The sequence below is a fragment of the Erythrobacter sp. HI0063 genome (assembly GCF_001635685.1).
Taxonomy (GTDB): Bacteria; Pseudomonadota; Alphaproteobacteria; order Sphingomonadales; family Sphingomonadaceae; genus Qipengyuania.
Genome location: NZ_LWFF01000070.1, coordinates 1 through 57671 on the forward strand (window position 1 = coordinate 1; position 57671 = coordinate 57671).

Annotated in this window: 52 protein-coding genes; 12 read left to right on the forward strand and 40 right to left on the reverse strand. The window is 62.6% G+C overall.

The genetic code is table 11. The features are described from left to right. The 5 genes from A3736_RS03390 to A3736_RS03410 form a co-directional block, all read left to right on the forward strand. Positions 1-1462 (forward strand): efflux RND transporter permease subunit (locus A3736_RS03390; protein WP_197465475.1); only part of this gene is annotated, 1462 nt, incomplete at its 5' end. Next, positions 1450-1836: a copper-binding protein gene (locus A3736_RS03395; protein WP_066761550.1), complete on the forward strand. Its 387-nt coding sequence runs from the start codon at positions 1450-1452 to the stop codon at positions 1834-1836. The genes A3736_RS03390 and A3736_RS03395, both read left to right, overlap by 13 nt. Positions 1837-2131: 295 nt before the next feature. After that, a complete protein-coding gene (locus tag A3736_RS03400) occupies positions 2132-3436 on the forward strand; it encodes a multicopper oxidase family protein (RefSeq protein ID WP_233999206.1) in 1305 nt (434 codons plus the stop codon). A gap of 13 nt (positions 3437-3449) precedes the next feature. After that, positions 3450-5789: a heavy metal translocating P-type ATPase gene (locus A3736_RS03405; RefSeq protein ID WP_067679242.1), complete on the forward strand. Its 2340-nt coding sequence runs from the start codon at positions 3450-3452 to the stop codon at positions 5787-5789. A gap of 44 nt (positions 5790-5833) precedes the next feature. Next, the gene (locus tag A3736_RS03410) at positions 5834-6310 is read left to right on the forward strand and encodes a hypothetical protein (RefSeq protein ID WP_067696355.1); all 477 of its coding nucleotides are present in this window, start codon (positions 5834-5836) and stop codon (positions 6308-6310) included. Positions 6311-6327: 17 nt separating this feature from the next. Here A3736_RS03410 and A3736_RS03415 read toward each other — a convergent pair whose 3' ends face one another. Both A3736_RS03415 and A3736_RS03420 read right to left on the reverse strand, forming a co-directional pair. Next, positions 6328-8280, reverse strand: coding sequence for a cytochrome c/FTR1 family iron permease (locus A3736_RS03415; RefSeq protein WP_066761544.1), 1953 nt, complete (start codon positions 8278-8280; stop codon positions 6328-6330). 96 nt (positions 8281-8376) lie between these two features. Then, entirely contained in the window at positions 8377-8994 is a 618-nt protein-coding gene (locus A3736_RS03420) for a cation transporter (RefSeq protein WP_008603825.1), read from the reverse strand. A gap of 75 nt (positions 8995-9069) precedes the next feature. Here A3736_RS03420 and A3736_RS03425 point away from each other — a divergent pair, with 75 nt between their 5' ends. Continuing rightward, positions 9070-9468 (forward strand): helix-turn-helix domain-containing protein, encoded by a 399-nt coding sequence (locus A3736_RS03425; RefSeq protein ID WP_008603824.1) that lies wholly within the window; start codon positions 9070-9072, stop codon positions 9466-9468. A gap of 136 nt (positions 9469-9604) precedes the next feature. On the opposite strand, the gene A3736_RS03430 is transcribed toward A3736_RS03425, so the two are convergent. From A3736_RS03430 to A3736_RS16935, 22 genes are all read right to left on the reverse strand, one after another. After that, positions 9605-10999: an aldehyde dehydrogenase family protein gene (locus A3736_RS03430; RefSeq protein WP_067679244.1), complete on the reverse strand. Its 1395-nt coding sequence runs from the start codon at positions 10997-10999 to the stop codon at positions 9605-9607. After that, positions 10996-12636, reverse strand: coding sequence for an acetolactate synthase large subunit (locus tag A3736_RS03435; RefSeq protein WP_067679247.1), 1641 nt, complete (start codon positions 12634-12636; stop codon positions 10996-10998). The genes A3736_RS03430 and A3736_RS03435 overlap by 4 nt, the downstream gene beginning before the upstream one ends. A 92-nt stretch (positions 12637-12728) precedes the next feature. Continuing rightward, complete coding sequence (locus A3736_RS03440; RefSeq protein WP_156501943.1) at positions 12729-13640, reverse strand: cation diffusion facilitator family transporter; 912 nt, start codon at positions 13638-13640, stop codon at positions 12729-12731. Positions 13641-13687: 47 nt separating this feature from the next. Next, positions 13688-14557: a hypothetical protein gene (locus A3736_RS03445; RefSeq protein ID WP_054522853.1), complete on the reverse strand. Its 870-nt coding sequence runs from the start codon at positions 14555-14557 to the stop codon at positions 13688-13690. Next, on the reverse strand, positions 14554-15183 hold the full coding sequence (locus A3736_RS03450; protein WP_067679253.1) for a cation transporter: 630 nt from the start codon (positions 15181-15183) through the stop codon (positions 14554-14556). Before A3736_RS03450 ends, A3736_RS03445 begins: the two co-directional genes overlap by 4 nt. Further along, complete coding sequence (locus A3736_RS03455; protein ID WP_067679256.1) at positions 15180-15551, reverse strand: STAS/SEC14 domain-containing protein; 372 nt, start codon at positions 15549-15551, stop codon at positions 15180-15182. The genes A3736_RS03450 and A3736_RS03455 overlap by 4 nt, the downstream gene beginning before the upstream one ends. Positions 15552-15573: 22 nt before the next feature. Then, complete coding sequence (locus A3736_RS03460; protein WP_156501944.1) at positions 15574-18837, reverse strand: efflux RND transporter permease subunit; 3264 nt, start codon at positions 18835-18837, stop codon at positions 15574-15576. A 37-nt stretch (positions 18838-18874) separates the two neighbouring features. Beyond that, the gene (locus A3736_RS03465) at positions 18875-20023 is read right to left on the reverse strand and encodes an efflux RND transporter periplasmic adaptor subunit (RefSeq protein ID WP_067679325.1); all 1149 of its coding nucleotides are present in this window, start codon (positions 20021-20023) and stop codon (positions 18875-18877) included. Between the two features lie 11 nt (positions 20024-20034). Next, positions 20035-21288: a TolC family protein gene (locus A3736_RS03470; RefSeq protein WP_067679262.1), complete on the reverse strand. Its 1254-nt coding sequence runs from the start codon at positions 21286-21288 to the stop codon at positions 20035-20037. 63 nt (positions 21289-21351) lie between these two features. Further along, complete coding sequence (locus tag A3736_RS03475) at positions 21352-21726, reverse strand: hypothetical protein (RefSeq protein ID WP_054523295.1); 375 nt, start codon at positions 21724-21726, stop codon at positions 21352-21354. A 123-nt stretch (positions 21727-21849) separates the two neighbouring features. Further along, complete coding sequence (gene dmeF, locus A3736_RS03480) at positions 21850-22803, reverse strand: CDF family Co(II)/Ni(II) efflux transporter DmeF (protein ID WP_054523294.1); 954 nt, start codon at positions 22801-22803, stop codon at positions 21850-21852. A gap of 130 nt (positions 22804-22933) precedes the next feature. Continuing rightward, positions 22934-23872 carry a DUF2493 domain-containing protein gene (locus tag A3736_RS03485; RefSeq protein ID WP_054523293.1) on the reverse strand — a complete coding sequence of 313 codons (939 nt, stop codon included), beginning with the start codon at positions 23870-23872 and terminating at the stop codon, positions 22934-22936. A 219-nt stretch (positions 23873-24091) separates the two neighbouring features. After that, the gene (locus tag A3736_RS03490) at positions 24092-24532 is read right to left on the reverse strand and encodes a hypothetical protein (protein ID WP_054523292.1); all 441 of its coding nucleotides are present in this window, start codon (positions 24530-24532) and stop codon (positions 24092-24094) included. A gap of 11 nt (positions 24533-24543) precedes the next feature. Beyond that, positions 24544-25473, reverse strand: a complete 930-nt coding sequence (locus A3736_RS03495) for an ArdC family protein (RefSeq protein WP_067679328.1) — start codon at positions 25471-25473, stop codon at positions 24544-24546. A gap of 175 nt (positions 25474-25648) precedes the next feature. Then, on the reverse strand, positions 25649-27205 hold the full coding sequence (locus tag A3736_RS03500; RefSeq protein ID WP_054523290.1) for a hypothetical protein: 1557 nt from the start codon (positions 27203-27205) through the stop codon (positions 25649-25651). Then, complete coding sequence (locus A3736_RS03505; protein WP_233999207.1) at positions 27202-29217, reverse strand: toll/interleukin-1 receptor domain-containing protein; 2016 nt, start codon at positions 29215-29217, stop codon at positions 27202-27204. The genes A3736_RS03500 and A3736_RS03505 overlap by 4 nt, the downstream gene beginning before the upstream one ends. Positions 29218-29369: 152 nt before the next feature. Further along, entirely contained in the window at positions 29370-31343 is a 1974-nt protein-coding gene (locus A3736_RS03510; RefSeq protein ID WP_054523288.1) for a ParB/RepB/Spo0J family partition protein, read from the reverse strand. 378 nt (positions 31344-31721) lie between these two features. Then, positions 31722-32081, reverse strand: a complete 360-nt coding sequence (locus A3736_RS03515; protein WP_054523287.1) for a type II toxin-antitoxin system RelE/ParE family toxin — start codon at positions 32079-32081, stop codon at positions 31722-31724. Then, positions 32082-32351 (reverse strand): type II toxin-antitoxin system Phd/YefM family antitoxin, encoded by a 270-nt coding sequence (locus tag A3736_RS03520; RefSeq protein WP_010240558.1) that lies wholly within the window; start codon positions 32349-32351, stop codon positions 32082-32084. It lies immediately after the preceding gene. Between the two features lie 59 nt (positions 32352-32410). Then, the gene (locus A3736_RS03525) at positions 32411-36664 is read right to left on the reverse strand and encodes a strawberry notch family protein (RefSeq protein WP_067679265.1); all 4254 of its coding nucleotides are present in this window, start codon (positions 36662-36664) and stop codon (positions 32411-32413) included. 75 nt (positions 36665-36739) lie between these two features. Continuing rightward, on the reverse strand, positions 36740-37645 hold the full coding sequence (locus A3736_RS16575) for a toprim domain-containing protein (RefSeq protein WP_156501945.1): 906 nt from the start codon (positions 37643-37645) through the stop codon (positions 36740-36742). 215 nt (positions 37646-37860) lie between these two features. Further along, complete coding sequence (locus tag A3736_RS16935; protein ID WP_143712226.1) at positions 37861-38103, reverse strand: hypothetical protein; 243 nt, start codon at positions 38101-38103, stop codon at positions 37861-37863. Positions 38104-38607: 504 nt separating this feature from the next. Here A3736_RS16935 and A3736_RS03535 point away from each other — a divergent pair. Both A3736_RS03535 and A3736_RS03540 read left to right on the forward strand, forming a co-directional pair. Next, complete coding sequence (locus tag A3736_RS03535; RefSeq protein ID WP_008601437.1) at positions 38608-38832, forward strand: XRE family transcriptional regulator; 225 nt, start codon at positions 38608-38610, stop codon at positions 38830-38832. 75 nt (positions 38833-38907) lie between these two features. Continuing rightward, positions 38908-40089, forward strand: a complete 1182-nt coding sequence (locus A3736_RS03540; protein WP_221403488.1) for a type II toxin-antitoxin system HipA family toxin — start codon at positions 38908-38910, stop codon at positions 40087-40089. Between the two features lie 211 nt (positions 40090-40300). Here the strand turns inward: A3736_RS03540 and A3736_RS03545 are convergent, their stop codons facing one another. Next, the gene (locus A3736_RS03545) at positions 40301-40918 is read right to left on the reverse strand and encodes an outer membrane protein (RefSeq protein WP_067679266.1); all 618 of its coding nucleotides are present in this window, start codon (positions 40916-40918) and stop codon (positions 40301-40303) included. A gap of 128 nt (positions 40919-41046) precedes the next feature. Here A3736_RS03545 and A3736_RS03550 point away from each other — a divergent pair, with 128 nt between their 5' ends. Then, positions 41047-41715, forward strand: a complete 669-nt coding sequence (locus A3736_RS03550) for an SDR family NAD(P)-dependent oxidoreductase (protein WP_067679269.1) — start codon at positions 41047-41049, stop codon at positions 41713-41715. Between the two features lie 25 nt (positions 41716-41740). Here A3736_RS03550 and A3736_RS03555 read toward each other — a convergent pair whose 3' ends face one another. Both A3736_RS03555 and A3736_RS03560 read right to left on the reverse strand, forming a co-directional pair. Continuing rightward, a complete protein-coding gene (locus A3736_RS03555; RefSeq protein WP_156501942.1) occupies positions 41741-41989 on the reverse strand; it encodes a hypothetical protein in 249 nt (82 codons plus the stop codon). Between the two features lie 80 nt (positions 41990-42069). Continuing rightward, the gene (locus A3736_RS03560) at positions 42070-44331 is read right to left on the reverse strand and encodes an NADP-dependent malic enzyme (protein WP_067679275.1); all 2262 of its coding nucleotides are present in this window, start codon (positions 44329-44331) and stop codon (positions 42070-42072) included. A 128-nt stretch (positions 44332-44459) separates the two neighbouring features. Between A3736_RS03560 and mutS the strand changes: the two genes are divergently transcribed. Together mutS and A3736_RS03570 are read left to right on the forward strand one after the other, a co-directional pair. Further along, complete coding sequence (mutS, locus tag A3736_RS03565) at positions 44460-47087, forward strand: DNA mismatch repair protein MutS (protein ID WP_067679278.1); 2628 nt, start codon at positions 44460-44462, stop codon at positions 47085-47087. Positions 47088-47113: 26 nt separating this feature from the next. Further along, on the forward strand, positions 47114-47503 hold the full coding sequence (locus A3736_RS03570; RefSeq protein WP_067679280.1) for a hypothetical protein: 390 nt from the start codon (positions 47114-47116) through the stop codon (positions 47501-47503). 9 nt (positions 47504-47512) lie between these two features. Here the strand turns inward: A3736_RS03570 and A3736_RS03575 are convergent, their stop codons facing one another. The 5 genes from A3736_RS03575 to gluQRS form a co-directional block, all read right to left on the reverse strand. Continuing rightward, a complete protein-coding gene (locus A3736_RS03575; protein WP_082851284.1) occupies positions 47513-47896 on the reverse strand; it encodes a hypothetical protein in 384 nt (127 codons plus the stop codon). A gap of 65 nt (positions 47897-47961) precedes the next feature. Continuing rightward, positions 47962-48831 carry a 3-hydroxyacyl-CoA dehydrogenase NAD-binding domain-containing protein gene (locus A3736_RS03580; RefSeq protein WP_156501946.1) on the reverse strand — a complete coding sequence of 290 codons (870 nt, stop codon included), beginning with the start codon at positions 48829-48831 and terminating at the stop codon, positions 47962-47964. 74 nt (positions 48832-48905) lie between these two features. Next, positions 48906-49484, reverse strand: a complete 579-nt coding sequence (locus A3736_RS03585; RefSeq protein ID WP_067679286.1) for a cob(I)yrinic acid a,c-diamide adenosyltransferase — start codon at positions 49482-49484, stop codon at positions 48906-48908. Between the two features lie 16 nt (positions 49485-49500). Then, the gene (locus A3736_RS03590) at positions 49501-49731 is read right to left on the reverse strand and encodes an HIG1 domain-containing protein (protein ID WP_067679289.1); all 231 of its coding nucleotides are present in this window, start codon (positions 49729-49731) and stop codon (positions 49501-49503) included. 12 nt (positions 49732-49743) lie between these two features. Continuing rightward, positions 49744-50571: a tRNA glutamyl-Q(34) synthetase GluQRS gene (gene gluQRS / locus A3736_RS03595; RefSeq protein WP_067679292.1), complete on the reverse strand. Its 828-nt coding sequence runs from the start codon at positions 50569-50571 to the stop codon at positions 49744-49746. A gap of 152 nt (positions 50572-50723) precedes the next feature. Here gluQRS and A3736_RS03600 point away from each other — a divergent pair, with 152 nt between their 5' ends. Beyond that, positions 50724-51332 (forward strand): HNH endonuclease, encoded by a 609-nt coding sequence (locus A3736_RS03600; protein WP_067679296.1) that lies wholly within the window; start codon positions 50724-50726, stop codon positions 51330-51332. A 112-nt stretch (positions 51333-51444) separates the two neighbouring features. On the opposite strand, the gene A3736_RS03605 is transcribed toward A3736_RS03600, so the two are convergent. The 8 genes from A3736_RS03605 to dksA form a co-directional block, all read right to left on the reverse strand. Then, positions 51445-51717, reverse strand: coding sequence for a hypothetical protein (locus tag A3736_RS03605; RefSeq protein WP_067679299.1), 273 nt, complete (start codon positions 51715-51717; stop codon positions 51445-51447). Between the two features lie 135 nt (positions 51718-51852). Next, positions 51853-53070 (reverse strand): kynureninase, encoded by a 1218-nt coding sequence (gene kynU / locus A3736_RS03610; RefSeq protein ID WP_067679302.1) that lies wholly within the window; start codon positions 53068-53070, stop codon positions 51853-51855. Beyond that, complete coding sequence (kynB, locus tag A3736_RS03615) at positions 53070-53699, reverse strand: arylformamidase (protein ID WP_067679305.1); 630 nt, start codon at positions 53697-53699, stop codon at positions 53070-53072. The genes kynU and kynB overlap by 1 nt, the downstream gene beginning before the upstream one ends. Continuing rightward, positions 53696-54487, reverse strand: coding sequence for a tryptophan 2,3-dioxygenase (locus A3736_RS03620; protein WP_067679308.1), 792 nt, complete (start codon positions 54485-54487; stop codon positions 53696-53698). The genes kynB and A3736_RS03620 overlap by 4 nt, the downstream gene beginning before the upstream one ends. A gap of 26 nt (positions 54488-54513) precedes the next feature. Next, the gene (locus A3736_RS03625) at positions 54514-55008 is read right to left on the reverse strand and encodes a DUF4112 domain-containing protein (RefSeq protein ID WP_082851285.1); all 495 of its coding nucleotides are present in this window, start codon (positions 55006-55008) and stop codon (positions 54514-54516) included. A 7-nt stretch (positions 55009-55015) separates the two neighbouring features. Then, a complete protein-coding gene (locus tag A3736_RS03630) occupies positions 55016-56563 on the reverse strand; it encodes a hypothetical protein (protein WP_067679311.1) in 1548 nt (515 codons plus the stop codon). A gap of 83 nt (positions 56564-56646) precedes the next feature. Continuing rightward, entirely contained in the window at positions 56647-57012 is a 366-nt protein-coding gene (locus A3736_RS03635) for a PilZ domain-containing protein (protein WP_067679314.1), read from the reverse strand. 88 nt (positions 57013-57100) lie between these two features. Then, positions 57101-57559: an RNA polymerase-binding protein DksA gene (gene dksA / locus A3736_RS03640; protein ID WP_067679317.1), complete on the reverse strand. Its 459-nt coding sequence runs from the start codon at positions 57557-57559 to the stop codon at positions 57101-57103. Between the last annotated feature and the right edge of the window lie 112 nt (positions 57560-57671).

A 57671-nucleotide genomic window follows, 5' to 3' on the forward strand; every position in this document is an offset into this window, starting at 1 on the left:
TGAAGGCGATTTGCTTTATATGCCGAGCGCGCTGCCCGGCCTCTCCCCCGGCGAGGCTTCGGCGCTGCTGCAGCGCACCGATCGCCTGATCAAGTCGGTCCCCGAGGTGGAAACGGTGTTCGGCAAGGCGGGGCGCGCCGATACAGCGACGGATCCGGCTCCCCTGACGATGTTCGAAACGACGATCCGCTTCAAGCCGCGCGAGGAGTGGCGCGAGGGAATGACGCCCGATCTGCTGGTCGAGGAACTTGACCGGGTCGTCCAGGTGCCGGGCCTCGCCAATGTCTGGGTGCCGCCGATCCGCAACCGGATCGACATGCTCGCGACCGGGATCAAGAGCCCGATCGGGGTCAAGGTTTCAGGCGACGATCTCGATCAACTCGAACGCGTTGCACTCGATGTGGAGCGTATCGCCAAGACCGTGCCTGGCGTGAGTTCCGCCCTGGCCGAGCGGCTGTCGGGCGGTCGGTATGTCGATGTCGATATCGACCGGATGGCGGCCGCGCGATACGGGCTCAACATTGCCGACATCCAGCAGATCGTCTCTGGTGCAGTTGGCGGTGCCAATGTCGCACGGACCGTCGAGGGGCTGGCGCGCTATCCGATCAATGTGCGCTATCCCCGCGAAATCAGGGACAGCGTCGAGGAACTCAGGGCCTTGCCGGTTCTGACGCCGTCCGGCCAACAGATCACGCTTGGCACTGTCGCCCGTATCGCCGTCAGCGACGGTCCGCCCATGCTCAAGAGCGAACAGGGCCGACTGACCAGCTACATCTACGTCGACGTCCGGGGCCGCGATCTTACCTCGGTGGTCGCCGATCTGCAGGAGGTCGTCGCCGCGGGTGTCGATCTTCCTGCCGGCGTCAGCCTGTCCTATGCGGGCCAGTTCGAATATCTGACGCGCGCATATGAGCGACTGAAGGTCGTGGTTCCCGCGACGCTCGCGATCATCTTCCTGCTGCTATATCTCATTTTCCGGCGCTGGGACGAAGCCTTGCTGATCATGGGCACGCTGCCCTTCGCGCTGACGGGCGGATACTGGTTGCTCTATCTGATGGGCTACAACCAGTCGGTGGCGACTGCGGTCGGTTTCATCGCGCTTGCCGGCGTCTCCGCCGAATTCGGTGTGGTGATGCTGATCTACCTGAAAGCCGCACTGGAGCGGCGGCGCGGTGATCTGAGCGCCGAAGAAGTAGACGAGGCCATCCGGGAAGGCGCGCTCCTGCGCGTGCGGCCCAAGGCGATGACCGTCGCAGTCATCCTTGCCGGTCTCTTTCCGATCCTGATCGGCACGGGCGCGGGCTCGGAAGTCATGAGCCGCATCGCCGCGCCGATGGTCGGCGGCATGATCACCGCCCCGCTCCTGTCCATGTTCCTGCTTCCCGCCGCTTATCTGTTGTTGCGGCGCCCCCGTCCGGAAAAACCGGCCAATTCTCAAGGAGAAGAAGAATGCGTACCCTAACCTACATAATCCTGCTCGCGGCACCGCTGGCGCTTGCAGCCTGCGATGCTGCGGACGATACCTCCGAGACCATGATGCCTGACGAAATGGCGAACTCGGACAGTATGCCCATGTCAGGCGAAATGCCGATGGCGGAGGAGACCGGCGGCGAGCAGAGCGCCAGCGCGGAGGGAACGGTTACAGCCATCGATCCCGAGGCGGGCACCGTGACCATCGAGCATAGTCCGGTCGAAAGTATCGGATGGCCGGCAATGACCATGGCCTTCGAAGCCGACGCGCAGATCCTCGAACAGGTCAGTATCGGTGAGGGAATAGCCTTCGAATTTCGTACTGGAACCGAAGGCAGTGTCGTTACCTCGGTGACGCCGCGATAGAAAAATAAGTGGGAGGTGCTCGGTCGCGCCGGCGCCTCCCACGCCAAAGCAGGTGAATATGCCAGGTATCGACAGGCCCAACTTTCAGGATCGCCGCGACTTCATGAAGAGCGTCGGCCTCGCGGCGACGAGTTTCGCGGTGCTGCCGCTAGTGGGTTGCGACACGCAAAGTAGGATGTCGCTCGATCGATCAGGCGCTAGCAATCCCCTCGCCATACCTGAGCTACAGGCAGGAACCATCGAACGGGGGGAGCGTGTCTTTCGCCTGTCCCTGACATCGGGCGAGAAAGACTTCGTGCCTGGCACTCCGTCTCCGACAATCGGTATCGACGCATCCTATCTCGGACCGACCCTCGAAATGCGTCGCGGCGAACAGGTTCGATTTCACATCGACAACAAGCTTGCCGAAGATGCGACCGTCCACTGGCATGGCTTCGAACTTCCCGCCACCGCGGATGGCGGGCCGCACCAGCTCGTGCGGCCCGGCGAGCGCTGGAGCCCGTCCTTCGAAATACGCCAGCGCGCGTCGCTATACTGGTATCATTCGCATTTACATCAGCGGGCGGGACCACAGGTCTATGCCGGTCTCGCAGCCCCGATCTACGTGCGCGACGAGGAAGAGGATCGCCTCGATCTGCCGAGCCGGTACGGTGTGGATGACATACCGCTCATCGTGCAGGATCGCGTGATCGACAGCTCGGGCCGCCTCGTTTACCCGCTCAACATGCACTCGCGGATGATGGGAGTGCTGGGCGAGCACATCTATGTGAACGGAACGGCCAATGCCGTTTTCGACGGCGCCGCCGGCCCGCTGCGCCTGCGGCTTCTCAATGGATCGAATGCGCGGTTCTACACCTTCTCGCTCGAAGGTGATCGTCCGATGCAACTCATCGCAAGCGATGGCGGCCTGCTTGCCGCACCCCGGAAGGTTCGAAGTCTTACCCTTGCCCCAGGCGAACGCGCACAAGTGATCGTCGACCTTTCCGAAGGGCGCCCGCTGCGCCTGAATGCCAGCAGTCCTGATAACGCCATGGGCATGATGGCCGGAGAAGGCGGGGGTATGATGGACGGCGGAATGATGGGAAACCGGACCGGTCGCGAGAGGCAGGGCCGCACCTTTTCGATCCTCGATATGCGTCCCTCCGGCGCGTCGACTTCAGTTATGCTTCCGCCCACCCTGGCCGCGCTTGCCGCGCCGGACCCCTCGCTCGCCGTTCGCAGCCGCCGTTTCGTGCTCGATATGGGCATGATGGGTCGAGGCATGTCGATCAACGGCGAGACCATGGACATGGACGTCATCAATCAACGCGTACCGGTGGGTCAGTGGGAAATATGGGAAATCGCTAACGCTTCGATGATGGCGCATCCCTTTCATATTCATAACGTGCAGTTCCGCTTGCTCGACCGGGACGGTCGGCCTCCGCGGGCGGAAGAGGCGGGCTTCAAGGACACCGTTATCGTCAACCCGCGTGAACAGGTCAGGCTGCTGTTGCGGTTTGAAGAGAATACCGATCCCGACAATCCCTACATGTATCACTGTCATATCCTCGAGCACGAGGACGCAGGCATGATGGGGCAGTTCGTGGTCACGGCCAATTAGGGGAGAACGACAGATGAGCGATGGGCACAATGCAATCGAGGGTACGGCGACCGACCCCGTTTGCGGAATGAGCGTGAAGATGGACGGCGCCCGCTTCATCGATCGACACGAGGGTGGCGACCATTACTTCTGCTCCTCGCGCTGCCTCGACAAGTTCCGCGCGGATCCGGAGATGTATCTTTCGAAGGCGCACCTCGATGCTGTCGAGGATGTCCCGGAAGGTACGATATACACCTGTCCGATGCATCCGGAGATCCGGCAGCCGGGGCCGGGCTCCTGCCCGATATGCGGGATGGCCCTCGAACCCGAAACGGTCACCTTGAACGAGGGCCCCGATCCCGAACTCGTCGACATGCGGCGAAGGTTCTGGTGGAGCGCGCTCTTCACCCTGCCGCTCTTCGCCTATGCGATGGGCGACATGATCCCGTCGCGACCGTTCGATCAGGTCATCGAACCCGCTTTCGCGCAGTGGCTGCAGCTCCTGCTGGCCACTCCGGTGGTGCTTTGGGGCGGCTGGCCCTTCTTCACCCGGGCGCTGCAATCGGTCCGGACCATGAACCTCAACATGTTCACCCTGATCGGCTTCGGCGTCGCTATCGCTTATCTGTTCAGCCTTGTGGCAACCCTCGCCCCGGACATCTTCCCCGAGGCTTTCCGCGATCATGCGGGCCGGGTCGGCGTCTATTACGAGGCCGCAGCGGTTATCACGACCCTCGTGCTGCTCGGGCAGGTGCTCGAGCTCAAGGCGCGCGGATCGACATCGAGCGCCTTGCGAGCGCTTCTCGAACTCGCGCCCCCGACCGCGATGAAGATTTTCGGTCGCGGAGACGAGCGCGAAGTACCGCTCGATGAATTGACGTCTGGGGACCTGCTGCGCGTGCGTCCGGGCGACAAGGTCCCCGTCGATGGCACGCTCGAGGATGGAAGCAGCGCCATCGACGAGTCCATGATCAGTGGCGAACCCATTCCCGTCAAGAAAAGCGCGGGCGATCAGGTAATCGGGGGCACTGTCAACCAGACCGGCAGCTTCACCATGCGCGCGACGCAGGTCGGCGCGGACACCATGCTCTCGAAGATCGTGCAGATGGTGGCGGAGGCGCAGCGCAGCCGGGCACCGATCCAGCGGCTCGCCGACCAGGTCACCGGATGGTTCGTGCCCATCGTCGTCCTTGTCGCTATCGTGAGTTTTGTCGTCTGGGCCATCTGGGGACCGGCACCGGCCCTTGCCTACGCGCTCGTCAACGCGGTCGCCGTTCTGATCATCGCCTGTCCCTGCGCGCTCGGACTGGCGACGCCAATGTCGATCATGACCGGCACCGGCAAGGGAGCCCAGCACGGCATCCTGATCAAGAACGCCGAAGCGCTCGAAACGCTGGAAAAGATCGATACGCTGGTTGTCGACAAGACCGGCACACTGACCCGGGGCAAGCCCGATCTTGTCGACGTAAAACCGCAGTCAGATTTCGACGAGCAGGAGTTGCTGAGCCTTGTCGCTGCTGTTGAGAGAGGAAGCGAGCATCCGCTCGCCCACGCGATCGTCGAAGGGGCTCAAAGCAGGGGCGCTGCCATTCTCGACGCTTCCGATATCGAGTCCGTGACCGGCGAAGGCATCCAGGCAAATGTCGACAAGCGCCGGGTCGCGATCGGGAATGAAAAGATGATGGAGCGCATAGGGGCGCTCGAAGAAAGCTGGCGGTCCTCGGCCAATGAGGGTCGAAGCCTCGGACAGACGGTGATGTTCGTGGCCGTGGACGGGGCACCGGCAGGCCTTATCGCTGTCGCCGATCCGATCAAGGAAACCAGCCGCACCGCTATTACCGCGCTGCATGAGCGCGGCATCAAGATCGTGATGCTTACCGGCGACAGCGAAGCCACCGCGCGTGCGGTAGCAAGCCAGGTCGGTATCGACGAAGTCGAAGCGAATGTCTCGCCCGAGGACAAACATCGCAAGATCGAGCAGTTGAAGAGCGAGGGTCGCCGGGTCGCTATGGCCGGCGACGGCATAAACGACGCACCCGCGCTTGCCGCTTCGCATGTCGGCATCGCGATGGGAACGGGTACCGATGTCGCGATCGAAAGCGCGGGCGTGACATTGGTGCGCGGCGACCTCGTCGGCGTTGTTCAGGCGCTCGTCCTGTCTCGGGCCACTATGCGCAACATCAGGCAGAACCTGTTCTTTGCCTTCGCCTATAACGCGCTCGGCATTCCGGTCGCCGCAGGTGTTCTCTATCCGTGGACCGGGTTGCTTTTGAACCCGATGATCGCGGCCGCGGCGATGAGCCTGTCCTCGGTATCGGTGATCGGCAACGCCCTGCGCCTGCGCGGCCTCGCTCTTCCCAAATTCGATACCTGAGCGATGGGCACGGGAGGGAGATGGCAAGAGTGACGGATTAGACGATGCAGGATCAAAACCAAATCTCTGAGAAATCGCGCGAATGGCGCGGTGCTCATCCAGCGCTCTGGATCGCGATATTCGGAATTCTTATCGCATTCGCCTGGGAGATGCTTCAGCTTCCTTTCTACCAGTCGGGAGATCTGTCGCCTGCCGAGGCAGCACGTCGCTGCGGCCTGGCCTCGTTCGGCGATGCCGGGATCATGGTGGCCGCTTATCTCGGCGCCTCTGTCGGCAGTGGTAAAACGCCGTGGCTCGTAGACTGGCCGATCTCGCGTTTGGTCGTGTTCCTGGGAATCGGCCTGGCCATTACTGCCATGGTCGAAGTGCTGGCTGTCGGTGCCGACTGGGGGTGGTCCTATAGTGCAATCATGCCGCTTGTGCCCGGGACCAAAATCGGCCTGGTACCGATCGTGATGTGGGTCGCGGTTCCCACCGCCACCTTGTGGCTCGCGCGCCGTCTCGGCACCGGACCCCGCTGATCGCAAACCGGGATCTCCTATCCCTCGACAGCTGCCGGCTGCGGTCCCGATGGTGATCGACTTACCCGAAATCCGGCAATCAGGGCCAGCAGCGTGAGCAATTGCGCGCCGATCGTCTCGACAGTCGGGAAGAAGCCGAGTTCGGCGAGGCGCGGCAAGCCGGCGATGAAAGTGGCGGAAAGAACTCCGGCCTCCTGGAAAGCGCCCACGCCCTTGCCCGCGAGAATGACCGCAAGGATCGCAATCAGGATAGCACTGTAGCGGAAGAACTGGGTGATCGGCAGTTTGCGGCTGTAGCGCAGCATGGCCCAAGCAATGAGCGCCAGCAGCGCTACTGCCGACAAGGCACCTAACAGTATGATGCCGCTGCTCTGCGGGTTCCACAGGGCAGCGTAGAACAGGATAGTCTCGAAAGCTTCGCGGTAGACCACCACAAAGGCGAGCCCGAAGAGAAACCATGCCGATCCGCGCGAAAGCGCCTTGCCCATTTTTTCCTGGATATAGCGCCGCCACTCCTCGGCCTGGGATTTGCCGTGCATCCAGATCCCGACCGATACGAGAATGACAGCCGCAAGCAGCGCGCCGATCCCTTCGGTCATCTCGCGGCTCGCCCCGCTGATGCTTACGAAGTAGGTTGCTACGACCCAGGTGGCGACACCTGCGAAAAGAGCAGCGATCCAGCCACCATGGATATAGGGCAATACCTCGGAGCGCTGCGACTTTTTCACAAAGGCGATCATGGCGATCACAACCAGAAGTGCTTCGATCCCCTCGCGCAGCAGGATGGTGAACGCCCCGAGAAAGGTCGAGATTTCGCTGGCCGCCTCAGGAGCCAACGCTCCCTCGGCTCTGGCCAGCAGACTATCGATGCGAGCCCTTAGTTGCTGTAGTTCGGATGGATCCGCACCGGACTCTATTCCGGCCCGAAATTGCCCGAGCGCCTGTTCTACCTCGCGCATCAAACCGCCATCGCGCGTTGCAAGGAGGGCCTCCAGGGGTTCGAACCCGTCGAGATAGGCAGACAGGGCAAGCTGCCGCGCTTCTTCACGGTCGCCAGCCCGATAGGCTGACAGGCTGCGATCGAGCGTATCGCGAACGAAAGCGAGCGAACCTGTGTCATTTGCCTGTCCCACCGCATTGGGATTGGCGCGAAGATAGGCCATGACGGCGAGCGCACGGTCCTCTCCGATCTCCTCGGCCAGACTTTCCGGTGTGAGCGCGGCGAGCGTCTCGAGATCGGGGACAAGCTGGCGTATGCCATCATCTTCCCGCCAGATACGCTCGCCTTTGGCCACATCTTCAAAAGCAATGCTGCCGGCATAGAATGCAAGCGCCCAGCGATCCTCGTCGGACAGCGATGCGAAGCTGGCCATGGACGTTCCTTCAAGCCCCTGCGTGATGACCTGGTAAAGCCCGAACGCACTGCGCTGCCGTGCCCGGTCGATATCGGTAAAGTCTATCGGCGGGGGATCGAGCGCCTGCATTGCGGCCGGTGGCGCACTTCCGGCGGCGCCGTGACACGAGGCGCAGTTCTGCGCGAAGAGAGTGCGGGCGCGGACAAGGTCGGGCGCCTGCGAAGGGGCGAGCGGAACCGGGTAGGCTGTCAGCAACGAGGCTGCCAGCGCGCGCGCGAAGCGCCCAACTTGCTCGGCAGGTTCCTTGTTGGCGATCAGAGCTCGCAGCTGGTCCGATCGGCGGATGAGTGCTTGATTGTCTTTAGTGTCCGGAAATGCAGCGACCTGCCGCGCCACGACATCGGAAAACTCCACCATTTCGCGATATTCGAATTCGTCGGCAACACGTCCCTCGGAAACCGCGGAGGCGTAGTCGACCGCGATATAATCGAGCAGACGCCAGGTGGTTCGCACATCGGGTTCTTCCGCGTTCGCGGTGACGGACAGACACAGCGCAAGCGCCAGCAGAATGAGCCGCAGTGCCGGATGGACGGTGGCGGAGACGATGCGATGCATGAGGGGTCTCTATATCTGTTGCAATTAATTCGCAATAGCAGAGTCTAGACGGAAACGTATTTCCCTCAATCCGCAATCGCGGGCATATTCTGTAGTTTAGGTAGAGCGCAGTTCGCCACGTGCCTGTTTGAAGACTTCGGCACTTCCCCACACCGCCAGTCCTGCCATGATGCTCGCCACAACCAGATCGGGCCACGCACGGCCGGTGCCGAAAACGCCAATCGCTGCCGCCAGCACGGCGATATTACCGATCGCGTCGTTGCGCGAACAGATCCACACCGAGCGCATGTTCGCATCGCCCGAGCGATACCGGAACAGCATCGCGGCGACGGCGAGATTTACCGCCAAAGCAAGAGAACCGATGGCGCCCATCGTTCCCGGGTCGGGCGACGCCCCGACAAAAAAACCCCAGATGGCCGAGCCGAGCACCCACAGGCCGAAAGCCAGCATGGTCGCCGCCTTTACGAGAGCCGCACGCGCGCGCCAGACGAGCGCCATGCCCGCTACGCCGAGACTGATAGCATAGTTTGCCGCATCACCGAGAAAGTCGAGCGCGTCGGCCTGCAAGGCGCGCGAATCCGCAGCAATGCCTGCCACGATCTCCACACCGAACATGATTGCATTAAGGCCCAGCGCGATCCACAGAATGCGCCGCCATGTCGGATCGTTGTTGTTTGCACCGCCCTCATCGGGACCGCAGCAGGTCTTTCCCATTTACTCGACTCCTTGCGTCGATCCGCCCTATGCACCTTGTAGTAACTACAAGGTCAAGCCGCAGGAGCCTTTGTCATGAGAATTGGTCAACTTGCCCGGATAACCGGCGTCAAATCCGAAACAATCCGCTTCTACGAGCGCGAAGGTATCCTCGCTGCCCCTCCGCGCACGAAGGCCAATTATCGCGACTATGGACCTGCAGAGGAAGCGCGCCTTAACTTCATACGGCGCGCGCGTGATCTCGGCTTCTCGATGGCACGCATCAGGGAATTGCTCGATCTCTCCGATGATGCCGACCGGTCCTGCGCGGGCATTGACGCTCTGGCCAGAAGCCATCTCGGCGAAGTCGAGCGCAAGATCGCCAGCCTGGAGGCGTTGCGGACGGAGCTTGGGCGCATGATCGCTGCCTGCGAGCAAGACACGGTAGGCGACTGTCGCATCATCGATGCACTTGCCGGTACCACCGAGCCTTGATGCCCGCGCCTCGTGCGCCAGTTCGGTCAGGCTCGCCGATGCACGGCTTTTGTCCGCCGCCCCTAAGAGACTTAACTTCGGGAAGGCCGACGAGTGCGAAGCTGCCCGTGTCGCCATCCCGGGTCTGTCGAACGGGTTATGATGCTGCTGTCGGCCAGTTCCAGACGGCCATTTTTTCAATGCTCATATCCTCCATCGTGTAGGCGATCCCGCCGACGCCAAGCCCGGAGCGGCGCAGCCCTGCAAAAGGCATCCAGTCGACGCGGAATGCCGTATGGTCGTTCACCATCACCGCCGATCCCGTCAGAGACCTGATGCAATGATTGGCGATTGACAGCCGATCGCTGAATACAGCGGCCTGAAAGGCGTAAGGCAGGGCATTGGCCTGCTCGATAGCCAGGTCGATATCGTCATAGCCATACACGCAGATCACGGGGCCGAAGATTTCTTCCTGGGATACCTTGGCGCTTTCCGGAGGATCAACAATGACGGTCGGGGAGAAAAGAGTGTCACTCAGACGGCTTCCCCCGCACACCAGGGTGCCTCCTGCTGCGATGGCTTCATCGACCCAGCGTTCGACGCGGTCAACTTCCTCCGTTCGGATCAGGGGTCCGCATTGGGTCTCAGCATCGGCGGGATCGCCCACGACCAGCTTTTCGGCAGCTCGCCCTAGGTCATTGGCGAAGTCTTTCAATTCTGCAGCAGGGACGAATACGCGCTGCACGGAAACGCAGACCTGACCCGAATGATAGAACCCGCCTTTTAGCAACGAGGCGATCACTGCTGCGCGCTCCACGCCGCTGTCCACGATTACCGGCGCCGCACCGCCGTGCTCGAGAGCAATGCGGGTTCCCGGCGCCAGCTTCGAGCGAAGCATCCAGCCGATTTTCGCAGAACCGATGAATGAGAAGAACGCCGTGCGCGGATCGGTTACCATTCTTTCGGCGACATTGTTGCTGCACGGAGCGAACCGGCACCAGGCCCCGGGCAGGCCGGCTTCATGGAGAATGCCCACGAAGCTCTGGCATGAAAGAGGCGTTTCCAGCGCAGGCTTGATGAGAACGGGGCACCCGGCTGCTACCGCCGGTCCAACCTGATGGACGATTAGGTTGAGCGGGTGATTGAATGCCGAGATCGCCACGACAGGACCGATCGGCTCGCGGAAGGTATTTGCCGTCCTTCCCGCACCCGCTTCTGTCAGGTCCATGGGGATCTCGTGACCGCCGCCATCGCTGAGCGCCTGAACGCACAAGTCGACGCTGTTGATCGCGCGACCGGCTTCCACGCGCGCATCGACCAGGGGTTTGCCGCCCTCCCTGACGATCTGGAGAGCCAGATCCTCGGCTCGTTCGCGCATGATATCCGCAGCCCGCCGGAGGATGGCGACACGCTCGTGCACGGCAAGCCAGCCATGGCGGTCGCGGTGGAGCAACTGCGCTTCATTCAGCCATTCATCGATTTGAGCCCAGCCAACAAGCGGTACTTCTGCAATCGGCGAGCGGTCGAAAGGATTGTGAACGATCGTTTTCATAGCTCACACACCTTTGCGCCGAGATCATCAATCAGCACCTTCTTGTTTTCGGAATAGTCGACGGGCAGATCGACAAGGTGCACGCCGCCAGCCTCGAATGCGGCGTTCAGGACCGAAACCAGATCCGCACTTCGCTCGACACGGTGGCCGGTCGCTCCATAGCTTTGTGCGTAGGTGACAAAGTCGGGATTGGAAAAGGTCAGGCCGTAGTCCGGAAAGCCAAGCTGGTCCTGCTTCCAGCGGATCATCCCGTATGCTGCATCATTCAGAACGAGAACGACAAGGTTCAGTCCAAGCCTGACGGCCGTTTCCAGTTCCTGCGAGTTCATCATGAACCCGCCATCGCCGCATACCGCGAGCACTCTGCGCCCCGGCGCCAGCATCGCAGCCATCATGGCGGATGGAAGGCCAGCACCCATCGTCGCCAATGCATTGTCGAGCAGGATGGTGCCAGGCTCGTGGGCGATGTAGTTTCTGGCGAACCAGATCTTGTAGATGCCGTTGTCGAGCGCAACGATATCATCGCGCGCCATTACGCTGCGTACGTCGGCAACCACGCGCTGGGGGACCATTGGAAAACGTTCGTCGTCGCTGGTCTCGGAGATGTGCGATGCAATCTCGTGATGCAGGGCGGTATAATAGCTGCGGTCGCACTGCAGCTTGCCATCCAGGCGGTTTCCCAGCCGCTCGACCGATCCGGCGATGTCGCCGATGACCTCGAGCTGCGGGAAGTAGACCTGATCGACTTCGGCTGCCTTGTAATTGATATGGATGACGGTCTGCCCGCCCGGCTCCATGAAGAAGGGCGGCTTCTCCACCACGTCGTGACCGATATTGACGATCAGATCGGCCTTTTCGATTGCGCAGTGAACATAATCGCCCGACGATAGCGCCGCGGTGCCCAGATAGAGCTCGCTATCTTCATCGACCACGCCCTTGCCCATCTGGGTGTCGAAGAAGGGAAAGCCGGTATCAGACACGAATTTGCGCAACGCTTTCGAAGCGCGGCGGCGGTTCGCTCCGGCACCGATCAGGAGCAATGGCCGCTCAGCCGCGATGATGCGCTCGGCCGCTTCGTCGAGCGCAGCATCTCCGGCGACCGCATAACGCCTGTCATGCGGCGGTATGACCGGTTCGATCGTTTCCTCTTCAGCGATATCTTCGGGCAGTTCCAGGAGGACGGCTCCGGGTCTTTCTTCCTGCGCCAGGCGGAAACCTTCGCGAACGAGAGAGGGGATGCGGTTGCCGTTCACAATCTGGGTCGAAGCCTTGCAGAGCGGAGTGAACAGGGAAACGACATCGACGATCTGGAACTGGGCCTGTTTCGATGTCTTTATCGGCTTCTGTCCGGTAATGATGACAAGCGGAAAGGCCCCGAGCGCGGCATAGGCCGCCGGTGTGGTCAGGTTCGTCGCCCCAGGCCCGAGAGTCGCCAGGCACACACCTGCCTTGCCGGTCAGGCGGCCATAGGTCGTCGCCATGAAGCCAGCGCCCTGTTCGTGACGGGCCAGAACCAGCGTGATGGCGGAAGTTCGCAGCGATTCCAGAAGATCCAGGTTTTCTTCGCCTGGAACGGCGAAAACATATTCGACGCCCTCGGCTTCGAGTGCGGCGACCATGAGATCGGATGCTTTCATTCGTTGGTCCTCATTTTACGAGTTGCAGGGCGGTTTATGCCGTGCGCTGCCAAGCTGCTCGCCCACAGCGACCGACCCGATCGCCGCGCTTGTCAATGGTCGTGGTCATGGTCGTGGTGATGGTTCTTCTCGACCTGATGGTCCGGGATCATGTCCGGATCACACTCCGCAGCGAGACAGGCTTCGAACGTTGCATGGGCGATGGCGTGCTGCGTCTCGAGCATACCGCGAGCCCGCGCCTTCACATCCTCGAAAGCCTGCAGCGAAGATTCGGCAGGAACGATATGCGCCTCAAGCGCGCGATAATGCTCACTGATGCTCCAGACATGGACGTGATGGACGTCGGCCACGCCTTCTGTGTCACGCAGGTCGCTCACAATGCGATCGAACTCGCTTTCGTCCGGCACCGCACCCATCAAGAGCCGCACCGTGCGAGGCAACAAAGTGACGCCCTGCCAGATCACATAGGCAGCAATGACCACAGTGATGATCAGATCGGCAATATAAAGTTCGTATCGCAGAATGAGTACGCCAGCCACGATCACACCGACCGAAGCCAGCGCATCGGACACATTGTGCAGAAAGGCGGCTTTCATGTTGAGGGAGTTCTTCGAGCTGGCGTAAACCATCACCGCCGTAACCACGTCGATCACCAGCGCTATCCCGGCGACCCAGATTACGGTCCACCCCTCAACGGGTTGAGGGTCTGCGAAACGGTTGATCGCCTCGACGAGCAGATAGAAACCGATGATAAGCAAAGTCGTCAGATTGATGAGCGCCGCCACGACTTCCGCACGAGCATAGCCGAAGGTCATAAGCTTGTCGGCTGGCCGGCGCCCGATCCGCCTCGCAAACAGAGCCAGTCCAAGCGATGCCGCGTCGCTGAAATTGTGCAGCGCATCGGCGATCAGTGCGAGCGAACCCGACAATATCCCCCCGATGATCTGGGCGACAGTCAGCAGGACGTTGAGGGCGACGGCCAATACAAGGCGGCCGTCGCTCATGCTTTCTTCGCCGTGACTGTGCCCGGCATGACCGCCCGATTGTGCCACTACCTGCCTCCTTTTTCTGTTCTCTTGGTCGTCGTAACGGACTGCGCGGGGGAATGCTGGAACGTGCTGTTCGAGACATCGAGTTCGCGCGACAGTTCTCCAAGCGCCGAGATCGCGAGGCCGAGCAGCGCGAACCCTCCGACGAATGCCAGGAGCGTAATATGATTGGCGGCGACCGATCCGGTTCCCATGCGAAGCAGCGCGCGCGCCGATGCAACTATAAGAAAGCCCGGGATAATAGCCGCTAGCCAACCTCGCCCGTTGTCGGTGAATCCGTGCAGCGCCCAAAAGGTCAAGAGAGCGATACCGATGAAAAACAGGGAAAAGAGGACAAGTAGCGCAAGCTGGTCCATCCTGCTCACTTGGGCGGATCGGTATTCATCGATCGCCTGGCGTCCTATTTCCAGGTTCGCAAAAACAAGCGCTGCAGACACCGCCATTGCTGTCGTCGCGGATGCAGCAGCGGCAGCACCCAAGATAACGCTGTAAGGCAGGATATCGGACGCCATCGACACCGAGATGCGACGTACCAGGGTTGGCCTATCGGAGCATCGCTCAGGTCCGTCATCATCCGGTCTGAGTTTTGCGTATCGACCAAGCTCGTTGAAAATCAGAAGCAGCAGGCCGCCCGCCAGCATCAAACCAGTGAGTGTCCAGCGGGTGAGAGGAGATTGTCCCAGCGGAAGAGTTAGCAAGACGGCAAGGGCGGCAAAAGCACCCGAAACGCCGCCCGGCAGGAGCGGATGCAGGAAGCTCCAACTGCCTTTTGCCAATTTGCCGCCAATCATGACCCCGATGCCTGATAGCATCGCCAGGACAAGGACCCGCGAAAGGTCCTGCGCGGCAAACAAGGTATCGATTAGCGTCAATTCCTCTTCTCGCCGTGGACGGTTCCCGCCTCGTCGTGCACATCCATATGCGTATCGCGCAGGATCTGCACTCCGCCGTAAAGCGCTATGCAGGCGACCGCTATTCCGACCACTAGGTCGGGCCAGTTGGCACCGGTAATCAGCACAACGATGCCGGCGATGATGATCCCGCCATTGGAGATGAAGTCGTTGAAGCTGAAGGTTGTCGCCGCCCGCATATTGACGTCCTTGTTCTCCACCTTCTGCAACAGGCGCAGGCAATAGAGATTCACCAGTCCCGCGACGAACGCCATCGCCATCATCAGCATGCCGCCCGGATCGGAACCTTCCACGAACCGTCGGTAAGCATCGAAAATGACCCCAGCGGAGAAGACCAGCAGCATGATGCCGGAGAAACGCGCGGCCCCGCGTTTCCAGGTCCGCGAGCGGGTTAGCGCAAGCAGGCTGAGCGCATAAACGATTGCATCCGATGAATTGTCGAGGCCGTTTGCCAACAGCGCGTTGGAATCGGCAAAATATCCGACCGCGAAGAAGCCGATCGCGATGGCGACGTTAAGCCACAGGACAACCCACAGGGTCTTGCGCTTTTCAGGCGACCGGACATCGACCTCATGTCCGCCACTCATGCTGCGTCCTCCCCGGTTTGTACCCAGCTTTCCGCATGACTACGCTGTGATGGCCGGAAAAACTTCATTTCGGCGCGGAAGAGTGAGGATGACAATTTCCAGCCCCGCTCTTCCCATTTGCTGTCGCCGATCATGGCGATCCGGCTGAAACAATCCTTATGCCGGATGTCGAACTTGAGATCGCGCCAGAGACCTCCGAAGTCCCAACCCGAAAAGTCAGGCGCGAGCTCGATCACCATCGGGACGGTACCGGCCTCGCGCTCTGCGATATGTTCGAATTGGGGAACAAAGCGGTCATAGGCTTCATCCCCCAGCCTGCCTCCGGCGCGTATCCAGAGCAGTCCGTTCTCTTCCTTCAGTGCCAGCACCGTTTTTTCCTTTCCCGATCGGTCATGCGATGTCCTTCAGCTCGCGCTGCTCATCGCTTGTCACGTTGCGCCGCAGCCGGTCCCACCAGCGCTGTCGCCAGGTCTGGTCATCTTCTCTGGTCCCGAAAACCAGCTTCAAAATTGCGGGCAAGACGAAGAGGGTGAGCGCGGTGGCCGTGATCAATCCTCCGATGACGACTGTCGCCAAGGGACGCTGCACTTCCGCGCCGGTCCCGGTCGCAATGGCCATCGGCACGAAGCCGAGCGAAGCAACGAGCGCGGTCATGAGAACCGGCCTCAGGCGCGCCAATCCACCATCGACGATGGCGTCATCGAGCGCCATGCCCCTGTCGAGCCGCTGACGGATCGCAGTCACCATCACGAGGCCATTCAAGGTCGCCACGCCCGACAGGGCGATAAAGCCTACCGCCGCAGAAACGGAGAATGGCATCCCGCGCAGGGCCAAGGAGAATATTCCGCCTGCCAGGGCCAACGGGATCGCGCTGAATACGGCGAGCGCCGGCACCCAGCCCCCAACCGCCATGTAAAGCAGCAGGAGAATGACCGCGAAAGCGATAGGAATAACGATCTGAAGTCTTTCCTGAGCGGCTTGGAGGTTCTGGTATTGACCGCCCCACTCGATAAACGCGGCAGCGGGCAGTTCGACCTGCGCCGCAACCCTTTCCTGGGCCTCTTCTACAAAAGACCCGAGGTCGCGTTCTCGCACGTTGGACGAAACGATCACCAGTCTGCGTCCCTGTTCCCGGCGAACCTCCGCGAGACCATCCACCACACGGAACTCGGCAACCGAGCGTAGCGGTATGGTTGCCCCGTTCGGGAGCAGCACCGGCAAAGCACCCAACTGGTCGAAATCGTCGCGGGTCGCGTCCGACAACCGCACAACCACATCGAAGCGGCGATCGCCTTCGAAAACGAGGCCCGCAGGCCGACCGCCCAGTGCGATCGCCACCGATTGCGCAACGTCTTCGACCTTCAGCCCGTAACGGGCAATCGCTGGCCGATCGAAGGCAATATCGAGGGTGGGGAACCCGGACACTTGCTGGACCTTGACGTCCGCGGCGCCGTCGACATCGCGCAGCACGCCCGCAACCTCGTTCGCCGCCGAGGTCATGGCGCTGAGATCGTCTCCGTAGATCTTGACGGCAACATCTCCGCGAACGCCTGCGATCAATTCGTTGAACCGCAATTCGATCGGTTGGCTGAACTCGTAAAGGTTGCCGACGAGACTGCTGAGGGCGCTCTCCATTTGCGCGACCAACTCGTCCTTGGCGAGGTCGGGATCGGGCCATTCCTCACGGGGTTTGAGGATCACATACGCATCGGAAGCGTTCGGCGGCATCGGGTCACTGGCCACTTCCGCCGTGCCCGTCCGCGAAAAGACGAGCTCGACCTGCTCAAACTGCTCGAGCCGGTCCTCGACCCGCCTTTGCATCGCGAGCGAACGTTCGAGGGATGTCGAAGGAATACGCAGCGATTGCACGGCGATGTCGCGCTCGTCCAATTGCGGTGTGAACTCGCTCCCGAGGAAGCTGAACACGAAGGCCGCAAAGGCGAAGATGCCGACGCCCATGCCGATGACCGGCCAAGGGCGGGTGATCGCCCTGCGGACCAGCGGTCCGTATCGCTCCTTGGCGATCCGGATCGGCTTGACCTCCTTTTCCGTCAGCTTCTTGTTGAGCAGGATGGCGATCATTGCCGGGACGAAGGTCAGCGACAACACGAACGCCGAGGCGAGCGCGAGCATGACCGTGATCGCCATGGGCGAGAAGGTTTTGCCTTCGACCCCGGTAAAGGTCAGAAGCGGTGCGAAGACGAGAAGTATGATCGCCTGCCCGTACACAGTCGGCTTGATCATTTCCTGCGCGGCAAGCCGCGTTTCCGTCAACCTTTCGCCCAGTGTGAGAAGCCGGCCTTCGTGTTCCTGCCGGGCCGCGAGCCTCGCGACACTGTTCTCGACGATGATGACGGCACCATCGACGATCAGGCCGAAGTCCAGCGCACCCAGGCTCATGAGATTGCCCGACACGCCGAGCCGGTTCATTCCGATCGATGCCATCAGCATGGAAAAGGGAATGACCAGCGCCGCGATGATCGCTGCCCGGATGTTGCCCAGCAGCAAGAACAGGATCGCGATCACCAGAAGCGCGCCTTCAACGAGATTCTTCTCGACGGTCGCGATCGTCGCATCGACCAGCGAAGACCGGTTGTAGACGATCTCCGCGACAATTCCTTCCGGCAGGGAGCTGCGAACTTCCTCGAGCCGTTCGGCCGCCTGGGCCGACACGGTGCGGCTGTTCTCGCCCGCGCGCATGAGCACGGTGCCCACGACCGCTTCATCGCCGTTCAGCGACGCCGCGCCCGTTCGCAGGTCGCCACCGATGCTGACCGTGGCGACGTCTCCTACGCGAATGGGGACTCCTTCGCGTGTAGAAACGACCGCCTGCTCGATATCCTCGACACTGCCGAGGCGCGCATCAACTCGGGCGAGGAGGGCTTCGCCTGCCCGCTCGACGAAATTGGCCCCTTCGGCGAGATTGGCCGCTTCCAGCGCATCGATCACTTCGTCGAACGATAAACCGTACCCGGTCAATCGCGCGGGATCGGGTTGGACAAGGTATTGCTTTTCGAAGCCGCCGATCGAGTCGACACCCGCCACACCGTCGACCGACCGCATGAGGGGGGCAACCACCCAGTCCTGGATGGTTCGCAGATAGGCAGCCTTGGCAACATCGCTGTCGAGCCGGTCGCCACGTTCGGTCACAAAGCTCCCGTCGGACTGCCAACCGACCGCTCCGCCCAGCGGTGCTTCCTTGCCGTCAGGAAACTCGTACTCGATGGTATACATGAGCACTTCGCCCAAGCCGGTCGAGATGGGTCCCATCACCGGTTCGGCACCCTCGGGTAGGGAGGCACTTATGGGCGTCAGCCGTTCGTTGACCTGCTGACGCGCAAAATAGATGTCGGTCCCTTCCTCGAAAATCGCGGTCACCTGGCTGAACCCGTTGCGCGATATTGAGCGGGTCATCTCCAGACCCTCGATACCGGCAAGCCCGGTTTCAACGGGATAGGTGACCTGCGTTTCGACTTGCGAAGGCGACAGGGCTGGTGCCTCGGTGTTGATCTGCACCTGTACATTGGTGATATCGGGCACGGCATCGATGGGCAGGCGCAGCAAATTCACCACGCCATAGATTGCCACACCGAGCGTCAGTACGACCATCGCCCAGCGAAAGCGCACGGCGACGTCGAGGATCATGCCGATCAGGCCATGGCGGTGGGAGCGATCCGCGTCCTGCATGTGATCAGTGTCCATGCTCGGCCTCCTCCTTCTCGAGTTCAGCCTTCAGCAAAAAGGCATTGGCGGTGGCGATCCGCCACTGCGCTTCGAGACCGGACTCGATGACCACGCGTCCTCCCGAACGCGCACCGGTGACCACCGGACGGGCTTGAAACCCGCGGCGCGTGCGAACGAAGACCACTTCTGCGCCATCGATTGTCTGGACGGCACTTTCCGGCACCGACATGCGGCCTGTATCGACCTCACCCGAGGGGCGGATACGTGCCTGCAGGAAGGCCCCGGGTTGCAGACCGGGGATCGGTCTTGCCAGCGACAGGACCGCCGTAGCGCTGCGGCTTTCGGGATCGAGCGAGGGAGTGACAGACCGCACGCGCGCACCCACTTCCCGGTTGTCCGCGATTTCCAGCGTCGCCTCGTCGCCAGGCTGGATGCGGCTTGCTTCAGCCGACGGGAGGGCAACCTCGACCTGCATGCCGCTCGGATTCACGACCTGATAGAGTTCTTCCCCGGCATCGACGAAGGAGCCGAGAACGATAGGCGCCGAGGTCACTCGGCCTGCGAGCGGGCTCGTGACCGCAAGGGAGCGCCCGTCGCCGCTAACGCCCGCCGCGGAGACTGCCGCCTGGGCGCGCGCAAGTTCCGACTGGGCGACCTGCAGATTTGCTCGCGCGGCCTCGAGATCCTGCCGTGCGGTGACATTGGCCTCGAACAGGCGGCGCTCCCGATCGTAGGCAGCGGACAGTTCGTTGACCCTCGCGCGCGCTGCGCTCAACTGCGCTGCGAGAGCAGCCGCGTCGGCGCTCTCGATGCGGGCAATCGTCTCGCCCTGCCTCACGTAATCGCCCAGCGTTTTGCCGACACTGCGGACCACGCCCGCCGCGCGGGCATCGATGCGGGCACTTGCCGTCGGGCTTGCCGCGACGGTGGCCGGGAAGACCAGCTCGACCGCCGATCCCTGGCCGACGGTTTCGACCACTATCTGGGACGCTTCAATTTGTTCGGCGCCAAGCAGGACAAGGCCTTCGGGAAGCTCGACCTCCTCACTCGTCTCCTCGGCGATTTGGTCAGCTTCGTTATCGGGCCACAGCATGAGCGCCGCGACTACAAAGAGAATGGAAAGGCCGATCGCAACGGCCAGACGTTTACGGTTCATCGGAAAATACCTCATTGTGCACCGAGCCAGATCAGTGTCGCCGCCAGGCGACCACGATCTTCCTGAGCTTGAATCAAAGCTTCACGGATGGTGTCACGCGCTTCGGCCGCAGCCAGAACTTCGATCAGCGGAAACCTGCCGTTGCGGTAGCCAATCCGAACGAGGCGCAAGGCTTCTTCGGCTTGGGGCAAGGACGTCTCCGCGAGGGTCTCGACCCGCGCTTCGGCTGCCAGAAATTGTCCGCGGGCCTGCGTGACCTCGAGTTCGAAATCGGTGCGGGCAATTGCTTCCCGCGCCGTCGCGGCGCGAAGCCGCGCTTCGGCAGCGGCGATGTTTCCCTGGTTGCGATTACGCAATGGAAGCGGGATCGAAACCCCCACGAGAAACGCCTGGTCTCGACTTTCCTCGAACCGTCGGACTCCGGCGGATATTGCCGGATCCGGAATGCCGAGAGAGCGTTCCCGGGCGATCGCGGCATCCGCGGCCTCGCGTTCGGCACGGGCGACCTGAAGTCGTAAGGCCGAAGGTGACGCGAGCAGCGTCGCCGGAGGTTCGATCTCGGGGAACACCGAAGGCACGTCCGTAGCAGGTGTTGCCTCGCCCCAAAGCGCGGCGAGCGCGTTCCTCGCCGTACTGTCGGCAGCCAGGGCCGCTTCAAGCTCCGCGAGCGCCTCCGCAAGTGCCGCTTCGGCACGAAGCGATCGCAGAGGAGGCTCCCGCCCAACATCGACCAGTACGCCTGCGATCCTGGCAAGCTCGCGATTGCGCTCGACTATGTCCCGCGCGAGTTCCAATCGGGCTGCCGCAGCGACGGCTTCGACATAGCGTTCGCGCACCGATCGCCCGAGCTGAGCAACCGAGAGCGCTCCTGAAAGGGTCGCGACGCGCGCTTCCGCCTGGGCGGCGCGGACGCGCGCTCCCCGTTTGCCGCCCAATTCGAGCCGCTGGCTCAGGGACAAAGTATACTCGGTGGCCTGCAATCCCGAAAACGCGCCGCTCCCGGCAATGTTTTCGGCTTCGAAAGCAATTTCTGGGTTGGGCCGCAGCCGCGCCTGGTCGACTAGGGCCCGCGCCGCGTCGGCTTCGGCCCGCGGTCCGATCAGGCGCGGATTTTCTGGGGGCTCATCTGCGCTGTCGACGATGCCCGCACGAGCGAGCGCAGCTTCGAGCGTCAGAAGCTCACGCTCCTGCGCCGCCACGGTCGTGGCTTGAGCGGCGAGGAACAGCCCTCCAAGGAGGACCCCTCGCCAATGAATGGCTGACATTTTTCGAATATTCCTCTGCTGACGATCCGAACTGCGCTGCGGCATGCAGCGCGGTGACGGTCGTCAGGCGCGAGGGGGGCGCTTCAGTCGGTCGGCAATGTCGGAAGCGAGCGCTTCGGCGGGAGGCGCATCGGGAACCACAACCAAGTGAGGAACCGAATTCTTCTGCACGGTGCTGGCAAAGCTCGCCCCATGATGACAATGGCCGTGCCCACACACGCCGTGTTGCTCGGTCGGCGCATCCGGATCGCCCGGAACTTCGTCAGTAGCTGCGGATGACGCGGACGCGCTGTCGAGCGAAACCAGAACGGGCGTGCTTCCGGGCGCCACTTCGGCGCCGCAAGCAGCAGCATCCGCCGCCGTCACGAACACCATCGCGACCAGCATGAGCAGGACGACGAAAGGATGCAGGACAAGGCGACGATAGCTTGTGGTCATGGATTCCGACGGCTCCTAGCAAACCGGATCAAGATTGCAAGCTCCGTAACACGATGAAGTATAAGTCGTTTGTTACAGTATAACAGTCCTCGAATACTGTTTCGGTCTTTTAGAACGGCGCGATCAGGCCGCGCGAAGCTCGGGATGGGGATGCTCGCAGCGATGCACTTCGATCGTGACGTGCACATATTCCGCATGCTCTGAAAGTCGGCTCGCATAATGGTCGGGCGCGAGCGGATCACCGGCGATGAGCGAGGCGATGACCGCATACTTGCCAGGGCCGATACGCCAGATGTGCAGATCGCCGATCGCGGCGTCCCGGTCCTCTAGCGCCTCGCTCACTTCTGTGTATCGTTCAGAGTCCGCCTCGGCGTCGACAAGCACGGCTGCGGTATCGCGCAGCAGCGACCATGACCAGCGCCCGATCACGAATGCACCTACCAGACCCATTGCTGCGTCCATCCATGCCCAGCCGAGGTACATGCCGGCGAGAAGGGCCACGATAGCCAGGACCGAGGTCAGGGCATCGGCAAGCACGTGGAAATAGGCGGAGCGCAGATTGTTGTCGGCATGCGCATGGTCGTGGTGATGATGATGGTCGTGATCATGCCCATGGTGATGATCGGCACCAAGCAGCCAGGCACTCGCGAGGTTCACCACGAGGCCGAGCAGGGCGATCCAGATCGCCTCGGTATAGGCAATCGTGAGCGGACTGACGAACCTTTGAGCCGATTCAACCGCGATCCCGATTGCGAAGATGGCGAGGACAAGCGCGCTCGCGAAGCCGACGAGGTCGCCCACCTTGCCGGTACCGAATGTGAAACGCGGGTTGTTCGCATGGCGCCTGGCAAACCAGTAGGCAAAGGCCGCGACGCCCAGGGCACCTGCGTGGGTCGCCATGTGGATACCATCGGCGAGAAGCGCCATCGATCCGGTCCACAGGCCAGCGACGATTTCGACCACCATCATCGCGGCGGTCAAGGCAACGACATAACGCGTGCGCCGCTCATGGGCGTCGTGCGAGGCGCTCAGGAAGTTGTGATCATGGGCGAGCGGATTGGAGTCGGCGTGGTGCATGCGGGGCTGATAACCCGAGATGCCTTCCCAAGAAATCCCCTCTCCAACCGAAAAGGCAATCGATGACAATTGTCTGAGATGGTCGCCGCAGCCAACCGATGGTAGACATGCTGCAGCGACCAACAGACTATTATCCCTTAGTCTTGGATCCGGACGTCACGGTCCTGCGATCGACCACGGTGATCCGGCGCGTCTTGGCGTCGATCACTAGCCGTTCAGTCACGCCATTGCCCGGAAAGGCGACAACGTAACGCGGATTGAGCGAAAGCATCTGCTCGTTGCGCTTGAACCCGGCGCGGGCACCAAGCCGACGATCGAGCGAATACGTCAGCTGCTGGACTTCGCGGCGCTCGGCCCAGCTCGCTGCCAGACGATCGGCACCCTTGCCGTCGCCGCCATGGACCAGGAAGAGATCGGGAACCGCATCGCGAACCTTGTCCAGCGTCGCCCAGATATTGTCGGCATAGACACGCGCATCTTCTGCGTTTTCGAAGCTCTGGCGACCACCGGCGAAGACGATTGGAGTGCCTTCCGGGATCAGGGCGTGACGCCGGTTCTCAGCACGTGCGCGAAGGAAGTCGCGGGCATCGATCACAGTCGAGGTAAGGTTGCGCGAATGGCTCGTGCGCGAGCCGGAAACGGGCTTCCACGAGGAACCGGTCTCGTCGCGATAGAGTGCTGCCGCAGCCTCGCGCATCTGCTCGAAGGCAAGCATGCTGGCTTCGGCGGCCTGCGCGCGCTCTACCTGCTCTTCCAGATTGCTCGAATGCACTTCGGAGCCATCGGCCGATGCGAGCAGAACACGGATTTCATCGCTGGCCCGGTCGAGCTGAGCCGACTTGCGGCTGGCTGCGCGGTGAAAGAGATTGACCATGCCCCAGGCAATGTCCTCGGCATCGGCCTCCAGGGCCGTGTCCGAAAACATCGCGAAAAGATCGGACCAGACTGCAGCGAGGGTCTGCTCGATCGCATCCTCGCAGGGAAAGTCGGTCTCGTTGAAGGGGGCTGGCCTGATGCTTAGGCCCGAGAGATCGAGACCGTTCAATTGGTCGATGAAGCTGTCGTACATGGGGTGTCTCCTGATCGCGGGGACAAGGAGAGGAGGCACCATTGCCTCGGCCCTGTCCGCCGGAGCCCGATCAGGGCCGGGACAAGGGGCGTGACGCACCGCGTAGCGGGAAACCTGCGGCCCTAGGCTGGCGCGGGCAACACGGGCCGACGGGCCGCAGGTTGCGGCGCGCCCCGACCGGCCCAAGGGCCTCTCCCGGCGGACAGGGATGAGGCAGGATCAGGTCCCGATGTCGCAGGTGGATCGGGAGCGCTCGAAGATCGCTTCGCCATTCGAGAATCGCCCGACCAGGCGCAGATCCCCGAACAGGTCAATAAAGCGTCCCGACACCTGGGCGAGCCAGTGCCGTGCCCTTGCCGTTCGTGGGACGTAGAAATCCGCCTCCCAGTATCGGGCATCGTCACGCTCGACGAGCCAGATCGCGGCGAGACCGCAATAGGTCGATATGCCGCAATCAGCGAAGGCATTGCGAAGGAGGATACGATCTTCGCGGCCGCGCCATCCATTGAAGCGCTCGAACGAAGGAAAGGCCGCTTTCGCGGCATCGATGACCTCGTCGACGAGGCACTCATAGACCCAGTCGATATCTTCGTCTTCGCCGTCATCGAGCAAGCGAAAGGCCACTACGGAGCCGGTCGGGTAGCTGACGGAACGTCCCATCTCACTACTCCTTAGGCTGCATCGGCGAGATCGATGTCGGCCTCGCCTTCACGGGATTGATGGCCTCCAAGTTCGAGCAACAGGCTGGCAGCTTCTTCGGCCTTGGCCGCGGCGGTCAGGATCGCGCGCTCGTCCGATTTGAGGATCTTGAGCCAGGACGCGATGTAACTGGCGTGATGGTCGAGGTGGGTGACCGGAAGGCCCAATTCGGCTCCAAGGATTGCCGAGGACAGTTCTGCGATCAGTTCTTCTGCTGCGTAGGCGTCGCTGCCGAAGCGGTTCTTGAGATCGCGGTCGAGCCGCGAAGAATGCCCCGTCCAGTGCGACAACTCGTGTGCGAGCGTCGCGTAGTAGTGGTCGTAGGCTTCGAACAGTTCGGCTGGCGGCATGGTGACGCGGTCGCGCAGCGGCTCGTAGTAGGCCTGCGAGCCATGATGGCGCAGGTCTGCGCCAATATGGGCAAAGAAAGCATCGAGCCGGTCTTCGCGTCCTTCTGGCTCAAGCGCGGCAACCAGCGACTTGGGAAAGTAGAACTCGGGCAGGCCGTCGCACTGATCGGCGTTGAACACGGCATAGGCCTTGAGCACGCGCCGGTTCTCGGTGTCAGCTTCGCCTTCGGCGTTCTCGACCTCTTTGGTGTAGCTCTTGTAGAAGATCGCGAGGGTCGATTTTTCACCCTTGCGGACTTGTCCGCCGAGCGGCTGACACTGGCGATAGGTCATCCAGTAAGGCGAGGTATAGCCGCAGCCATCGGCCACCATCCACAACCAGAATGTGTTCATGCCGCGGTAGGGTGTCCCGCAGCTCCGCAAGGGCCGCGAGACCGGCACACCGCGCCATGGCTTGACCCAAGGCTTGGTGCCTTGCTCGAGCTTTTCGATGATAGCGGCGGTGATGCTCTGAGCCGGCGAAGTCGATGCAGCGCGACGGGACTTCTTTATGGGAGTTCTCCTGATCGCCGAGACCGAATTGTCCCGGTTCAGGAAGAGCAAAGCTTCCTCCCCTCTCATTAATGAATGCCGCTACGAGTCTTCGTTTCGGACCTGTTGCCGCGCGCGACGCTATCCCAATAGCGGACAGCCAAAAGGACATCTCGCAAAGAATGTGCCGCAACAATTAGACATAGAACTTGAAGGGCTGCTTCTCCTCTCCCTTTGCCGAGCCCATGGTGAGGACATCGCCGACCATACGGGCGAACCGCACAGTTACGGGCAGGCCGTCATTGAAGTTGCAGGAATTATAGTTGATCTTGGTCAGTCCCATGATGTCTTGTAGCACCGTCAGGATATTGGGTTTGGCGAATCGGCTTCGCAGCACAGTAATGTGAAGCGGATTGGGTGTTTCCGGACCTATATAGGTATCCAGCTGGGGCACGTAGCCTGACGACCAAAGGTAGGCGGTCTGGTCGTCAAGCAAAAGTGCCGTGCCGCGCAGGACCGGATAATCCCCATCGCGAAAAAGCTTTGTTTCACCGCCAGTTGATCGGATTCTAACCCCTACAAGGTTGGTTTCAGCCGGCACTGCCGCGACGAAGCCCTGCCACTCTTCGTCGTTGAATGTCGTTTGCCCGTGAATGAATAGTTCAGCTGGCGGGGCTCCATGTGTTTCGATGTAGGTCTCGAGGACGAGTTCCATGAGCTCTCGGGCGGCCCGCGGCTTGAGATGGAACTCGCGGTCGCCCGTCTTCCAAGGGCCATTGGCTCCGCGGAAGACGACGCCGTCACCTTCGTTGAGAAACATCTGTGCGGCGCAGCATGAATGACCGTCAGGATCGTTAGGCAGGCTTTTGTAGACCATCCCGATATAACAAACGCCTTGGCGCACTTCGGCTAGGCGCCAGGGTGGCTTTGGCTGGGTCTTGTAGTAGAGACCCGTTGCCAGATTCCAGGCAGTGGTCGCGGCATCCTGCGTATTGCGGATCGGGTAGCCTGCCTTGTTCAGGAATGCCCCTGGAGCGAGCGTCGTTTCGCGCACCAGCTGAGTGGGGGCGATCCTTAGGAACTCTGCCTTGATACGGCGGTGAAAGTCCGGGACATCTTCGAAGATCCGCTCGCCGCTCTGGTCGATGATTCCCGCCCCTGACAGGAGCGGCAGGTCTGCGCGAAACTTTTGCTTTTTGCCGAATTCTCCCTTGACCAAGGGCAAACCGGTGCGGCGAGATTCCGGACGGCAGCGCTCATAGACGATTTCGGGCAGGACCAGCACCCAGACATCGATCGCCTTCTCCTCGTTGCGCAGATACTTTTGCACGCGATCGATGTAGAGACTGGCCACCTGGTCGACCGCCTCATTGAGGTTGGTCACGCGCGTGGCCCTGTCGATATCCGCGAGCGGAATTGACAGCACGCTGCATTCGTCGGGATCGAAGGAAATGCCGAATGCCTCTTCGAGCCCGGGGAAATTTGCCAGATGCAACCGGTCCGCCTTTTCCCCTTTTCCCGGCGGCGGAACCTCAACCGAGCGGAGCAAAGAACGCGACCAGCTCCGGAAATGCGCGAGACCTTCGGGCGTGCCGACCACGCCGACCCTAATCTCCTTCGTTTTCTTGGCTTTGGCCAGCGGGCCGTAGAGAAACAGCCCGTCCTTTGGATGCGGACTCTGCTGGCCGAAAGCGAACTCAAGCTGCGGTTCAGCGAGGTGCTCAACCTTGAGTTGCGTCTCCGGGAACCTCATGCCGAATCCTCTTCCAGCGACAGCTCGGGTCTCCCGAGCGTACTGGCGTCAGTTTCCTCAGCGTCCGGATCCAGCAGGTCTGGAAGGACCGTGCTGACAGGCGAGGTAAACAGGATCGGAGAGGCATCGAGCATGAGCGAGCGCGTACCGCCAAGCTTGAGGCGGATATAGGCGGACTCACCCGAGAGCAGTTCGAGGAAGGCAAGCAATCGGCCATGCCATTGCTTATTGCGCCAGCCCTTGCAGATTGATCTGCGCAATCGATGCATCTTCTTCGCATCGTCGATCTGCAAGCCTTCGGGGGTGCCGTTGTCGTCCGCGAATAGAACGCGGGATTTGAGTCTTAGATGCCAGAAGGGCCACAAGACTGGCGTGGCGGTCACGCCGAACTGCCAGATATGACCCTTGGCAATGTTGCGGAGCATCGAAGCGCGTCGTTCGCCTTGCCGCCCCCAAGGGATCAGTTTTCCTATCGGCGCTAGCTCTGGCGACGCATGAAAACCGATTGAACTGGAGTAATTGTATTGCAGCAGGCCTCGCTCACGACAGTAGCTGATCCAAGCCTCGCCAAACATCTGCACCAGCATCTTTTGCGCGACCTGCCGCACGATCGCGAGTTCGGCCCAGCCATGCTCAGCAAATTCCTCAATCGGCAATTCAGCGGTGAGCTCGAAACGGCCGATTGACCCGAGCTCAGCCTCGATGTCGCCTAAGTCCGCCATGCTGACAATCCCGCCGCGATGGGCAATTGCCGGGTATGAAAGCGTCTTGGCGGCGATGGCACTCGTTTGTTCGGTCTGAGCACCCATTGCGGAAAAAAAGCGGATCGTGTCGGGCGCCTCGAGAACCCTGAGCCAGTTCGAGGTTAAGGGCTCGGGATCGGTCGACAATTCTATGCTGCGACGCCGCCGAAACAATTCCCAATTCAGGTTGATCGCAACGCCGTCGGCACGCTGAGGCACCTTCTGCCGGCGCAAAGTCTCCAGAAGGGTCTGCAGTCCTTCGCCCCATCCGCGCACGAAGTCGACCGGCCGAGCATCCCCGATCCCCTTGATGCGATTGGTCGCTTCAAGTCTCAATGGTATCATGAAGCGGCTGTCATCGATCGCTTGCGCCACTTCCAGAGCGAGATCGATATTGTCCTGAACGTTTGTGTCTGCGGTTGCCGCCGCCGAGACGCAGATCAAGGCCTTGGCTGCGCGATGTTGCAGGACCAAGCCTTCCTCGCGTCGCCATCTGTCTCCAGGCTCAAGTGAGAGGATATCAGCAAAGACAGTGTACCCTTCTGCCTCGAGCTTGGGAGCGAGCCAGAGCGCGAACTCGTCGTCTGCGGGATGGGTCTTAATCAGAAACAACACGTTGCGTTCGAAATTCGACGCCTTTTCTCCTTCGCCTTTCGCCGCATTTGATTGACCAAGCAGGTCGGAGAAGATTTCTGGGAGATCCTGCTTGGTACCCAGCGCCTCGACGACTGCGTCGGAGACGATGGACCGCAAGGCTGCGGTCGACCCCTGCCAAAGCGCCGGATGAGCCTTCTCGATGTCAGGAAATTTGCGCAGCAGGGCGTTTAGATCCGCAGGACCGAAAATATCACCGGGAGACTGGAGAGAGGGCCCGATCTTCTCGGCGAGCGTCTGTTTGCGAGCTGGCGTTAGGTCACATGAAGTTGCCAGAAGATAGCGGCTAGGCGCGAGCTGATCGATCTTGGCGCGCTCGCTCGCCATCGCCGAGTTCAGTTTGGAAAAGCCCGAGCGCAGATAGTGCTTTGCCTGCAAAATGACGCTGCGGTCGCTCTCGGCGTATCGGCCATCGATTCCCTGATCCGGTCCTTCTGCGAAACGTTCAAACCGAACCGCAAGCTCTGCCCCGATGAGCGCGTTTGCCAGTTCTTCGAACTCACTGTGCGACAAGGAAGCGAAATCGTAGGTCACCCAATTAGATGACGTTTCTGGGAGACGTGCGTCAAGTAATTGAGCAAGTTGCCCAAGGTTTTCGTGGGGATACATTGGCATTCGCCGATCTCCTGAAAGAAAACGGCTGCTTTCTCCTGCCTGCTCACCAAAACCCAACGGTCTGCAACCGCCCCGAAATTTGACACGGAAAAGGCGGCCCGTCCCGGAAGGGACGGACCGCCCGCCGAGTGACCTGGACCTGTCAGGAGGGGTCAGGCAGCCTGCTCGGCAATCTCGTCAGTTTCTACTGCGTTGACCGCTTCGTCTTCTTCGCGGTCGGACAATTCGCCTTCTTCGGAACCGGCGAAACGCATGATCGGCGGAACCCAAGCCTGCGCCCGCTCCTTGACCTCAGACTCGCCAATGAAGTTGCCGGAGAAGATGCGCTCGGCAGCGCTCGCCAATTCGGCCTTCTTCGATGCAGCGTAGCGACTGACCAGTTCGGGACCACCGGCAGCATCGAGTGCCTCGAGCGTGCGGGCCTTGGCCACGCGGTCGAAGTAGTTCGCCGCCGTGGGACGCCACCAATGCGCGGTCTCGATTTCCAGGAGCGAGCCCAGAGCCTCATGCATAGGCACCGAGCGCTCGCCTTCGCAGGCCAGGCTCGCGACAAGCGTGCGCGAGACGACATGACCAAGCCAGGCCGAGCGCCCCTCGTCGGATAGTGCCCGGAACCTGGCAAACCGCTCAACATCGCTTTCGCCAGAGCGCCAGCTTTCATCGAGCGACCCGGCAAACTCGGCCAAAGCAGCACTCGCGGGCGCATCCTTGGCCTCGAACCCGGTGACCGGGCCGGACGCGACAGAGCCGACAAGCGTCGACGCCTTCTTGGCGCGCCAGTCGTGCCCATCGGCATCGGCGAGCGTGAAGACCATGAAGTCGAGCGCCAGTGCCGGATCGTTGGCGAGATGGATTGCCAGGATGTCGCGGCGTTGCATCGCGAGCTCGTCGAGCAAGCGCTGGGACAGCGAGCTACCCTTGGGCTTCGCCGTTCCGCTGTCCTCGACTGCCTCGATAGGACCTTCCTCAGCGATGACTTCGGTCTTGGTATAGAACTGCGGGACCAAGGTCGGCTCGCCATTACGCGAAAGGACGAGGAAGGCACCAGCCTCGGATTTCAGCTCATCGGCGAGTACTGGCGGCCGATCATTGAGCGCGCGCATGGCGCGGTCGATCACCACGAGTTCCTCTTCGGCCTTGGCGACCTCGTCTTCGTCGCTGTCTTCGTCTTCGAGCACGGCGGCGACGCGGTCATAGTCAGCCTCGAGTTCGCCAAGCTCCTTCGCTTCCTGTTCCGTCATCGGCGCAGGTTCGCAAGGCAGACGGCTCAGACCTTCGACAAGGTCATGACTGACATAGGTGCCCAGCGTCGGGTGCACCCAGGCAAGGCCATATTCGAGCGCGATCCTTTCGGCGGCTTCTTCCATGGCCTTGTGCGCGAGGTCTTCGAGCAGCGCGACATCGATCCAGCTCTCGCTGGCATCATCGTCGAACAGTTCGCGCTCGATCCGGCCGCCTGCGGCGAGATAGGCATCTCGTAAGACGAGAACCGCGCGCGGATCGGAGCCATGAACAGTTGCATCGAGCACCATGCGGCGGATCGTGTCAGGCGTGATCTGGTACCAGGCGTCCTGCAGCTCGGCATAGACATGCGCCTGGCGCTCGACGTCGGAAATCGCGCCATAGGCTTTGGCCATGTCGAGCGTAATCGTGCCTTCGGCGAGCGCTTCGAAGACGCAGGGTGCGAGACTTGCTAAGCGCAGACGCCCTTCGACGAATCGGACGGTGAGGCCGAAGCGGCGCGCCACGTCTTCGGTGGTAGCGCCTGCCTCGATGATCGCCGCGAAAGCCTGCGCTTCGTCGGCCGGGTTCATCGCGAGACGCTGGAAGTTCTCGGCAAGGCTGGCCTCGCGCACTTCGCTTTCCTCGCCTTCGATGACGAGGCAGGTAACTTCGTGGTTTTTGGGCAAGGTACCCTCTTCTGCCAGCGCCTGCAGCGCGGCGAGGCGGCGACCACCGGCCTCGACCTCGAACTTGCCGCGCTTTCCTTTGCGCACGACGAGGTTCTGCAGCAGACCGCGCGCACCAATGTCTGCCCGCAGCTGGAGGTCAGCCAGCACATCGCTCGACTTGCGAACGTTGCGCGGGCTCGGGACGAGCTTCTTCAAGGGAATCGACTGGATCATGGGTGTTCTCCTGATGGAATGAAGGCGCAGGTGAGGATCACGAGGCCCACAAGCCCAACGGGCTCCCTCCACTCTCTTCAATGGCTGTGGCGACCATCTATGCTACCGGGATGGGGCGATCAGGGATCGGCTGAGATCCGTCCATGAGAGCAGTTGTTCTCGATGCGCGAACCCATTCGCAAGCCCGTCATCAGCGGGCACAGGCAGATCAGTCGCCCGGACTTGAGGAAGGACGTGATCAGGCTCCGGCGTACGCGACACGGGAGCTTATCGGTTCATTCAGACACACGGAGGGGAGGAGAGAAGGGGAAACCTAAGCGCAATCGGAGGCAGCGCTCAGCTTCATCCGGACCCTGACCTCTTCAGCGGAGCCTATGCCTATCCGCTGCTAAGCAAGCGCTCTTCGAGAAGCGTCCGAAAATCCCGACGCGCATCAGCGATTACGAACACGGTCACCTGACCGGGTGCCGGCTCGGGCTGATACCCGTAGATTATGCGGAACGGAAAGCGCGACAATTGCCGAAAGTCGGTGATCCCGAGAGCCTCAAGTTCCGGTGGAACCGGTCCTTTCTCAGGATTGTTCACAAGGGATTCGATAGACGCGACAAGGTCATCCAGCAGTGCGTCCGCACCATCGTCGCCATCCGGCCCGCGCTGCGTCAAGCGGCGCTGCCAGATACCCGCGAGATCGCGCTCCGCACCGGAGGTGATCTCGATCGCTACGGCGGCCGTCATCATTCAGTTTGACTTACCCCGTACGCGATCCGCAAGGCCTGCCACCGGGCGGGTCCGACCGGCGGCAACATCGGCCTGTCCGAGCGCCAGAAGTTTTAGCAGAGCGAGCGTTTCCTGTGCGCGCTCGTAGCTGGCGACATCCTGCAGAACTGCCTTGGCTTCGCCATTCTGCGTGATGACCATTGGCCCGGCGCCATCTCCAATCTCCCGGATAATTTCGGCGCTGTGGGCCTTCAGATAGCTGATCGGTTTGATGCGCTGGTCCAGCTTCATAGAACACCTTAGGACTGAATTTGGTCTCTATATAGACCAGTTTAGGGCAAATGAGAAGTTCAAGGCTCGATTGCGATGCTTTGGAGGATCTCGCTTGCTCTCGACACCGGTGCAAATAGCCGCGTGCGGTAACGGATGATCTCGGTGAAGCAGCCCTTGCCCTTGTACCACTCGAGGCGTTCCGGCGAGAATCCGGTCAGTTCAAGGCGCTGCTCGCCTCCCACCAGCGAGCGCTTTACGGTCAAGGCATCGTGGCTTGTGAGGCCCAGCGGTTTGCCGCTGACGAGGACGAGGTCGCCGATCTGCTCAGCCGATGGTCCGGTAACTCCGGAAAGGCCAAAGGTATCGGCGATCGCAGCGAGATCGATATCGAGCACTTCGCGGCCAATGATCGACTGGCCGTCCTCGGCAACGAGCCGGGTGACGCGGACATGATCGCCCGGCAGGCGCTTCCAGACAGGGAGCAGCAAACCAGTGGCGAGATGGACACGCTCGGTCACCGGTGAAGCGGCGGCCTCTTCTTCCTCGGCCCGCCAGGCGCTGGTGAATGCAGTGACGCCAATTTCCTCCCAGTGGCTCTCAGCGAGTGCGTCAAGCGTCCAGTTCGCGGACTTGAGCGGTCGCAGAAGGCGCCGACGTTCGATCACGGCCCCGTCGTCGGCGATGAGACGCCGGGCTGGAACCGACAGCGCAACCTTGCCCGACCGCGCATTGCGCATCGGGACCGCGTGCGGGCTGCCGATCTCGTGCATCCGCACCAGTCGCTGCAAGCGCAAAGGCCGAAGGTGCCTCGTCACTTCGAGCGAGACGAGGCGTGTTTCGGCTCCGGTCAAGGGATCGGTGCGCAGGAGTTCATCTGCCAGGACCGTAAAACGATCGACCCTCACGGTCTCCAGTCCCTGGTCGAGCGTCCCCGCCTCGCGAGCGGCCTCGATCCGCGCCTCTACCAGTCCGAGATATTCCTCGAAGATCGCGTTCTGGAGCGCGATCGGGAGCGCGAGGATGCGGTTGAGCCAACGCTGGATTGTGGGAAGATTGTCGGTCAGCCCACCATCGGGGTTTTCAAGCCGGAGGCCGGTACGCTCGACGAAATTGCCGAACGTGGTGGCTTCGAGCTTGCCGTCATAGAGCAGCTGAAACCAGCGGCTGAGCGCATCGCGCGCATAGTCGCTTTCAAGATTGTCTGCCGGATCGAACAGGTTCTGTCCGCCGGTCTGGCGCTGGCCACGCGTCAGCGCGCCCAATGCGTCGAGCCTTCGCGCAATGGTCGAGATGAACCGGCGCTCGCCCTTCACGTCGGTGGTTACCGGCCGGAACAACGGGGCCGAGGCCTGATTGGTGCGGTTGGTGCGGCCAAGACCCTGGATCGCATTGTCGGCCCGCCAGCCCGGCTCGAGCAGGAAATGAACCCTGCGCTGCTGGTTCTTCGCATGAAGGTCGGCGTGGTAGGATCGCCCCGTGCCGCCTGCATCCGAAAAGACGAGGATGCGCTTGGCCCCTTCCATGAAGCTTTGCGCTTCGGCGACATTAGCGCTCGGGCTTCGCCGTTCGAGGCGCTGCTGACCATCGCGGCCCAGGACCAGCCTGCGGGTCCGGCCCGTGACCTCTGCCACGGCCTCGGTGCCGAAGTGCTCGATGATCGCGTCGAGCGCAGTGGCGATGGGCGGCAGCGCACAAAGCTGCTCGATCAGCGCATCGCGCGCGGCAATGGCGCGCGGGCAGAAAACGGGATTGCCTTCCTCATCACTCATCGCCTCGGAGCGAAGATTTCCGTCCTCGTCGGCGAAGACCTGCATCAATCGCACCGGAAAGCTCTTCGCAAGATAGTCGATGACATATTCACGCGGTGAGAGATCGATATCGAGCGCTTCGCGTTCTTCCACGGTAAGGTCGGCAAGGCGCCGGTCGAGCATGGCCTCGGCGGTCGAGACCAGCTGCACGACAACCGAATACTCTTCGCCAAGCGCCGCGTTCATCGCGGGGATCAGACTTGGCAGTTTCATCGAAAGCAGGAGCTGGGCAAAGAAGCGTTGCTTGGTACCCTCGAAGATCGACAGCGCTGCCGCTTTGGCGTTGCGATTGAGCGTATCGCCGCTGTCCTCGTCGACCACGCGGGTTGCTTCGAGCGCGGCTTCGAGGTTGCGGTGAATGATCGCCCAGGCATCGGCATAGGCATCGTAAATCCGCACCTGCGCTTCGGTCAGGCAGTGCTCGAGGATTTCGTACTCGACCCCGGCGAAGGACAGCGCACGGGCAAGGTAGAGCCCCTGTGCCTTGAGATCGCGGGCGACGAGCTCCATCGCCGCGACGCCGCCGGCGCGGATCTCGGTCATGAACGCCTCGTGGGTCGGAAAGGCGGTCTCGGGTCCCCAGAGGCCAAGCCGGGAAGTGTAACCGAGGTTGGCGATTTCCGAGGCACCTGTGGCAGACGCGTAGAGCACGCGGGCGCGCGGGAGATGGTTCTGCAGCCTGAGGCCCACTATCCCCTGTTCGGAGCCCTTGACCTTGCCGCGGGTCGATGAGCCCCCGAGGGCATTGGCCATGGCGTGGGCTTCGTCGAAGGCGATCAGGCCGTCGTAATGCTTACCCGCCCAGGCAAGGATCTGGTCGAGCCGCGTATCCTCGACGCGTCCCGAGCGCAGCGTCGGGTAGGTGACGAAGAGAATGCCTTCGGACATCGATACAAGGTGGCCGAGTTTCCAGCGCGAGAGCGGCTGGACATCGAGCGGCAGCCCGCCAAGCGCTTCCCAGTCGCGGCGTGCATCTTCGAGCAGCGCCTCGTTCTTGGTGATCCAGACATGCCGGCGCTCGCCTGCGAGCCAGCGGTCCATGATGACCGCGGCGATCTGCCGTCCCTTGCCCGCTCCGGTTCCGTCGCCGAGGAAGAAGCCTTGGCGGTAGGAGTGTCCGTCCTCGGAGAGTTCCAGCGAGGTGCCTTCCTGGCTAACCTTGAACTGACCCGGAAGATCGCGCGCAAATGCCTGGGTAGCGTAGACCAGTGTCTCGCATTGCGCTTCGGACAAGAGGCCATTGGCCTGCCAGCCTGCGGGAAGGCGCGGGCGAACGTCCGGCTGGGGCGCCGCGACCGAGCCCATGGCGACCGATTCCACGAGCGGGGTGGGATGAACCGGCGCGCCTTCGAACGTGATGCGACTGGGCCGGTAAGGTAGGTAGATGCCGGTCTGTTCGGGTACCGGCGCGGGGTCGGCCAAGACCGAATAGGCAAGATTGGTCGCATTCGCTTTAGCTGCTGGTGTCGCGGCGAACGGCGCCAGCGGCCGGACCGGCGCGCGATGGGTCGACGTCTTGCCCACGAGGCGCACTGGCTTGCCGACTGGCAGGCGATGAGTCCTGGCGGATGTCTGCGCACGGGGCGGAAGCGCAGTGACAAGCTCGTGGAGCGCGATCAGGTCGGCAGTATCTCCGTTGATTGCGGGAGAAGACGCAACCGGCGTCTTGCCGAACACGACCAGGCGAACGGCAATCCCCGTCCCTGCGCGGCGAAACATCTGCTGCAGCCGGACATCGAGGAACAGCGACGCTTCATCCTGTACCTTGGCGAAGGTGGAAGCGTCGAAGCCTTCAGGCATGATGGCGACAATCCTCGCCCCATTGGCAACGGCCCGGATCGCGCTGCGTAGGTGGCGCTGCGCCGTCTCGCCATCCTTGCCGCGTTCCTGGCTGCGGGCGAACGGCGGGTTCATCAAGACGACCGACGGAACAGGGCCGCGATGCAGGTCGGCCATCAGTTCTCCGTCATGTGCACTAATTGTGGCCGTGGGGAAGATATGGCCCAGCCCGTCTCGTCTGGCCGGATCGATCTCGTTGAGGGCCAACGAGGCGTTCTGGACGCTGCCCCAGAGCGCAAGGGCGCCATTGCCTGCGGACGGTTCGAGCAGCGTGTCTTGCGAAGAAACAGCTGCGGCCTTCGCCATCAGCCAGGCCAGCATCGGCGGGGTCGAGAACTGCTGGAGCTCGACCTGTGCTTCGCTGCGAACGTGCCGCGGCGGCAAGGCTGCTTCGAGCCAGTCAAAACGTGCTTCTGCTTCGTGCATGCTTGTCGCCAGATCGATGCGCGAAGACTCTCGCAGCCAGAGCAGTGCGCCGATCTCGACCGCGTTGTTGTAGTCGTCGATCGTCCATGCACCTCCCCAGTCCAGAACACCGGTCTCTTCGGCGAACAGCCCGGAAATGCCGGCACGGGTAAGATGACGACCCGAGGTGAGAAGCGCGGCAATCCGGGCACCGATGGCGAAGGCCAGGGGCACTGCCGGCATCTGCTCGCCGGCGGGAAACAGGTCTGATTGAAACATGGCAATTCGTCCTCCTGATGAGGGCATCGGGACACGCCCTCTGCCGGATCAGGAATTCGAGAAGCTCTCTCTCCTCTACCGCGCCGCTTTGCGGCGCAGCCATGCTTTAAGTTCATCGTTCCAGTCGGTGTCGCGTGAGGATGGTTTGCGAACGTGGATCGTCCGCCCTTCGCGGGCATAAGCGGCCAGGCCACGCGACGCGGCCAGCTCGCCGCCAGCATCGTGATCGACGAAGAGGTGGAGTTCGGTCACGCTCTCGGGCACGCTCACGAGACCGAAACGCTCATTGCCCAGGGTCGCCCAGGCGGGGATGCCGGTAAGAGCATAGGCGGACATCGCGCTCTCGATCCCCTCGGCAAGGCCGAGCTTGCCGGAGGCCGGAGCGAAGAGGCGGACAGCAGCTTCGCCGAGCGCGCCGAGCGCGCGCTTCGGTTTGTCGAAGTCGGCCTTGGAGTTGCCCGAAAGGAATGTGCGATGGATGGCGATCGGTCCCTCGTCGAGACTGACCGCCGCAATCATGGCCGGCAAAAAGCGGGTGCGACCCTTCGGGCCAAGCGGCGTTTGGGGATGAAAGCGGAGGGCCGGAGATGCGGCGAGGATGCCGCGGCTCTCAAGATATGCCTTTGCCGGACTGGCACGCAGTGGCTGTGCGTCGCGCCAGATCCTCAGCGCTGCCGCCGAGGGTTTGCTCGTTATGGTCGGCTCGGGACCGTTGATAGTCGCAGAACCTGAGAAGAGCGAGGTTGCGTCGACACCTTCACTCGCCAGAGCAGCCAGCACGCTCTGCTGATCACATCCCGCAAAACAATGGAAAAGGATCGCTTTTTGGCCGAGCGACACACCGAGTGACGGCGTACGGTCGTCATGCGCAGGGCAGCAGGCCATGCCCTTTGTGCCGGACCATTTGCCGCCCCGGTTTTCACAGATGCGGCGGGCGGCTTCTTCCAAAGAGCTTATCTTGGTGGAATATCGGTGGGACATGGCACATCGCGATCCTTTCGGCTCGCTCACAAAGGCCCTCCTCCCCTCCAGCCCTTCTGTGTTGTAAGAACAGGTCGGAGGGGATTCACGTCTGCACTGCGAGCCCGTCGATTTGAGCGTCACATCGACATCGCCGCTCACCCGCGAGGTCTACCGATTATTCGTAGTGACTTCTCACTAGCGCCATTGATCCTTATCGCTGCCCCACGACCTGGTCAGTTTAGATCATGCGACACGTTACCTAATCGAAAATTCCGGTCCGATCTTTCCTTTTGCAAATCGCGTCGTGCCTTCGGAAGGTAGTCCCGCCAAGTCCGTCGATGAGTGATATGGCTGATTTTGCCGGGCTTGCTCATTCCCGCCATCGCGGCAACCGGCATTCTGCCATGGCCGGGTTGATCATTTTCACGAGCGAATAATGTCTTCGCGCGTTCGATTTCCTCGTCTGAATAATGCATTCGATGCTCCATCGGGTTGGACCTGCGAGAGCGTTCGAACGAAATTCGGCGAACCCTCTGCAGGGTCCGCCGGTTAACCTCCAACTGGAGGACGGGACCTCGGAATTCTTCCGAAGCTGTCGGCTTGTGCCGACATGCGTGACGTTTGCGATATAGTCGCTGAGACAATTCGCGCAACTGCACAGCGACTTTTGAAGTACGATGGTCAAGCCGCGGCCTAGCGACCGCTCACCAGCGCCTCTCCACTCAGTCATGGTCATTGTAAGCCTCGTGCAGGAGGCGGTGAAGCATCTTCCTTCGGTAAATCTGCTTCAAGCGAAAGAGCACAAAAACATGACATATCATTTCTATTTGCGGAATTTCGCATGATATGTCATATATCGGGCCATGCCCCGTTCGTCTCGAGCTGCTAGCGGACTACCGCCCCAGAGCCAACGTGCGATTACACGGCTAGGTAAGGATATCGCCCTTGCTCGCCGCCGGAGAAAACTTCCCCAGCGTTTAATGGCCGAGCGCATGATCGTCTCGGTTCAAACGCTGCAACGCCTCGAAGCGGGAGATCCTACCGTGGGCCTCGCGGTTCTGGCGAGCGCCCTGCATGTCCTGGGGATGACACAGCGCCTTGCCGAGCTGGTAACCCCAGACAGTGACCGGGCTGGCATCAGCGAGGATTTGTCCCGCCTGCCCCAGAAGACCCACGCTGTCAGCGACGATGATCTGGATTTCTAGCAAGCCGTGACGACCATCCGCACCTATGTCTTCGTGCATCTTGAGGAGGGGCCTGTTCCGGCAGGCCTTCTCACGATGACCGACGAACCGCGCAACCAGTTTGCTACCTTCGCTTACGGGCGGCGTTATCTGGAACGCGCTGACCGTATTGCGGTCGATCCTGTAGCTCTGCCGTTGCACGAAGCTGGAACTTCTCGAACATTCAGGACGGAAGAAGGCTTTGCCGTGTTCGGTGGCATTCGGGATGCTGCTCCTGACGGCTGGGGCCAATACCTAATGTACAAGGCGATGGGCGATCGCTTGCCGAGCGAAATCGATCTCATTCTGGCCTCGGGCGAACATCGCGTGGGTGCGCTCGCCTTTGGGCCGACGTCCGCCCAGCCTGAGAGAATTACACCATGGGGGGACGGCCCTGCTCCGGGCGAAGAGTTCACGCTCGCAGAGTTAGCAGAAGCCGCCGAACGAGCGCAGCATGTCGACGAACTCGACGAGAACTTGAGGGCGTTGCTAGCCGCCGGGTCATCTCTGGGCGGCGCCCGGCCGAAGGCTGCTACAAAAATCGGCGACAAACCCTGGATCGCGAAATTTCAGAAGCGGGGAGACAGCTTCCCCGAATGCCGGGTCGAACTGGCGACAATGCGGCTTGCCAGCGAATGTGGTCTCGATGTGCCGCCACTCGACTTCCGCTGTGTCCTTGATCGTGACATCTATCTGATCGAGCGGTTCGATCGGATTCCTCACGGCAACTGGCTGGAACGCAGGCCCTTTGCTTCGGGGCTCACAATGCTCGGGGCGCATGAGAGCGAGGTCAGCAGCTTCAGCTATGCCGATCTCGCAGGAGCGATCCGGCAATTCGGAACCGAAGTACGCCAGGATCTGCACGAATTATTTCGTCGCATGCTGTTCAATATCCTCGTCACCAATGATGATGATCACCTACGTAATCATGGCTTCCTGTTCGATGGTGAGGGATGGCGGCTTTCGCCGCTTTACGATGTAGTGCCGAAGCCTCAGCTGGGACTGGAGCGCCGGCTCGTCCTCGGCGTCGGGCCGGAAGGCCGCGCTGCAACGATCGAGAACGCTCTCGCCGGTGCCGCGGTCTTCGACCTCAGCCATGATGACGCGAACGCAATCGCCGAAGACATGAGCAGAATCGTAGCGACACGGTGGGAACACCTATTCACAAAAGCAGGGATAAGCGCGGCTGATCGCAAGCGTTTCGCCACCTGCTTCCGGTTGGCAGCACCTGTGTCATGATCGCAAACGCAGAAATCCGTTCATGGGGGCGCGTGCTTGCCTAATTTGGCATGGTGATTACCCGGTGATTGCTAGCCGAGAAAATGGGGATCAAAAAATGCCGATTTGTGATTGTATATCAGTCTATTATGATAGTATGACCACTAAGGTCTGGTATTTCCGCTTCCGCCGGAAATGACGGGGCAGCCCTTAGGAGGCCGCCCCGCTATCGTCAGAATCTGAGGCCGATACCCGCCACGACCTGATCGGTGGTCAGATCGCCGAACTGGCTGTCGACCACATCCTCGTAACGCGAACGGCGATATTCGACGCGCGCTTCAAGGGGGCCGGGCAATTGCACCTGAAGCCCGCCGCCGAAGCGGATACCGCCCGCATTCTCTTCCAGCTCGTCCAGCGAACCGGCGCTGGTGAAAGCCTTGGTGTCGAGCGCGGTGTAGCCGACCTTGCCGTAGGCCGCGATGCCCGGCGTCAGCGCGAAACCGGCACGTGCGCCGATGTAATACTGGCCGTTGGCTTCCAGCCCGTCGCGCGCCGAGTTGAAGTTCGATGGGAAATCGGTCGAGCCGTCGCTGGTCGAAACCTCGCCCTCGACACCCACGAAGCCGCCGCCGAGCGACAGGTCGTAGCCTGCCGAAACGCCGTAGACCGCCGAATCGGCGCTGGCGCTTGCCGAGCCGTCCTGCGCGTCCACATCGAGCCCTTCATAGCCGGCGAGCGCACCGACATAGAGGCCGCCCGGCGCGACGTTCTGGGCCGAAGCGGGCGCGGCGATCGCAAGACTGGCGGCCAAGCCCGTGGCGGATACAGCGAGAAGCAGGGGGAATTTCATAATAGTCCTTTCGTAATCGATCCCGTGTCGGGCGCCCCTTGGCCTTACTACGGTTGCGAAGCGATGAACCGCCGGAACGCTCGCGGCTTTCCAGCGCTGTTCGAACACAGCGAAAGGGAAGATCATTCATGTCCAAGACCGTCCTCATCCTCGGCGCCTCGCGCGGCATCGGCCTCGGCCTCGCGCGCGAATTTCTCGAACGCGGCTGGAAGGTCGTCGCCAGCGAGCGCGATCGCAGCGACGATCTCCACGCGCTCGAAGGCGAGAAACTGCGCATCGTCACCGCCGATGTGACCAAGCCCGAAAGCTATGCCGATCTCGGCCTTTCCGATAGCTCGGTCGATGTGATCATCGTCAATGCCGGAATCACCGGCGCCAAGCACCAGGACGCTTGCCAGGCAACGTCGGACGAGGTCGCGCATGTGATGATGACCAATGCCTTCGGCCCGGCCCGCGCGGCGCGCGAATTGCTGCCCCGCATCAAGGATGGCGGAAGCCTTTCCTTCATGTCCTCCTTGATGGGATCGATCGAGGACAGTTCGGGCGGCTACGACCTCTATCGCACCAGCAAGACCGCGCAGAACATGCTGGCGAAGGGCATCGCCGAACAGCACGCGAAGGAGCGCGACATCGCCGTCCTCTCGCTACACCCCGGCTGGGTGCAGACCGACATGGGCGGCGAGAATGCCAAGCTGACGGTCCACGAAAGCGTCAGCGGCCTCGCCGACGTGGTCGAGAACAGCGGCGGCGCAGGCTACCGCTATGTCGACTACAAGGGCGAAGACTTGCCGTTCTGATTGCCGAAACGGCCTGCTCTCCCGTTCAATCGTCTTTCGAAGCCGGAACCTTCGGCGGGTTCAGATCCTTGCGCAGTTTTTCGCAATGGCCGCCTTTGCCCAGGTTTCCGGCCACCAGACAGCCATCACCCTGCTGCTCTTTCGCGATCGTTTCCCCCAAAGTTTCGACGGGGCCCGGAGTCACTGCGACATCCGCATGGTTCGACGGCTTGATGTGGAGATTCGAACAACCGCCCAGAGCCGTTGCTGCAAGGATCATGAAAGCCCTTCTCATGCGGAAATCTCCTGTATTGTGAACACCGATCTAACACCGATGCGAAGAATAGCCCCCGTCCACAAAGGCGTCCTGTAACATCAGCCGACCACTCCGGCGCTCGCCAATACGGCGAGCGTCAGGACATCGGGGGCGATCGCGGTCATCGGGGCGATCTGGACCGGCTTTTCCATGCCGATCATCATCGGCCCGATGGTCGCATCCCCGCCCAGTTCGCGCAGCAGCTTGGCGCTCAAATTGGCGGACTGAAGCCCAGGCATGATGAGGACATTCGCCGGGCCCGACAGGCGGCTGAACGGATAAAGCGCCATCACCTTGGGATTGAGCGCGGCATCGGGCGCCATTTCGCCTTCATATTCGAAGCCGGGATTTTCCGCATCGAGCAGAGCGACCGCGTTGCGGATGTTTTCCAGCCATTGGCCGCTCGGATTCCCGAAGGTCGAATAGGACAGGAAGGCGACGCGCGGCTCGTGCCCCATCCGCTTGGCGACCTGCGCGGTCTCGCGGGCGATATAGGCCAGCTCCTCCGCCGTCGGACGCTCATTGATCGTGGTGTCGGCCATGAAGGTGGTGTGGTTCTTGCCGATCATCATATGGATGCCGAAGGGGATCGCGCCGGGCTTGGAATCGAGCACCCGCCCGATCTCGCGCGCGGTCTGGGCGAAAGTGCGCGTGAGACCCGAAATCATCCCGTCGCCATGGCCCAGCGCGACCAGCAGCGCGGCGAACACGTTGCGCTCCTGATTGACCATGCGGCCGACATCGCGCTCCGTATAGCCGCGGCGCTGCAACCGCTTGTAGAGATAGTCCACCATGGCGGGGATCTTGTCGGACAGCTTGGAATTCTCGATGATCCAGTCGTCGGGATCGTCCACCGCCAGTTCGACCAGCTTCTCGCGCACCTTTTCGGTGCGGCCGACCAAGATCGGCGTGCCATAGCCGAAATCGCGGAACTGGATCGCGGCGCGCAGCACCACTTCCTCTTCCGCTTCGGCGAAGACCATCCGGCGCGGCTCCTTGCGCGCCAGTTCGTAGATATTGGTGAGCGCCGCGGTCGTCGGATTGAGCCGGGCCTTGAGGCTCATCCGGTATTCGTCCCAGTCCTCGATCCGGTCCAGCGCCACTCCACTGTCCATCGCCGCCTTGGCGACCGCGCTCGACACCACCTCGATCAGGCGCGGATCGAACGGGGCGGGGATGATATAATCGGTGCCGAACTGGTGCGTAACGCCATAGGCGGCGGCGACTTCCTCGGGCACGCGCTCGCGCGCCAGCTTGGCGATGGCCTGCGCGGCGGCGATCTTCATCTCTTCGTTGATCGCGGTCGCCCGCACGTCGAGTGCGCCGCGGAAGATGAAGGGGAAGCCCAGCACGTTGTTGACCTGGTTGGGATAGTCCGAGCGGCCCGTGGCAATGATCGCATCGGGACGCACGGCCTTGGCCTCTTCGGGCATGATTTCGGGCGTGGGATTGGCCATCGCGAAAATGATCGGCTTGTCCGCCATCTTGGCGACCCATTCGGGCTTGAGAGCCCCGGCCGCCGACAGGCCGAGAAAGATATCCGCGCCGTCGAGCGCTTCTTCCAGACTGCGCGCTTCGGTTTCGACCGCATGCGCGCTCTTCCACTGGTCGACATCCTTGCGGCCCGGATAGATCGGGCCGGAACGGTCGCACACGATCACGTTTTCGTGCTTCATTCCCATCGCCTTGACCAGCGCCGTGCAGGCCAGGGCGGAGGCACCAGCGCCGTTGACCACCATCTTGCAGTCCGACAGCTTGCGGCCGGTCACTTCGCAGGCATTGATGAGGCCGGCCGCCGCGATGATCGCGGTGCCGTGCTGGTCGTCATGCATGACGGGGATGTTCATCCGCTCGCGCAGGGCCTGTTCGATGATGAAGCATTCGGGCGCGGCGATGTCTTCCAGATTGATGCCGCCGAAGCTCGGCTCCATCAGCGCGACCGCTTCGATGAACTTGTCGGGATCTTCGGTGTCGAGTTCGAGATCGATCGAATCGACGTCGGCGAAGCGCTTGAACAGGACCGCCTTGCCTTCCATCACCGGCTTCGAGGCGAGCGCGCCCAGATTGCCGAGGCCGAGAATGGCGGTGCCGTTCGAAATCACCGCCACGAGGTTCGAGCGCGCGGTATATTTCGCGGCGTTGGCGGGATCCTTGGCGATTTCTTCCACCGGGGCGGCGACGCCGGGCGAATAGGCGAGGCTGAGATCGCGCTGCGTCGCCATGGGCTTGGACGCGACGATTTCGATCTTACCGGGCCGGATGGTCTCGTGATAGAACAGCGCTTCGCGCGCGGTGAAACCGGCCTGTTTTTCGTCCGCCATGATGGCTCCTGAATCTGAAAATGTTCCGCTGCCCTAACCGCGCAAGCGGGTAAGCACTAGGGGAAAGCGCGGGGAAAGCGTGTCCGCACCGCTTCCCGAATCGGCCAAGGCTTGGCACGAGCGCGGGCATGGCCGGCGGCGACACTCCGATGATGCAGCAATATCACGCGCTGAAGCGTCAGGCCGAAGGCGCGCTGCTTTTCTATCGCATGGGCGATTTCTTCGAGCTGTTCTTCGACGATGCGCGGCGCGCCGCCGCCATCCTCGACATCGCGCTGACCAGCCGGGGCGAGAGCGGGGGCGAACCCGTGCCGATGTGCGGCGTGCCGGTCCACGCTGCGGAAGGGCATCTGGCGCGGCTGATCAAGGCGGGCGAGCGGGTAGCGATCGCCGAGCAGGTCGAAACGCCGGACGAGGCCAAGGCACGGGCGAAACGCGAAGGAACGCCCAGTTCGAAGGCGCTGGTGGCGCGCGATATCGTCCGTTTCGTGACGGCGGGCACGCTGACCGAGGAAGCGCTGCTCGATCCGCGCAGCGCCAATGTGCTGGTGGCGCTGGCACCCCTGCGCGAGGCGGTGGGTATCGCGGCCTGCGATATTTCGACCGGGCGCATGGTGCTGGAAGACTGCGCGCCGGATGCGGTCGACGCCGCTCTGGCGCGGCTGGGCGCGCGTGAGGTTGTGGTGCCCGAAGACTGGGAGGGGGCGGCTTCCGATGCGACCCGGCGCGACCGGACAGAGTTCCGCAGCGAGGATGGCGAGGCGCGGCTGAAAGCGCTGCACGGGGTCGCCACACTGGATGGTATGGGCGATTTTTCGCGCCCCATGCTGGCCGCCGCCGCCGGACTGATCGCCTATCTCGACCATGCCGGGCGCGGCAATCTCCCGCTGCTGCTCCCCCCCGTCGCGCGCTCGGGCACGGCGCAACTGGCGATGGATGCGGCGACGCGGACCAGCCTCGAAATCCTCGAAGCGCAGAACGGCACGCGCGCGGGAAGCCTGCTCGCCTGCGTCGATCGATGTTCGACCGGGGCGGGATCGCGCCAATTGGCCGAAGATTTGTCCGCCCCGCTTGCCGAGCGGACCGCGATCGAAGCGCGCCTGCTCGCGGTGCGGCATCTGCACGACGATCCCCTTCTGCGCGCCGATCTGCGCGCGCTCCTGCGCGGGGCGCCCGATATCGGGCGCGCGCTCGGACGGCTGGTGGCGGGGCGCGGGAGCCCTCGCGATCTCGGTCAGATCCGCGACGGGCTGGCGGAGGCACGGCGCGTGCGCGACCTGTTGAGAAGTAGCGCCGATCTGCCCGCCCTGCTGGCGGACCAGGCCGGGCGGCTCGGCGGCCACGGCGCGCTGACCGACCATCTCGACCGCGCGCTCGTCCCCTCCCCGCCGACCGAGCGCGGCCAGGGCGGCTTTATCGCCAGCGGGTACGACCATGCGCTCGACGCCCTGCGCGACACGAGCGGCAATGCGCGCCGCGCCATCGCTGCGCTCGAAGCGAAATATCGCGACGAGACCGGGACGCCCACGCTCAAGATCAAGCACAACAAGGTGCTGGGCTATTTCATCGAGGTTCCCGCCAAGCACGGCGACAAATTGATGGCAGCGGATAGCGGCTTCACCCACCGCCAGACCATGGCGGGCGCGGTGCGGTTCAATTCGCTGGGCCTCCACGAAGAGGCGACCCGCATTGCCGAGGCAGGCGCGCACGCTCTCGCCGCCGAAGACGCGCATTTCGAAACGCTGGTCGAAGAGGTCGTAGCGGCGCGCGAGGCCATCGCGGCGACGGCAGCGGCTCTCGCCCGCGTGGATGTCAGCGCGGCATTGGCAGAGCGCGCGGCGGAAGGCGGCTGGGCGCGGCCCGAAATCCTCGACGAACGTTGCCTCGACATAACAGGAGGCCGCCATCCGGTGGTGGAGGAAGCGCTGGCGAAGAGCGGCGACCGCTTCGTCGCCAATGATTGCACGCTCGGCCCCGACGATCGCCTGTGGCTGATCGGCGGGCCGAACATGGGCGGTAAGTCGACGTTCCTGCGGCAGAATGCGCTGATCCTCCTGCTGGCGCAGGCGGGCAGCTTCGTTCCGGCCGAAGCGGCCCGGATCGGCATTGCGGATCGGCTGTTCAGCCGCGTAGGCGCGTCGGACAATCTCGCACGCGGGCGCTCGACCTTCATGGTCGAGATGGTCGAAACCGCCGCCATCCTCGCCCAGGCGACGGATCGCAGCTTCGTCATCCTCGACGAGGTCGGGCGCGGCACATCGACCTATGACGGGATGGCGCTGGCCTGGGCAGTGGTGGAGGCGGTGCACGAGACGCTCAAATGCCGCTGCCTGTTCGCGACGCATTATCACGAATTGTCGCGCCTTGCCGAAAACTGCGATGCGTTGAGCCTGCATCATGTGCGCGCGCGCGAGTGGAAGGGCGATCTCGTCCTGCTGCACGAACTTGCGCGCGGACCGGCCGATCGCAGCTACGGTATCGCCGTGGCGCGTCTGGCGGGCGTGCCGCCGCCGGTCCTGAAGCGCGCGAAATCGGTGCTCGACCGGCTGGAAAAGGCGCGCGAGAAGACCGGCGGCCTGGCAGCGGGGCTCGGCGATCTGCCGCTGTTCGCCGCCATGGCCGAAGAGCCCGAACCCCGGCGCGACACGCTGCGGGACAGGCTCCTCGAACTGGATCTGGATGCGCTCGCCCCGCGTGAGGCTCTCGACACGTTGTACGCGCTCAAAGCCGAAGCGGCGGCGGATACCGAATCGTAAGGGCTCGCCGATAGTGTCGGGTCACTATGGACGGCATTCTGCAAACGCACGGAAAGGCGCTCGCCGGGATCGGAGCGATCCTGGCCCTCGTCGTGGTCATGGTCGGCGAAGAGGATTCGCCCGGCGTCCTCAGCAAGGTGCAGGAACAGGCCGAGGCCCAGAAGGCCAGCGGCACGATGCCCAAGCCCGCATGGTACAGCCCCGAACCACCTCCGCCACCCGCAGCAAGCTTGCCCACGCGGTCGGATGGGCTCGAACGGCGGATCGAAGCGCCCGCCTTTCAAGCGCCGGGGCCCGTTTTCACGCCGCCTGCGTCAATGGGGCTTGACCCGTCCGGCTTCAATCAGACGAACGAGCGCATACCCCCGCGCACGCTCGACCCCAAGGACGCAAGGCCCACAGAGCCGAACAACTAGGCTAGAGGATCAAGTCCCGTCGCCGCGCAGGCCGTCGAGCTTCTTGTCCTTGCCATATTTGTCGACATTGTCGTCGTGATTGGGCTCGCCTTTATACGCGTCCATATCGACCCGGCCCGAGCTTTCCATGTCGCGCATGTGATCGACGGTATCCTGCGTCGAATCGCCCATGAGGCCCGAAGAATTGTCGCTCTTCACGCTTTCGGTCGGGCTGCCGGTCTTCGGCGTCAGCTCCTGTGCGTCCTGCGCGATCTCCTGCGCCTGTGCGCGGTGATCGTCCTGCTCGTCATTATGCGTTTCGGGCGCGAGATCGGCCTGGCGCGCTTCCTGGCTTTCGCCGACGCCATCGACCTTCAGCGGATTGTCGGGATTGCTGTTCTTCGTATCGCTCATCGCGGAAATTCTCCTTTCCGTCTGAACGAGCGGGCGCACTCGCGCGTTCCCGCACCGATGACCAATCACCGCGTCGGAACGGGTTCCTCGCCCGAATAATCGTAGAAGCCGCGCCCGGTCTTGCGGCCGAGCCAGCCGGCTTCGACATATTTCACCAGCAGCGGCGCGGGCCGGTACTTGGTGTCGCCCGTCGTTTCGTGAAGTACGCGGATGATGTCGAGACAGGTGTCGAGCCCGACGAAATCGGCCAGTTGCAGCGGACCCATCGGATGGTTCAGGCCGAGGCGGCAGCCCTTGTCGATATCCGCGATCCCCGCCGTGGACTGGCCCAATACGAACACCGCCTCGTTTATCATCGGCAAGAGAATGCGATTGACGACGAAACCGGGCTCGTCCTGGCTCAGCACCACTTCCTTGCCCAGCGCGCGAGCGAAGGCGCAGGTCCGTTCGGTGACGGTCTCGTTCGTCGCCAGCCCCGGAATGACCTCGATCAGCTGCATCACCGGCACCGGGTTGAAGAAGTGCAGGCCGATGAACCGAGCCGGATCGGGCGCGTAATTCGCCATACGGGTAATCGGGATGGAGCTGGTGTTCGACGCCATGATCGCGTCCGCCGCCAGCCGCTCGCCAGCCTTTTCGAAGATCGCCTTCTTGACCGCTTCCTTCTCGGTCGCGGCTTCGATGATCAGATCGGCCTGCTCCATCGGCGCGTAATCCGCCACCGCCTCGATCCGGGCGAGCGTCGCTTCCGCGTCCGCGATTTCGAGCTTGCCCTTGCCGACCAGCCTGCCGAGCGCCTTGTCGATGCCGCCGCGCGCCTTTTCCGCCGTGGCGAGGTCGATATCGGCGAGGAGCACCTTCATGCCATGCGCGGCCACGGTCTGGGCGATGCCCGAACCCATCTGGCCCGCACCGATAACGGCGACTGTATCGATCATGACTGCTTTATCCTCGCAACTGCAACAATCGCGCTGCACTAGCGAAGGACGAAAGGATTTGCCAGCGGCGCCTAGCGGTTGGCGCCCGGCACCCATTTGACGTCTGCCCGGCCCTGCTCATTGGCAAGGCGCGCGGCGACGAAGAGATAGTCCGAGAGGCGGTTGATATAGGCGAGCGCCTGGGGATTGACCGCGTCCTCTTTCGAAAGCGCGACCACCGACCGTTCGGCCCGGCGCACGATTGCGCGCGCCAGATGGAGGCGTGCGGCGCTCTCGCTGCCGCCCGGAAGGACGAAACTGGTCAGCGGCTCGAGCTGCGCGGTCGCCGCGTCGATGGCCTGTTCGAGCCATGCGACTTGGCCCGCAACCACGCGCAGCACCATGTCGGATGGCTCGAAATCCTCGCCTTCACCGGCAGGCGTCGCGAGATCGGCTCCGAGATCGAACAGGTCGTTCTGGATGCGAAAGAGAGCGTCGGCCCGATCCGTCTCGCCAAGCGCGGCAGCAGCAAGGCCGATGGCGCTGTTCGCCTCGTCCACATCGCCGACTGCGACCATGCGCGCGCTGTGCTTGGGTGCGCGCGATCCGTCGACGAGGCCCGTGGTGCCGTCGTCACCGGTACGGGTGTAGATCTTGTTCAGTTTTACCATCGGTTGGAGCGTGCGATCAGCGCGTGGCTGCGAGCAGGATCGCGACCACCACGACTGCGAGCGCCTGATACTTGATGCGGTTGAACATCATCTTGTTCTGCAGCAACTGCATATCGGTCGCCGTTTCGCCCTGCCCGGTCTCCAGATCGATCTTGGTGGTTTTCAGGAACGCCACCACTCCGCGGATCAGCGAGAACAGGGTCAGTCCCATGAGGACGACGAGAACGAGGACGAGGAATGTTGTCATGATGCTCCAAATCTAGGGATTGCCGAGCGAAATTCCAGCCGGAAATCGGTGCAAGCGCAGTTGCTCGGCAAGCAACAGTCCATTCTCGCCCGCCGCGCGCCGGTCCGCCAGCGAAGGCGAACCGCGCCGTTTTGCAAGCTTTTGGCCGCTTTCGTCGAGCAGCAGCCGATGATGGTCCCAGCGCGGGACCGGCAGGTCGAGCAGGGCCTGGAGCAGGCGGTGGATATGCGTCGCTTCGAAAAGGTCCGTGCCGCGCGTGACCAGCGTAATCCCGTCCGCCGCATCGTCCAGCGTGGCGGCGAGATGGTAGCTGGCGGGTTCGTCCTTCCTGACGAGGACGACATCGCCCACCATTTCCGGCTGCGCCGGAACCGCGCCCGCGCGCGCATCGAACCATGACAGAGGACCGGTGCGTGCGAGCGCCGCAGTCACGTCCAGCCGCCAGGAAACCGGGCGCCCCGGCACCGGTCCGTGCCTGCGGCAGCGCCCGCCATAGATCGCCCCCATCGCGCTTTTGCCCGGCGCGTCCGCCGCGATTTCGGCGCGCGTGCACGAACAGGGGTAGAGCAGGCCCGAATCGCGCAAATGCGCCGCCGCCGCCTCGTAATGTGCGAGCCGCGCGGATTGCGGCGCGACCTCCTCCCAAGTCAGGCCCAGCCAGTCGAGATCGGCCCGGAAGGCGTCGGCCAATTCGGAGCGCGAGCGGGCGCCGTCGATATCCTCGATCCGCAGCAGGAACCGACCGCCCTCGCCCGCCAGATCCCGCGCGGTGATCGCCGAAAAGGCATGGCCGAGATGAAGCGGCCCGTTGGGACTGGGGGCGAAGCGCGTGACCGGCATGGCGGCACTTTATACGCTGACGCGGAGGGACGCCATCGCAACGAGGATGGGACAAGTCTGTGGATAGGCTGTCCGTAACAGGCTTGACGCTTTTTCCTGCGAGTGCATTCTCCAACGCATCGGGGAGGAGCGCGTGATCGTGTCAGGTACCCATGTTTAAGAGCGAGCTGCTCGAACGGGCGGCACGGTTCCGCAGCGCCGGAGACGATCCGACGCGGAACCTGCAATCCTGCCCCAGCCTGGTGCTGAATGCAGATTACACGCCTTTATCCTACTACCCGCTCAGCCTGTGGCCGTGGCAGACTGCGATCAAGGCGATCTTCCTCGACCGGGTGGACGTGATCGCGAGTTACGAGCGCGAGGTCCATTCGCCCAATCTCGACATGAAGATCCCGAGCGTGATCGCGCTCAAGCAATATGTGAAGCCGTCCGAATTTCCCGCCTTTACGCGCTTCAACCTGTTCCTGCGCGATCGCTTCGCGTGCCAGTTCTGCGGCAGCCAGGCGAACCTCACCTTCGACCATGTCCTGCCCCGGCGGCTTGGCGGCAAGACGAGCTGGGAAAATATCGCCACCGCCTGCGCGCCCTGCAACATGAAGAAGGGCGGGCGCACGCCGAAACAGGCGGGCATGCAGCTTTACGCCGAACCCATCCGGCCGACCCACTGGCAATTGCAGCAGCACGGCAAGGCCTTCCCTCCGAACTATCTCCACGAGACCTGGCGGGACTGGCTCTATTGGGACATCGAACTGGAAGAATAGCGGGCGGGAGGGCTTGTCGCTTGCTCATATCGCCAAAAAACAAAGGCGGCGCCGGTCCCAAGACCGACGCCGCCCGAATGCTTCGACCTGCCGGATCGGCAGGACGCAAGGCTTACTGCGCGGTGGTGTCCGCACCGGCTTCCACGGCGTCTTCCGCCTGGTCGCCCATTTCGCCCATGGCGTCGGCCTGCGCGTCGAGAGCTTCTTCCTGCGCTTCGTTGCCCTGAGCTTCGGCGAGGTCGGCCTGCTCTTCGAGCACGTCTTCACCGGCTTCGTACTGCTGCTCGACCAGGTCTTCCTGAGCTTCCTGCTCGCTTTCGGCGCAACCGCCGAGAGCCGCGAACGCGAAAGCCGAAGCGACGAGAGCGATTTTGTTGAACTTCATGAAAATTCCCCTTTAATCCTGTCGATACTGACGGATGCCGTAAATGTGGCGAAATTAAGATACTTAGTCAAACGGGAAAAGCATGGCTTGCGGTGAAGCGATGGCGCGCACCCTTTCGAACCTCTACCAGATTCGTCAGGTCACGGCGGATCGTTCGCTGAATTCGGCGCGCTTCCATTCGCCGGTCTCCAGCACTTCGGCCAGATGCCGCGCCGCTTCGGCCATGTCCTCGAACCGGAGATAGGCCGGCGCGAAACCGAGCCGCAGAATGTCCGGATCGCGGAAATCCCCGATCACGCCGCGCGCGATCAGGGCTTGGCTGAGCGCGTAGGCGTTTTCATGGGCAAAGCTCAGATGGCTGCCGCGCCGCTTCGGATCGTCGGGGCTTACCAGCTCAAGGTCGATTCCCCGATCCGCAAGACATTCGCGGAAGAATTCGGAAAGCGCCTGCGATTTTTCATGAAGCCGTCCGACCCCGATCTCGGCGATCAGGTCGACACCGACTTCGAGGGCCGACAGTCCCAGGATCGGCGGCGTGCCGCATAACAGGCGATCGGTGCCGGGGGCGGGCGTATAATCGTCCAGAAATTCGAAGGGTTTGGCATGGCCCATCCAGCCCGTCAGCGGCTGGGCCAGCGCATCGTGATGACGCTGAGCGACATAAGCGAAGGCAGGCGCGCCGGGGCCGCCGTTCAGATATTTGTACCCGCAGCCGACCGCGAAATCCGCCCCGCACCCATCGAGATCGACCGGCATCGCGCCGACAGAATGCGACAGATCCCACAGCACAAGCGCGCCCGCCGCGTGCGCGGCTTCCGTAAGCGCGGCCATGTCGAAAACCTCGCCGGTCTTGTAATGGGTGTGGGTCAGAAGCAGCAAAGCGACATCCCCGTCGAGCGCTTCTGCCACCCGGTCGCGTTCGGCCAGGCGGCGTTGGGCGAGGCCCTGCCGTTCGAGGCCTTCGATCATGTAGAGGTCGGTCGGGAAATTGCCCGGCTCGCTCAGCACAACCTTGCGGCCGGGCTGCATCTTCAGCGCCGCCGCGATCAGCTTGAACAGGTTCACGCTGACCGTATCGCAGGCGATCACCTCGTGCGGCGCGGCCCCGATCAAGGGCGCGATCTTGCCGCCGATGCGTTGCGGCATCACGATCCAGTCGGCGGTGTTCCAGCTGCCGATGAGATCGCGGCCCCATTCATGCGCGACCACTTCGGCGATGCGCGCAGGCGTGTCCTTCGGCAGGCAGCCTAGCGAATTGCCGTCGAGATAGATCGTGTCTTCGGGCAGGACGAAGCGGTCGCGATAGCTCGCCAGCGGATCGGCGGCGTCGAGCTCTCTTGCGCGGTCGAACATCAGGCCAGACCTCTCAGAATGGCGCGGCACAGGCCGGCATCCCCACCTGCGACTTTCAGCGGCAGGGCAATCAGTTCGTAGCGCCCCTCCGGCACGTCATCCAGAACGAGCCCTTCGAGGATACGCAGATCGTGGTCCAGCACCGCGAGATGCGCGGCCATGGTCTTGCTGTCCTGCGGATCGACGCTGGGCGCATCGGTGCCGATCAGGCGGACGCCCTGAAGCGCGAGCCATTCCACCGTCTCCGGCGCGATCGGCAGCCAGTCGCTGCGCCATTGATCATGCGGGAATGCATCCCAGGTGCGGAACAGCACGCGATCCGCGCTGTCGATATGCGGCAGATCGCCGATGTCGATCTCGTTCGAAACGCCGCGCGCATCGATCACGAGACATTCGCCCAGATAGGGCGACAGATCCATATCGCCTGCGTCCAGCCCATCCGCCGCATAATGCAGCGGCGCGTCGGCATGCGTGCCCGAATGCGTGCTCAACGTCATGCGAGCGACATTGACGGGCGAGCCGTCCTCCATCTTCCAGGTCCGCTCCAACGAAAACGCCGTATCGCCCGGCCAGACCGGCAGATCGGGCCGCAATGTCTGCGAGATGTCCCAGATGCGCCGTTCGCTCATATCGCGGTCCTCACACTGAGCAGTTCGGGGAAGAAGGCCTGCTTCAATACGCCCGCCAGATAGGGCACGCCGGGCGTTCCCCCGGTGCCCTTCTTGAAGCCGATGATGCGCTCCACGGTCTTCAGATGGCCGAAGCGCCAGCGCTGGAAATGATATTCGAGATCGACCAGCTTTTCGGCGAGTTCGTAGAGATCCCAGAAATCCTGCGGATTGCGATAGATCGCGGCCCAGGCCGCTTCGACCGCCTCGCTATGGTCCCAGCTGTCGGTGTGATCGCGGGCCAGCACGCTATCGGGAATGGCGAAGCCGCGCCGGGCCAGCAAGGCCACGACTTCGGCATAGATGCTCGGTCGGCCCAGCTCTGCACGCAGGCTTTCGGCCACTTGCGGCACTGCCTCGTGCATCGTCACCATGTCCGGATTGCGCCCGCCGAGGAGGAATTCCATCATCCGGTACTGCGCGCTCTGAAACCCGCTCGATCCGCCCAGATGCGGGCGGACGGTCGAATAATCGTGCGGGGTCATGGTGCTCAGCACGTCCCAGCTCTGGATCAATTGCCCCTGCGCGCGGGCTACGCGGGCCAGCATCTTGAAGGCCGGGCGCAGATCGTCCGCGATCACGCATTCGCGCGCTTCGTGCAATTCGTGCAGGCATAGCTTCAGCCACAATTCGCTGGCCTGGTGAACGATGATAAACAGCATCTCGTCATGCGCGCCCGATACCGGGTGCTGCGCCGCGAGGATGCGGTCGAGATCGAGATAGGAGGAGTATGTTACGTCTTGCGCCATGCTCCCGAGCCCTAGCGGGCGCCGCCCTAACGGTCGAGAGTGCGCGCCGCCGGGTGATGCTTGTCGAGATGCTTGCGGATGATCCGGAGGTTTTTCGTGTTCGAGCGGAAGGCGAGGTCGAACGCATCGCCCACCAGCGGGATCGCGCCGATCGCGGTATCGATGGCGATATTGCCGCCCATGCGCCACAGCTTCCATTTGGGCATGCCGAGATTCTTGCCTTCCCACACGATGTAGGAGGCCATAGCCGCGGCGATCAGATCGCCGACCACTGGCACCAGCCCGATGATTGCATCGAGCCCGACCGGATAATTCGTCCCCGGAATGCGGAAGCTGCGCTCGAGAATGAGTTCCAGCGCCTCGACCCGGCGGCGGATCGAGATCGGATCGTTACCTGTCGGCAGGTCGATCCCCAGAGGCCGCAGGCGCTCCGCACCCGGCGGCGTTTCGGAGGGATCGGGCCGATAGGGAACCGGACGCTTGGGCGTCGAACCGTCGAGAGGTTTGTCGTCGCTGGTCATACCGTCCCTAGATGGGAGCGCCCGAGAGCGGGAACAAGGGATGGAGGCCCCACGGGTTTTCGGCAAAGCCTGTCACGTCGCCGCGCACCATCGACCAGCGGATCGGCGGGCCGAACGGGATATAGACCGAAAGCGCGACCAGCGCCGCTTCGGCTTCGGCAAGGTAGCTCGCCTGCTCCTCGGGCGTCGACGAATCGCGCGCCAGATCGAGCAGGAAATCGACGTCTTCGGAACAGACCGCCCGGCTGACCGCGCAATCGAACTGGTTGAGGAACCACTGCGCACCGCTATAGCGCGCGATGCGTTCGCGAAGCGCGAGGTCGGGCTGCTCGTCCATCGCCACACGCACCGTGGCAATACCGATCTCGGCAAACTGCGATTGGAGTGCCCTGAACAGTATATCCGCACCGGGGCCTTTGGGCATGCCGATGCGAAGCGAAATCGGCGCGCCCGCCGTGGCGGATCGATAGTCCGCGACGCGCGACGCAGCCTCGGCGCGGCGCTCGCCCAGATCAAGCGCGCTCCAGGCGGGCGTTCCGGCGGCATCGGTAGCGGCGGCCCCGGTTTCGGACGGAAGGGCAGGCGGAACGATCCGCTCGCTTGGCGTCCAGCCGCCGACATTGAAGGCCGCGATCAGGCTCGGCCGGTCGATCGCCATGATGAGAGCGTCGCGATTGCTCGCTTCGCTAAGGAAACCCTCGCGCGAGCGGATATCGAGTCCGAACAGGCCGGCCGCCGCGTCCAGCCGGATGGCGCCGCGCGACAGGGGCCCAACCTCGGCGAGCGGGAAATCGACGATCGTCCCGCCCAGCACCACGTCGTAAAGCCCACGCGAGAAACCGGCGACCGCATCGCGCGCATCGGTGGCGACGAGACGGACGGGGCGCACGCCTTCGTCCCATTCCGGCTGGCTCGGCAGGCCGCGAAGTTCTGGCGGCATGGCTTCGAGATAGATCCCCTCCAGCGGTTCCGCCGCTTCGTCCGCATCTGCAACTGCCGCTTGCATCGGGCCGAGCGGCGCATCGCCCACGGCGAGGCCGAGTTCGGGCTGGGCCAGCAATTGCAGCAGTTCGGGCATCGGGCCGTCGAGCCGGATTTCGACGACGCGCCCGGTCATCGCGCGAATATCGCGCACTCGCTCCAAATCGAGGCCGAGCGAGGTTCCATCGAGCCGGGTCATGGTCCGCCGGAGCGAATCGCGCACCGCCTGCGCCGTCAGACGCCCGCCGCCCGGCAGATCGAATTCGCGAATGCGGAAGATATAGCTCGCCCCGTCATCGGTGACGATCCAGCGTTCGGCGATACCCGGCACCACCAGTCCGTTCGCATCCAGCCGCACCAGCCCCTGGGCGGTGGCGGCGCGCAGATGCTGGGCAGCGAAGGACAGGCGAAGCCCCGGCGCGCGCATCGCCTCGTCCGAGCCGACGATCGCGACATCGATCACGCCGTCATCGGTCGCCGAATTGCAGGCGGCGAGCGAGAGGCTCGCGGCTATCGCGAAAACGGCGCGACGGGCGACTGGGCCGAAAGGAAAAGAATGGGAGCAAAGCAGCATGATGGGCCTGCCCTGCTAGCACCGTCGCGTTATCGCCGGAAGAAGAAGCCGCCGGAGACCCCTTTCAAGGACCCCCGTTCGCTTCACAAGCGACGTTTTCCGCTCTGCGGATCGGTGAAGGCGGGCGCGGTTCGGATATGGGTGGGAACGATCGATTCGCTCACCCCGACGCGCGCGCGCACCTGTTTGGGATCGATTTCCTTATCGAAGGCGATGCCGATCCGGCTGTCCTGCACCCAGGCGACGGTGCCCGAAACATGGCCGACATGGCGAAGATCGACCACCAGCCGCGTGCCGCGTTCGACCGAGAAATCGCCATCGGCCATCATGCCGCCAGCCGAAAGATTGCGCACCTTGGCGCGCACCGCATCGCTGCGTCCCTCGATCTGGATGTCGGCCATCAGAAACAGGCTGTCCCGGCTGACATTCCTGGTGTCGACTGCAGACATCGTCGGGGCTCTTCCTTTTTACGCTTCGCGCCGGTTCTAGGGCCCAACTCTCAACAAAAGGTAAGCCACAGAATTTTTACGCGGTTGCTCAGTCGTCGCGCGAGATCTTTTCGCGCCGTTCGTGCGCTTCCTGCGCTTCCACGGTCATGGTGGCCACCGGGCGGGCGATCAGCCGCCTGAGGCCGATCGGATCGCCGGTCTTCTCGCAATAGCCGTATTCGCCCGCATCGATCCGGCGCAGGGCGCTATCGATCTTGGCGATCAGCTTGCGCTGCCGGTCGCGTGTGCGCAATTCGATGCCCCAATCGGTTTCGCTGGAGGCGCGATCGTTGAGATCGGGTTCACGCAGCGGCCCGTCCTGCAAATTCTGCAGCGTGCCTTCGGCGGCGTCGTGGATGGATTTCTTCCATTCGAGCAACAGCATGCGGAAATAGTCGAGCTGCCGCTCGTCCATATATTCCTCATCGTCGCTCGGGACGTAATCTTCGCCCACGGACCGTTTGATCCGGGCCAGTTTTTCCTGATCCACAGCTAACGTGGCGACCATCGGCACCTCTATCCTACCCTGACGGGCGGACCACCACCATCCGCGAAACCCGGCCCATTCCGCAAGCCCTCTCCGGCTCCCGGCCCCGGCCCCCCGAAAGCGAGGTCCGTCG

Bases quoted from the DNA above. Each gene is read 5' to 3' on its own strand.
- A3736_RS03395 (WP_066761550.1), top strand. From the start codon at position 1,450: ATGCGTACCCTAACCTACATAATCCTGCTCGCGGCACCGCTGGCGCTT.
- A3736_RS03405 (WP_067679242.1), top strand. From the start codon at position 3,450: ATGAGCGATGGGCACAATGCAATCGAGGGTACGGCGACCGACCCCGTT.
- A3736_RS03410 (WP_067696355.1), top strand. From the start codon at position 5,834: ATGCAGGATCAAAACCAAATCTCTGAGAAATCGCGCGAATGGCGCGGT.
- A3736_RS03415 (WP_066761544.1), bottom strand. From the start codon at position 8,280: ATGCATCGCATCGTCTCCGCCACCGTCCATCCGGCACTGCGGCTCATT.
- A3736_RS03420 (WP_008603825.1), bottom strand. From the start codon at position 8,994: ATGGGAAAGACCTGCTGCGGTCCCGATGAGGGCGGTGCAAACAACAAC.
- A3736_RS03425 (WP_008603824.1), top strand. From the start codon at position 9,070: ATGAGAATTGGTCAACTTGCCCGGATAACCGGCGTCAAATCCGAAACA.
- A3736_RS03430 (WP_067679244.1), bottom strand. From the start codon at position 10,999: ATGAAAACGATCGTTCACAATCCTTTCGACCGCTCGCCGATTGCAGAA.
- A3736_RS03435 (WP_067679247.1), bottom strand. From the start codon at position 12,636: ATGAAAGCATCCGATCTCATGGTCGCCGCACTCGAAGCCGAGGGCGTC.
- A3736_RS03440 (WP_156501943.1), bottom strand. From the start codon at position 13,640: ATGAGCGACGGCCGCCTTGTATTGGCCGTCGCCCTCAACGTCCTGCTG.
- A3736_RS03450 (WP_067679253.1), bottom strand. From the start codon at position 15,183: ATGAGTGGCGGACATGAGGTCGATGTCCGGTCGCCTGAAAAGCGCAAG.
- A3736_RS03465 (WP_067679325.1), bottom strand. From the start codon at position 20,023: ATGAACCGTAAACGTCTGGCCGTTGCGATCGGCCTTTCCATTCTCTTT.
- A3736_RS03470 (WP_067679262.1), bottom strand. From the start codon at position 21,288: ATGTCAGCCATTCATTGGCGAGGGGTCCTCCTTGGAGGGCTGTTCCTC.
- A3736_RS03475 (WP_054523295.1), bottom strand. From the start codon at position 21,726: ATGACCACAAGCTATCGTCGCCTTGTCCTGCATCCTTTCGTCGTCCTG.
- dmeF (WP_054523294.1), bottom strand. From the start codon at position 22,803: ATGCACCACGCCGACTCCAATCCGCTCGCCCATGATCACAACTTCCTG.
- A3736_RS03485 (WP_054523293.1), bottom strand. From the start codon at position 23,872: ATGTACGACAGCTTCATCGACCAATTGAACGGTCTCGATCTCTCGGGC.
- A3736_RS03490 (WP_054523292.1), bottom strand. From the start codon at position 24,532: ATGGGACGTTCCGTCAGCTACCCGACCGGCTCCGTAGTGGCCTTTCGC.
- A3736_RS03500 (WP_054523290.1), bottom strand. From the start codon at position 27,205: ATGAGGTTCCCGGAGACGCAACTCAAGGTTGAGCACCTCGCTGAACCG.
- A3736_RS03505 (WP_233999207.1), bottom strand. From the start codon at position 29,217: ATGCCAATGTATCCCCACGAAAACCTTGGGCAACTTGCTCAATTACTT.
- A3736_RS03510 (WP_054523288.1), bottom strand. From the start codon at position 31,343: ATGATCCAGTCGATTCCCTTGAAGAAGCTCGTCCCGAGCCCGCGCAAC.
- A3736_RS03515 (WP_054523287.1), bottom strand. From the start codon at position 32,081: ATGATGACGGCCGCCGTAGCGATCGAGATCACCTCCGGTGCGGAGCGC.
- A3736_RS03520 (WP_010240558.1), bottom strand. From the start codon at position 32,351: ATGAAGCTGGACCAGCGCATCAAACCGATCAGCTATCTGAAGGCCCAC.
- A3736_RS03525 (WP_067679265.1), bottom strand. From the start codon at position 36,664: ATGTTTCAATCAGACCTGTTTCCCGCCGGCGAGCAGATGCCGGCAGTG.
- A3736_RS16575 (WP_156501945.1), bottom strand. From the start codon at position 37,645: ATGTCCCACCGATATTCCACCAAGATAAGCTCTTTGGAAGAAGCCGCC.
- A3736_RS16935 (WP_143712226.1), bottom strand. From the start codon at position 38,103: ATGCATTATTCAGACGAGGAAATCGAACGCGCGAAGACATTATTCGCT.
- A3736_RS03535 (WP_008601437.1), top strand. From the start codon at position 38,608: ATGGCCGAGCGCATGATCGTCTCGGTTCAAACGCTGCAACGCCTCGAA.
- A3736_RS03540 (WP_221403488.1), top strand. From the start codon at position 38,908: ATGACCGACGAACCGCGCAACCAGTTTGCTACCTTCGCTTACGGGCGG.
- A3736_RS03545 (WP_067679266.1), bottom strand. From the start codon at position 40,918: ATGAAATTCCCCCTGCTTCTCGCTGTATCCGCCACGGGCTTGGCCGCC.
- A3736_RS03550 (WP_067679269.1), top strand. From the start codon at position 41,047: ATGTCCAAGACCGTCCTCATCCTCGGCGCCTCGCGCGGCATCGGCCTC.
- A3736_RS03555 (WP_156501942.1), bottom strand. From the start codon at position 41,989: ATGAGAAGGGCTTTCATGATCCTTGCAGCAACGGCTCTGGGCGGTTGT.
- A3736_RS03560 (WP_067679275.1), bottom strand. From the start codon at position 44,331: ATGGCGGACGAAAAACAGGCCGGTTTCACCGCGCGCGAAGCGCTGTTC.
- mutS (WP_067679278.1), top strand. From the start codon at position 44,460: ATGGCCGGCGGCGACACTCCGATGATGCAGCAATATCACGCGCTGAAG.
- A3736_RS03570 (WP_067679280.1), top strand. From the start codon at position 47,114: ATGGACGGCATTCTGCAAACGCACGGAAAGGCGCTCGCCGGGATCGGA.
- A3736_RS03575 (WP_082851284.1), bottom strand. From the start codon at position 47,896: ATGAGCGATACGAAGAACAGCAATCCCGACAATCCGCTGAAGGTCGAT.
- A3736_RS03585 (WP_067679286.1), bottom strand. From the start codon at position 49,484: ATGGTAAAACTGAACAAGATCTACACCCGTACCGGTGACGACGGCACC.
- A3736_RS03590 (WP_067679289.1), bottom strand. From the start codon at position 49,731: ATGACAACATTCCTCGTCCTCGTTCTCGTCGTCCTCATGGGACTGACC.
- gluQRS (WP_067679292.1), bottom strand. From the start codon at position 50,571: ATGCCGGTCACGCGCTTCGCCCCCAGTCCCAACGGGCCGCTTCATCTC.
- A3736_RS03600 (WP_067679296.1), top strand. From the start codon at position 50,724: ATGTTTAAGAGCGAGCTGCTCGAACGGGCGGCACGGTTCCGCAGCGCC.
- A3736_RS03605 (WP_067679299.1), bottom strand. From the start codon at position 51,717: ATGAAGTTCAACAAAATCGCTCTCGTCGCTTCGGCTTTCGCGTTCGCG.
- kynU (WP_067679302.1), bottom strand. From the start codon at position 53,070: ATGTTCGACCGCGCAAGAGAGCTCGACGCCGCCGATCCGCTGGCGAGC.
- kynB (WP_067679305.1), bottom strand. From the start codon at position 53,699: ATGAGCGAACGGCGCATCTGGGACATCTCGCAGACATTGCGGCCCGAT.
- A3736_RS03620 (WP_067679308.1), bottom strand. From the start codon at position 54,487: ATGGCGCAAGACGTAACATACTCCTCCTATCTCGATCTCGACCGCATC.
- A3736_RS03625 (WP_082851285.1), bottom strand. From the start codon at position 55,008: ATGACCAGCGACGACAAACCTCTCGACGGTTCGACGCCCAAGCGTCCG.
- A3736_RS03630 (WP_067679311.1), bottom strand. From the start codon at position 56,563: ATGCTGCTTTGCTCCCATTCTTTTCCTTTCGGCCCAGTCGCCCGTCGC.
- A3736_RS03635 (WP_067679314.1), bottom strand. From the start codon at position 57,012: ATGTCTGCAGTCGACACCAGGAATGTCAGCCGGGACAGCCTGTTTCTG.
- dksA (WP_067679317.1), bottom strand. From the start codon at position 57,559: ATGGTCGCCACGTTAGCTGTGGATCAGGAAAAACTGGCCCGGATCAAA.